The sequence below is a fragment of the Rathayibacter sp. VKM Ac-2927 genome (assembly GCF_022815525.1).
Taxonomy (GTDB): domain Bacteria; phylum Actinomycetota; class Actinomycetes; order Actinomycetales; family Microbacteriaceae; genus Rathayibacter; species Rathayibacter festucae.
The window spans coordinates 395,393-451,612 of the sequence record NZ_JALGRT010000004.1; the positions used below are offsets into that span (position 1 = coordinate 395,393).

A 56,220-nucleotide genomic window follows, 5' to 3' on the forward strand; every position below is an offset into this window, starting at 1 on the left:
GATCGTCGGCTTCGACGGCATCCGCGAGGCACTGCTCGGCGGCGTCCGCGTCACCACCGTCGCCGTCCCCGTCCGCGAGATGGCCCGCATCGCCTTCGAGCTCCTCGACGAGACCCTGGCCGACGCCCCCGTGCGCCACGTCCTCCTGCCGACCACCCTCGTCCTCGGCGAGACCTGCGGCTGCACCCCCGCCCCCTGACGCCGGATCCACTGGGAAGAGTCGCCCGCAGACCTGCTGGTCGGGCAGCCGCACAGCGGTCCCCTCATGCTGGTCGAGCAGCCGCGCAGCGGCGTATCGAGACCCACCGTCCGATGAAGGCCAGGTCTGCAGACTCGTCCTTCCGGCGCTGCCGGCTCTCGATACGCCCGCTCCACGGGCTACTCGATCAGCATGGGGCGCGCCCGACAGTTCGGATCTGCAGACCACGGCACCCGCTCCAGACGCAGAACATCAGCCGGGAGTCACTCTCAGCGCCCCTCGGCGACGACGCACGTCCTCGGCTGACGTTCTGCCGCCGCCGACGCGCAGAACATCAGCTGAGACAGGGGTCCCTCCGCTGACAGCGGAGGCCGGGTGCTCTCAGCTGATGTTGTGCGCGCAGCTCCCCTCCCTGCCGGTCGACCGACCGCGCAGCGCCCCTTTCATGCCGGTCGACCAGCCGCGCGGCGCCCTTTCATGCTGGTCGAGCAGCCGCGCAGCGGCGTATCGAGACCCCGCCCTCAGCCGATCGCCGCCAGCCGCCCCACGACGCCCTCGCCCAACTGCGCCACGTACCCCTCCGGGTCCGGCCCCTGCGGCGCGAGCTCGACCAGCGAGATCCCGAGCGCCGCGTACTCCTCCATCGCCCGCACGAACCCGTCAGGGTCGCCGACCGGGTCGCCGCCGCCGATGATCGTCTTCGTGATCGCGTCGTAGTCGCGCCCGAGGTCGTCGCAGTGCCGGCGCAGCACGTCGAGCTTGTGCGCGATCCCCTCCGCCCCGATCGCGAACAGGTTGCAGGCGTCGCCGTACTCCGCGACCAGACGCAGCGTCTTCTTCTCGCCGCTGCCCCCGATCAGGATCGGCGGACCCGGCCGCTGGATCGGCTCCGGGTGGTTCAGCGTCTCGGCCAGCTGGAAGTGCTTCCCCGAGTACGGCCCGTCGTTCTCGCTCCACATCTGCTTGCAGATCTGCAGCGTCTCCTCGAGCCGCTCGAACCGCTCCTTCAGCGCCGGATACGGCACGCCCAGCCCGAGGTGCTCCCGCTCGTACCAGGCCGCACCGATGCCGAGCATCGCCCGCCCGCCCGACAGCACGTCGAGCGTCGTCACGATCTTCGCCAGCAGCCCCGGGTGCCGGTAGGTCACCCCGGTCACCAGCAGCCCCAGCCGCAGCCGCTCCGTCCGCCCCGCGACGAACCCGAGCGAGGTGTACCCCTCGAGCATCGGATCCTCGCTCGTCGCGAACTGCTCCATCTGGAAGTAGTGGTCCATCAGCGTGAACCACTCGCAGCCGACGTCCTCCGCCGTCCGCGCCGTGGCCCCCAGGATCGGCGCGATCCCGGCACTGCCCCCCGGCAGCGTGAAGTTCATGAAATGAATGCCGACCTGCATGCGCGCGCTCCTGACGTCAGTGTCCTCCGAGCCTGTCACGCAGCGCGGACCCGGTCACGCGCCCTGAGCGCTTTCGCTGCTCACTGCGCTGCGTGCCTCAGGATGAGGCGCGGAAGCTCATGAGCTGAGGGCCTGGTGATGACGGAGGTCTGCGGTTCGCGCAGTCCTTTCCGGAAGGGCCGGTGCGCCACGTCGAAGCAGTGGCGTCAGCCACAGCAATGGACCCGTCAGCGCGGCGCGTACCGCGTCAGCACCGCGCCCTCCGGCAGCGGCTCGCTGCCGACGAAGCGCAGCTCCGGTCGGAACCCGGCGGCGAAGTACGGCGTCCCTCCGCCGAGGACGAACGGCTGCGTGTGGAGCCGGTACTCGTCGATCAGCCCGGCCGCGCCGAGCGAGGCGGCCAGCGTCGGCCCGCTCACCTCGATCGCACCGTCGGTCTCGGACTTGATCCGCCGGAACGCGTCGACCGCGTCGGAGGCGATCAGCGTCACACCCTCGGGCACCTCCGTCACCGTCGACGAGAAGACGACCTTCGGAGTCTCGACCCACGCCTGCGCGAAGTCCTCGGCGACCTCGTCCCACTCCGGATCGGGCCGGCCCCAGTACGCCATCATCCGCCACATCCGGCTGCCGTAGACCGACAGGGCGGCGGCCCGCTGCCCCTCGTTGAAGACCCGGTGCAGCGCGGGCCCGGGCGCGGGGAAGCCGGAGATGTCGCCGTCCGCCGCCGCGACGAAGCCGTCGATCGACACGAGCATCCCGTAGCTGACGAACCCCATCGGAGCCTCCTGACCGGTGCGACCCCGGCGTCGCACGCCCCGATGCTAGCCACGCACCCGCGGCGCCCGGAAGAGGAGACGTCCGGACGAGTCCTACGCCCCGACGCGGAACCGGCGCCCGCCGAACTCGACGACGTCGCCGACCGCCAGCTGCCGCCCGCGCCGCCGGTCCACCTCGCCGTTCACGCTGACGAAGCCGTCCGCGACGGCCTCCTTCACCTCGCCCCCGGAGTCGAGGATCCCCGCGAACTTCAGGAACTGCCCGAGCCGGATGCTCTCCCCGTCGAGCGCGACCTCCTCGACCGGTTCCTGTGCAGCCACGAGCGTCAGACCGCCGGGATGTCCGCGAAGCGGGAGAAGTGGCCGTGGAAGCCCACGGTCACCGTCCGGGTCGGACCGTTGCGGTGCTTGGCGACGATGAGATCGGCCTCGCCGGCGCGCGGGTTGTCCTTCTCGTAGGCGCTCTCGCGGTGCAGCAGGATCACCATGTCGGCGTCCTGCTCGATCGAGCCGGACTCGCGGAGGTCGGAGATGGCGGGCAGCTTGTCGGCGCGCTGCTCCGGTCCACGGTTCAGCTGCGACAGCGCGATGACCGGCACCTGCAGCTCCTTCGCGAGCAGCTTCAGCGCACGGGAGAACTCGGAGACCTCCTGCTGGCGGCTCTCGACCTTCTTGCCCGAGGTCATCAGCTGGAGGTAGTCGATGACGACCATCTTCAGGCCGATGCGCTGCTTGAGCCGGCGGCACTTCGCGCGGATCTCGACGAGCGTGAGGTTCGGCGAGTCGTCGATGTAGAGCGGGGCGTCGTTGATGCGGCCGCGGGTGGAGGCGATGGTCGTCCAGTCGCGCTGGTCGACCGTGCCCTTGCGCATGTGCTGCAGCGGAACGGACGCCTCGGCCGAGAGCAGGCGCATCGCGATCTCGCTGCGCCCCATCTCGAGCGAGAAGAAGATCGTCGCCATGTTGTGCTTGATCGCGGCGGCGCGGGCGAAGTCGAGCGCGAGCGTCGACTTTCCGAGTGCCGGTCGCGCCGCGACGATGATCATCTGGCCGGGGTGGAAGCCGTTGGTGAGGTCGTCCAGGTCGGCGAAGCCGGTCGGCACGCCGGTGAAGGCCCCGTCCTTGTGCGCCGCGGCCTCGATCTCGTCGATGGCGACGGTCACCGCGTCGGTCAACGGGACGTAGTCCTCCGCCGTCTCCGACCCGGTGACGTTGTAGATCTCGGCCTGCGCCGTGTTGACGAGGTCGAGGACCTCGCCCTCGCCCTGGTAGCCCATCTGCGCGATGCGGGTGCCCGCCTCGACCAGGCGGCGCAGCAGCGCGCGCTCGGCCACGATCGACGCGTAGTAGCCCGCGTTCGCCGCGGTCGGCACCATCGCGGTGAGCGAGTGCAGGTAGTCGGCGCCGCCGGCGCGCTGCAGCTCGCCCTGCTTGGTCAGCTCGTCGGTGACGGCGATGACGTCGGTCGGCTCGCCGTGCGAGTAGAGCGCCAGGATCGCCTCGAAGACGATCTCGTGCTTGGGGATGTAGAAGTCGGTCGCCTTGACGCTCTCCACGACGTCGGCGACGGCGTCCTTCGAGAGCAGCATGCCGCCGAGCGCCGACTGCTCCGCGAGCAGGTCGTGCGGGGGCGTGCGCTCGTTGCTGCGCGGGGAGTCCCCTCGGGAGTCCCGCCCGTCTCGTCCGTCCGAGCCGGGAACCGCCAGGTGCGCGATCGTCATGCCTTCGCCTCCTCCTGTCGGGTGCCTCGCGGAACGGGTGGCGACACGGTCGAGCCGTCTGTCGCGAGTGCCGGGAACAGGTCTACGCCCGACCTCCGACAGCGGACGCTCGGCGCCCGCCCCGCTCCCCTCGCGGGGCGCTGCGCCACACTACGGACCGCCCGCCGCCGGGGTCAAACCACCCTGTGGAGAGAACTGTGGAGAACGAGCGGGAAACGCCGCGCCCGCTGTGGGCAACATGTGGAGAACCCTGTGGGAACTCGACTGTCGGACAAGTTTTTTCAGCGGCCTGACCAGGCCTTTCCCGCTTTCCACAGGTGTGTGGGAAAAAGAGTCTCCAGACCACATTGAAGGTTGCCCTCCCGCGAGGGTGTATGTGGATGGAGCTGTGGAGAACCGCAACGACGAAGGGCGGTGCGAGGGGACCGTGAAGTCCCGTCGCACCGCCCTCCGCGGCGTTCTCGCGGCCTTACTTGGCCGCGACCACCTGCAGCTTCACGGTGGCCTGGATGTCGTCGCGCAGACGCACCACGGCCTCGTGCTCGCCGACGTTCTTGATCGCGTTCGAGATCACGATCTTGCGCTTGTCGAGCTCGCCGTAGCCGGCCGCCGCCACCGCAGTCGCGATGTCGGAGGTCTTGACGGAGCCGAAGAGGCGCCCGTCCTTTCCGGCCTTGACGGTCAGCTTCACGCGGTTGGCCTCGAGGACCTGCTTCGTGTGCTGAGCCTCCTCGATGGTCTTGTGCTCACGAGCGGCTCGCGCCGACTTGATCTGCTCGACCTGCTTCTCGCCACCGCGGGTCCACGCGACGCCGAAGCCCTGCGGGATGAGGTAGTTGCGGGCGAACCCGTTCTTCACGTCGACGACGTCGCCGGCGGAGCCGAGCCCGTCGACCTCGTGGGTCAGGATGACCTTGGACATCTTCTACCTACCTTCCGCTGCCGGCGTAGGGCAGGAGCGCCATCTCGCGGGCGTTCTTGACGGCGCGGGCGATGAGGCGCTGCTCCTGGACGGAGACGCCGGTGATGCGACGGGCGCGGATCTTGCCGCGCTCGGAGATGAACTTGCGAAGGGTCGGGACGTCCTTGTAGTCGATGACGCCCACGCGGACCGACTTCGCGGGGGCCGCGTTCTTCGCGCCCTTGCCGCGGATCGGCTTGCGGCGGTCGCCGCTGCTCTTTCCAGCCATAGTGGTTTCCTTAGATTCTGGTACGCGTCCGTCCGCACCCCTCTCGGGGCGGGGACGCGTGATTCAGGTGAGGGCGCGCTCGAGCCGGAGGCTCAGAACGGCGTCTCGTCGTTGTAGCTGCCCGGCGTGCTCCACACGTCGCCACCGGCCGGAGCGCTGGGCGCCCACGGCTCCTCGGCCTGGCCGCCACCGCGGTTGCCGCCGCCGTTTCCGCCGGAGCCCCCCTGGTTGCCGCCGTTGCCGCCGCCGAAGCCGCCCTGGCTCGCGCCCTGGTTGCCACCGCCGCCGCCGACCTGACCGCGTCCACCGCCGCCACCGGCCGCGCGCGTGACCTGAGCGGTCGCGTAGCGCAGCGAGGGGCCGATCTCGTCGATCTCGAGCTCGATGCTGGTGCGCTTCTCGCCTTCCTTCGTCTCGTAGGAGCGCTGCTTCAGGCGGCCGGTCGCGACGACACGGCTTCCCTTGGTCAGCGTCCCCGCGACGTTCTCGGCGAACTCGCGCCAGACGGAGGCCCGGAGGAACAGCGCTTCGCCGTCCTTCCAGTCGTTCGCCTGACGGTCGAAGGTGCGCGGCGTGGAGGCGATGGTGAAGTTCGCGACCGCGAGCCCGCCCTGCGTGTAGCGCAGCTCGGGGTCGGCGGTAAGGTTCCCCACCACGGTGATGATCGTCTCGCCGGCCATCAGCGTTACGCCTTGGGAGCGGCCGGAGCCTTGGCAGCCTTGCGGGCGGCCTTCTCGTCGGCGAGCTTCTTGGCGGCGGCGACCTGGGCGATGCCCTCTTCGGCGCGGAGCACCTTGGTGCGCATGACGGCCTCCGACAGCTTCAGCTGACGGTCGAGCTCGTTCGCGGCGGCCGAGGTCGACGTGAAGTCGACGATGGCGTAGATGCCCTCGGACTTCTTGTTGATCTCGTACGCCAGACGACGGCGGCCCCAGACGTCGACCTTGTCGATGGATCCACCATCGGTGCGGATGACGTTGAGGAACTTGTCGAGACTCGGAGCGACGGTGCGCTCATCGATCTCGGGATCCAGGATGACCATGAGTTCGTACTGATGCGTCACTAACCCACCTCCTTCGGACTGAACGGCCACGGTATTTCCGTGACAGGAGGGTATGTAGCATCTGCCCACTCCCGCGGACGCGAGTGCGTCTGGTCATGGACAACCTGACGACCCTACCACTCGCGGGACTCCGAGCCCAGGGCCGATCCGGCGGGATCCGCGGTCGCCTGCCGGATCCCGCCGTCACCGGGACGCGCTACCGCTGGATGAACGCCAGCAGGTCCGGGTTGAGCACGTCGGCGTGGGTGGTCAGCATGCCGTGCGGGTAGCTCTCGTAGATCTTCAGCGTCGAGTCCTGCAGCAGCTCGTGCTGCTTCAGCGCCGCGTCCTGGTACGGCACGACCTGGTCGTCGTCGCCCTGCAGCACGAGGACCGGGACGGTGATCGCCTTCAGGTCCTCCGTCTGGTCCGTCTCCGAGAACGCCGTGATGCCCTCGTAGTGCGCGAGCGCACTTCCCGTCATCCCCTGGCGCCACCAGTTGTCGATCACCGGCTGCGAGACCTCCGCGCCGTCGCGGTTGAAGCCGTAGAACGGACCCGACGCGACGGCCTGGAAGAACTCGGCGCGGTTCGCGGCGAGCGCCTCGCGGAACCCGTCGAAGACGCTCATCGGCGTGCCCTCGGGGTTCGCCTCCGTCTGCACCATCAGCGGCGGCACGGAGGAGACGAGGACCGCCTTCGCCACGCGGCCCTGCGGCTGGCCGTACTGCGCGACGTAGCGCGCGACCTGGCCGCCGCCGGTGGAGTGTCCGATGTGGACCGCGTCGTGCAGGTCGAGATGCCGCACCACGGCGTCGACGTCGCTGGCGTAGTGGTCCATGTCGTGCCCGGTGCCGACCTGCTCCGACCGTCCGTGACCGCGGCGGTCGGTCGCGATCACGCGGTAGCCGTGCGCGTGGAAGAAGAGGAGCTGCGCGTCCCAGTCGTCCGAGGACAGCGGCCAGCCGTGGTGGAACACGATCGGCTGCGCGTCCGCGGATCCCCAGTCCTTGTAGTAGATCTCGACGTCGTCGTCCGTGGTCACATACGGCATGGTCGTACCTCCGTGCTCGGGTCGGCCCGGGGCACGCCCGAGTCGACGTCAGCGTGCGCTCCTCCCCGAAGCAGGGGAGAAGTGGCTCCACGATAGGCCTGCCGCGTCGCGACACGGAGGGATCGCTCCGAAGTTCGAGAACCGTTCAGACGGTCTTCCGGAGGACGGGACGGATCTGGTGCCGGACGGCGCGGAGGGACAAGCTGAGCGCATGACGACGCAGCAGACGATCGACCCCTCCGTCCCGCCGAGCGGCCCCGGCTGCGTCGAGTGCGAGCAGTCCGGCTCGTGGTGGCTGCACCTGCGCCGCTGCGCGCTCTGCGGGCACATCGGCTGCTGCGACGACTCGCTGAACCGGCACGCGACCGCGCACTTCCACGAGACCGGCCACTCGGTCATCCGGAGCTTCGAGCCCGGCGAGGAGTGGTTCTGGGACTACCGGACGGACGACTACGCCGACGGTCCGCGTCTCGCCGACCCGCAGAGCCACCCCGCCGACCAGTCGACGCCCGGACCGGCGGACCGGGTGCCGCGCGACTGGCAGTCCGTTCTCACGGACCGGGACTGATCGGCTCCCGATCCCGCGCGACGACGCTCAGCGCGCCGCCCACCACTCCTTCAGCCGCCGGGCGGCCTCCTCCTCGCCGAGCGGTCCCTCCTCGAGTCGCAGCTCGAGCAGGAACTTGTACGCGAGCCCCACTTCGCGCCCCGGCGGGAGATCCAGGATCGCCATGATCTGGGTGCCGTCGAGGTCGGGCCGCTTCGAGGCGAGCTCCTCCTTCTCGGCGAGCTCCGCGATCCGCTGCTCCAGGTCGTCGTAGGCGTGCGCGAGCCGGTCGGCCTTGCGGGTGTTGCGGGTCGTCACGTCGGCCCGGGTCAGGATGTGCAGCCGCTCGAGCAGCGGGCCGGCGTCGGTGACGTAGCGGCGGACGGCCGAGTCGGTCCAGGCGCCCTCGGTGTAGCCGAAGAAGCGCAGGTGCAGCTCGATCAGCCGGGCGACGTCCGCGATGGTCTGCTTGTCGAACTTCAGCGAGCGCAGCCGCTTGATCGCCAGCTTCGAGCCGACGAGGTCGTGGTGGTAGAAGCTGACCGCTCCGCCCGGCTCCAGCCGCCGCGTCGCCGGCTTGCCGATGTCGTGCAGCAGCGCCGCGATGCGGAGGGTGACGTCCGGCGCCGCGCCGGGGTTCCGCTGTCCTTCCAGCGCGATCGCCTGCTCCAGCACCGTGAGGCTGTGCACGTAGACGTCCTTGTGGTGGTGGTGCTCGTCCTGCTCCAGCCGCAGGGCCGGCAGCTCGGGGAGGAAGTAACCGGCCAGACCGGTGTCGACGAGCAGCTCGAGTCCGGCCCGCGGCGAGGCGGTCGCGAGCAGCTTCCGCAGCTCCTCCTGCACCCGCTCCGCGGAGACGTCGTCGATGCGCGGGGCCAGCTCGGCCATCGCCCACTCGACCTCGTCGGTGGTCCGGAAGCCGAGCTGTGAGGTGAACCGCGCGCCGCGCAGCATCCGCAGCGGGTCGTCGCCGAAGGAGAGGTCGGCCGCGGCGGGCGTGCGCAGCCGGCCCGAGAGCAGGTCCTCCACTCCCCCGGCCGGGTCGACGAGCACGATCTCGGGCAGCCGCAGCGCCATCGCGTTGACGGTGAAGTCGCGGCGCACGAGGTCGCCCTCGAGGCTGTCGCCGAACTCGACCTCGGGCTTGCGGCTGACCCCGTCGTAGCTGTCGCTGCGGTAGGTGGTGATCTCCACCGTCTCGCCGGCGATCCGCGCGCCGATCGTGCCGAACGCCCGGCCGATGTCCCAGTGCGCCTCGGCGATCGGAGCGACGATCCGCACGATGTCGTCGGGCCGCGCCGAGGTCGTGAAGTCGAGGTCGTGCACGCCGTGGCCCAGGAAGGCGTCGCGGACGGGGCCGCCGACCATCGCGAGCTCGTGGCCCTGCGCGGCGAACGCCTCCGCGAGCCGGGCCACCGTCGGTGTCGCCGCGAGAGCTCGGAGGGTCTCGAGGGCGGTCTGGACGCTGTGCATCCGGCAGATCCTACCGGGGAGCCGTGACCGGGCCGCGGTGCGCGCCGGAGTGCAACCGCCTCGACCGGTTACGGCTCCTGAGCGACTCCGCAGCGCATCCCGCGGCCCGGCAGACGGCTGCCCGGAGGCCTGCCCGTAGAATCACCCGCATGGAGGCCGAGTGAGTTCGATGCGTCGGCACGACCTCACCCCCTCCAATCGTCCCCGCCCCCGGCGAGCGGTCCCGCAGCTGCTCCGCTCCGCCGGTGCCGCTGCGCTGTCGATCGCGCTCCTCGGCGGCGCCCTCCCCGCGGCGGCGGACGCCGCTGAGCGCACGGCCCTCGAGTCCGGGCAGGCCACCGTCACGGCGACGGTCGGCGCGGCGAACGACGGCGTCCTCCTCCCCGGCGACGACCTCCAGCTCGCGATCTCCGTTCGCAACGGCACCACCGAGTCGATCGACGGCGCGCGCGTCGAGGTCGCGATCGACGAGGACACCCTCGACTCCCGGGCCGAGCTCGCCGAGTGGCTCGACGGCGAGTCCGAGGACGAGGGCACGAGCACCGGCGACGGCGCCGACGTGCGACTGCTCCCCTCCAGCTCCGCCCAGGTCGGCGTCACCGTCCCCGCGGCCTCGCTCCCCTTCTCCACCGACTCGATCCGCGACCCGGAGGCGTTCGGCACCCACGCGATCTCGGTGACCGTCAGCAGCCCCGGTGGCACCGTCGCGACCGCCCGAGGCGTCGTCGAGCTCTCGACCGGCTTCCCCAGCGAGCAGGAGACCGGCGTCAGCGTCCTCGTGCCGCTCACGGTCCCCGACACCGCTGACGGCCTGCTCTCCGCCGAGACGCTGCAGGACTACACCCAGACCACCGGCACGCTCTCGCGCCAGCTCGACACCGTCGACGGCCGCGCCGTGACCATCGGAGTGGATCCGCGCATCCTCGCGTCGATCCGGGTCCTCGGCGACACGGCACCGGAATCGGCGACCGCCTGGCTGGACCGGCTCGAGTCGGTGCCGAACGAGGTCTTCGCCCTGCCCTACGCGGATGCGGACGTCGCCGCCCAGGCGCAGTCCGGCCTGTCCACGCTCCTGGCGCCGACCTCGTTCGAGTACGCGCTCGATCCCACCCTGTTCGCGCCGACGAGCTCGGGGACGCCGACCCCGACGGCGGTTCCCGGCGATTCGACCGCCCAGGACCTCCCCGAGCGCCCGACGACCGAGTCGCTCCTCGCGTTCGACTGGTCGCCGACGGTCGGCCGCATCGCCTGGCCGGACGACGGCACCGTCCGCGCGGCGGATCTCGGCGTGTATGCCACCGGCGGCATGAGCCGCACGGTCGTCTCCTCCGACAATCTCGAGCTGCCGGACGGCGTCACCACGACGACCCGAGCCGCCATCGACGACCACGACGTCATCGTCGCCGACAGCGCCCTCTCCACCGCCTTCGACGCCGCCGTCAGCGCGAGCACCGACTCGGAGTGGCGCGCGAGCACCGCCGACCTCACCGCCGACCTCGCGCAGGTGCAGCGGGAGGGCGAGTCCCCCGACGTGGTCCTCGCGCTCGACCGCGGTGCGGCGATCGACGGCGTCCGCCTCGCGCAGACCCTCGACGCCGTCGACGCCCTGCCCTGGGCCGAGGGCTCGTCCCTCGCCGCCGCCCTCACCTCGCCGGCGACCGAGGACGCGACGATCATCGACAGCCCGGAGTCGGAGCAGCGCCTCGAGGGCGTGTCCGACCTGCTGACCGCGGCCGCCCGCGTCGAGTCGTTCTCGGCCGTCCTCACCGAGCCGCAGCTGCTGAGCGGCAAGCGCCGCAACGACCTCCTGGCCCTGCTCGCCGTGACCTGGCGCGAGGACACGACCGGCTGGCAGGAGGCGGTCACCGCCAGCCGCGAGCAGGCCGACACCACGCTCTCCTCCGTCGCCATCGAGAGCTCCGACAGCGTCACCCAGCTCTCCCGCGACTCCAGCATCCCGGTCTACGTCCGCAACGACCTGCCGTGGCCCGTGACGGTCCGGATCCAGGCCTCGACCTCGAACGCCGTCCTCGACATCGACGAGTCCTCGGTCGAGCCGACGGCGATCGACGCCCGCTCGCAGGGCCGCGTCCTCATTCCCGTGAAGGCACGCGTCGGCAACGGCGAGACCGAGCTCCGGATGCAGCTGACGTCGCAGGACGGCACGCCCATCGGCGCTCCCACCGGCATCGTCACCAACGTCCGCGCCGACTGGGAGACCGTCGGCACCCTGGGCGTCGGCATCCTCCTCGTCCTCGTCTTCGGCGCGGGCATCCTCCGCAACATCCGCCGGCGCCGCCGCGGCGACACCCCCGAGGAGGACGAGGAGGACCCCAACGCCCCGCTCGCCGTCCAGCCGGGCCTCGACGACGACCGAACGGATTCCCGTGGCTAGCTTCTCCCTCGGTCGCGCGAGCGCCGTCCTCGCCTCCGGCACGATGGTCTCGCGGGTCCTCGGCTTCGTGATGTCGCTGGTCTTCACCCAGACCATCGGCCTCGTCGGCCAGGGCCCCGACGCCTTCACCGTCGCCAACGGCCTTCCGAACACGATCTACGCGATCATCGCAGGCGGTGCGCTCAACGCGGTCCTCGTGCCGCAGATCGTGCGCGCCGGTCTCCAGGCCGACGGCGGTCAGCGCTACATCAACAAGCTGCTGACCCTCGCGCTCCTCGTCCTCCTCGGCGCCGCCGTGATCGCGACGCTCGCCGCACCCCTGCTGATCCAGCTGAACGCCTCGCAGTACGGGCCGGAGCAGACCCGCCTCGCCGTCACCTTCGCCTACTGGTGCCTGCCGCAGGTCTTCTTCTACGGGCTGTACACGATCCTCGGCGAGGTGCTCAACGCCCGCGGCTCCTTCGGTCCGTTCACCTGGACCCCGGTCGTGAACAACGTCGTCGCCATCGGCGGGCTCCTCGCCTTCCAGCAGCTCTTCGGCTCCGACGGCAAGGGCCTCCGCGCGGCGACGGAGTGGTCGCCCGAGATGATCGCTGTGCTGGCGGGCTCGGCGACCCTCGGAGTGGCACTGCAGGCGATGCTGCTCGTCTTCTTCTGGAAGCGGGTCGGTCTGCGCTACCGACCCGATTTCAGCGTCCGCGGGGTCGGCCTCGGCCGCGCCGGGAGGATCGCCGTCTGGACCTTCGCGACCCTGCTCCTGACGGTCGCTGCAGGCTTCATCGAGAACAACACCGTGAGCGCCTCCTCGGGCGAGGACGCCTCCGCCACGGCGCTGCAGAAGGCCTGGCTCGTCTTCATGCTCCCGCACTCGGTGATCGCCGTCTCGATCGCCACCGCGTACTACACCAAGATGAGCGGCCACGCCTCGCGCAACGAGATGAAGGACTTCCGGAGCGACATCTCCACCTCGATCCGGGTGGTCGGGCTCTTCCTGTTCTTCGCCACGGCGGCCCTCGTGGTCTGCGCCCGCTCCTTCGCGACGATCTTCGCGCCGACCGATCCCGTCGCCGCCGGGCAGATGGCCATGATCATCACCGCCTACGTCATCGTGCTGCCGCTGTTCTCGACGCTCGCGATCGTGCAGCGCGGGTTCTACGCCCTCAACGACGGCCGCTCGCCGTTCCTCTACACGCTGGTGCAGACCGCGATCATCGTCGTCGGCTGCGGGATCGCCTTCCTCCTCCCCGACGACTCGACCGCGTTCTTCGTCGCGCTCTCGATCTCGGCGGGTGTCGCCGTCCAGGCGCTGATGGCGTGCCTGATGCTCAGGAAGAAGCTCGGCGGCTGGGGAGGGACGCGCATCGTGCTCCGCTTCGCCACCTACGCCGCCGCGACCCTCCCCTCGATCGGCGCCGGCGTCCTGGTGATGTTCGTCCTCGCCCAGGCCGACGACTACCCGGCCGCGGGCTGGCCGCAGGCCCTCATCTCGATGGTGCTCACCGGCGTCGTCATGGCCCTCGTCTACTTCGGCGTGCTCTGGGTCCTCCGCGTCCCGGAGCTGCGCGCGATGGCCGCTCCGCTCCTCCGCCGCCTCGGGCGCTGACGCGGCACGGGACGCCCGAGCGTTCCTGAGAGCCCCCGTCGCGACACTGGGACGTCACCGGACCGGTGGTGCGCCCCCGGGCGCGACGTGGAAAGGTGGGGGCGTCCTCCGGCAGAGCCGCCTCCCCCCTCCTCCCTCCCGCCGATCCGGAAGGCGCGATGCGCTCCACCTTCGTCCTCCTCCGCGTGCTCCTCGCGGCCGCCGTCCTCACCGCGACCACGGTGAGCTTCCTCGACTCCCACGCCTTCTGGGTCGAGGCCCGGTTCCGCGACCGCGCGACGCTCGCCGCCAACTTCTTCAGCTACATCACCGTCGAGGTCTGCCTGCTCGCAGTCGTCGTCCTGCTGATCGGCGCCGTCGTCCTCGCCCGCGGCGCCCTGCCGGAACCGCGCTGGTTCGCCTGGCTGCGGGCCGGCGTCGTCACCTACATGGTCGTGATCGGAGTGGTCTACAACCTGCTCCTGCGCGGCACGGTGGTCACCGGCGCCGGTGCCGGTCAGGACTGGACCAACGAGGTCATGCACGTCATGGCGCCGCTCGCGCTGATCCTCGACTGGCTCTTCGCGCCCGGCCGGCGCCGCCTCTCCTGGGCGGTCGTCCCGGCGCTGCTCGCGTTCCCGGTCGCCTGGTTCGTCTACACGATCATCCGGGCGCCCCTCGTCTACGACCAGATGAAGCACGAGCAGGTCTGGTACCCGTACCCCTTCCTCGATCCGCGCCTGGCGGACCCGCCGATCGTCCCCGGTGGGATGATCGCGGTGGTGTTCTACGTCGTCGCGATGACGGCGGTCTTCGCCTCGGCCGGCTGGCTGACGGTCCTGATCTCGCGCCGGTCGATCGGGCAGCGCGGCACTCCCGCGGGCTCGGCGGAGAAAGAGCCGGTCAACGCGGCTTTCTGAGCCGTCTCGCGGAGAGCCGTTCGGCGACCCTGACCGCGGGCCGAGTGCCCCGGACGCCGCGGAATAGGCCCCGCCTAGGATGTGTTGTAGCCCCTGGAGCCCGGGAACGACAGAGCGAGCGGGACCGGCTCCGCGGATCCGCTCCCAGCACCGGATCCGGGCAGACCACCCCCTCCGGCGGACCGCCGGATCAGCCCCGCTCAGCACAGACCTCGAGGAGTTGCCGTGCGCGACATCGTCATCATCGGATCCGGCCCCGCAGGCTGGACGGCCGCCATCTACGCGGCGCGCGCCGATCTGCACCCGGTGGTCGTCGCCTCGTCCGTCGAGATCGGCGGCGACCTGATGAACACCACCGACGTCGAGAACTTCCCCGGCTTCCCGGACGGCGTCCTCGGCCCGGAGCTGATGACGGCCATGCAGAAGCAGGCCGAGAAGTTCGGCGCGGACACCTTCTACGACGACGTCGTCTCCCTCGACCTCGAGGGAGAGACCAAGACGATCCACCTCGGCTCCGGCGAGAGCATCGAGGCGAAGACCGTCGTCGTCGCGACCGGCTCCGCGTACCGCAAGCTCGGCCTGCACGACGAGGACCGCCTCTCGGGACACGGTGTCTCATGGTGCGCCACCTGCGACGGCTTCTTCTTCAAGGGCAAGACCATCGCTGTCGTCGGCGGCGGCGACTCCGCGATGGAGGAGGCGACCTTCCTCACCAAGTTCGCCGAGAAGGTCTACGTCATCCACCGCAAGGACTCGCTCCGCGCCTCCAAGGTCATGCAGAAGCGCGCCCGCGACAACGAGAAGATCGAGTTCGTCTGGAACACCGAGGTCACCGGAATCACCGGTGAGAACCACGTCAACGGCGTCAAGCTGCGCAACACGGTCGACGGCACCGAGTCGAAGCTCGAGCTCGACGGCCTCTTCATCGCGATCGGCAACGACCCGCGCACCCACATCGTCCACGGCAAGCTCGACCTGACGACCGACGGCACCATCGCCGTCACCGGCCGCTCGTCGCAGACCTCCGTGGCGGGCGTCTTCGCCGCCGGCGACGTGATCGACCCGACCTACCGTCAGGCCGTCACCGCCGCCGCCTCGGGCACCGTCGCCGCCCTCGACGCCGAGCACTACCTCGCCGCCCTCACCGATGGCATCGCCAGCACCGAGGGCACTCCGGCCGCCGAGCTCCTCACCCTCTAGCCCTCCCACCACCCGCACTCGAGTCGGCGCCGCCGGCTCACGAAGGAGAAAATCGTCATGTCCACCGCGAAGAGCGTCACCGACGCATCGTTCCAGGCCGATGTCCTCGACTCCGAGAAGACCGTCCTGGTCGACTTCTGGGCCGAGTGGTGCGGCCCCTGCCGCATGGTCGCCCCGATCCTCGATCAGATCTCGGCCGAGCACGGCGACAAGATCGAGATCGTCAAGCTGAACGTCGACGAGAACCCGCAGATCGCCGCGAAGTACCAGATCACCTCGATCCCGGCGATGAAGGTCTACCAGAAGGGCGAGGTCGTCAAGACCGTCATCGGCGCCAAGCCGAAGCCCGCCCTCGAGGCCGACCTGGCCGCGTTCCTCTGAGTTCGACTCCCGACGGTTCGACCGTCTGACGAAGCCCCTGCGCCCCTGTGGCGCGGGGGCTTCGTCGTTACTGGCCGCTCCTCATGTTTCACGTGAAACGGCCGCAGAAGGCAGGCCACGGGCCGCGCAGTGGCGTCCCGCTCCCCCGGTCCTCCCGGACCCCGCCGAGTAGTCTGGGTCGATCCGGCTGACGGTCGGAGACCCTGTCCATCGAGCGGAGCGACATCACCGTGATCAACGCCGGCACCAACCTCGACCCCTGGTACGACTCCTACGCGGAGCGCACGGCCGGCCTCGCGGCCAGCGAGGTCCGAGCACTGTTCGCCGTCGCCTCCCGCCCCGAGGTGGTCTCGCTCGCCGGCGGCATGCCGTTCGTCTCCGCCCTCCCTCAGGACCTCGTCACCGACGCGATGGCGACCGTGATGCGCGAGCAGGGACCCGTCGCGCTGCAGTACGGCTCCGGTCAGGGCGTCCCGGTGCTGCGCGAGCAGATCCTCGAGGTGATGGCGCTCGAGGGCATCTCGGCCAGCGCGGACGACGTCGTGGTGACCACCGGCTCGCAGCACGCCCTCGAGCTCGTCTCGAAGCTGTTCCTCGACCCGGGCGACGTCGTCCTCTCCGAGGGCCCGAGCTACGTCACCGCCATGGTGATCTTCCGCTCGTACCAGGCCGAGATCGAGCACGTGGCGATGGACGAGCACGGACTGATCCCCGAGGCGCTGCGCGAGCACATCGCCCACGTGCGCGCCGCCGGCAAGCGGATCAAGTTCCTCTACACGATCCCCACCTTCCATAACCCGGCGGGAGTCACGCTGAGCTGGGACCGGCGGGTCGAGATCCTCGAGATCTGCAAGAGCGAGGGCATCCTCGTGCTCGAGGACAACCCCTACGGTCTGCTCTACTTCGAGGACGTGCCGCCGAAGGCGATGCGCTCCCTCGAGGAGGACGGCGTGATCTACCTCGGCACCTTCTCGAAGACTCTGGCGCCCGGCTTCCGCATCGGCTGGGCGCTGGCGCCGCACGCCATCCGCGAGCGGCTGATCCTCGCGAACGAGGCGGCGGTGCTCAGCCCGTCGTCCTTCAGTCAGCTCGTGATCTCGCAGTATCTGGCGACGGCGGACTGGCGCGCGCAGATCGACACCTTCCGCGGTGTCTACCGCGAGCGCAAGGAGGCGATGATCCGCGGGCTCGAGACGCACCTCCCCGGTCTCACCTGGACGAATCCGAACGGCGGCTTCTACGTCTGGGTCACCCTCCCCGAGGAGCTCGACTCGAAGGCGATGCTGCCGCGCGCGGTGAAGGAGCTGGTCGCCTACACGCCCGGCACGGCCTTCTTCGGCAACGGCGACGGGCGGCAGAACATTAGGCTGTCCTTCTGCTACCCGACTCCCGAGCGCATCGGCGACGGCATCCGCCGCCTCGCGACGGTCATCAACGGCGAACTCGACCTGCTCTCCACCTTCGCCGACGCCCGAGTGCGGAGAAGCTCCGGCGTCGATCAGTGCGACGCCGTCCTCCCGCCCCAGATCTCCTGACTCCGCGATCCACGAACAACAGAAGGCCCGGTCATGACCGATTTCTCCACCCTCGACCGCACCCTCGACATCGTCGTGATCAGCGGCGGCATCAGCCACGAGCGCGACGTCTCACTGCGCTCCGGCCGTCGCGTCGCCGACCGCCTCTCGGCCATGGGGCACCGCGTCACCCACCGCGAACCGGATGCCGGTCTCCTGGCCGCGCTGCTCGACCAGCGTCCCGACGTGATCTGGCCCGCCGTCCACGGCGCGAGCGGCGAGGACGGTGCTCTGCTCGGCCTGCTCGAGGCGGCCGGCTTCCCCTACGTGGGCTCGCGCACGGACGCCGCCCGCCTCGCGTGGTTCAAGCCGACCGCGAAGACGCTCGTCGCGCGGGCCGGCATCGCCACTCCTCGCTCGCTCACCCTCCCCCGCGAGACGTTCCGCGAGCTCGGCGCCGCAGGCATCCTCGATCAGGTCCGCGCGCACCTGCCCGGCCCGCTCGTCGTCAAGCCGGCGCAGGGCGGCTCCGCCCAGGGCGTGAGCATCGTGACGGAGACCGACGAGCTTCCGCGTGCGATGGTCGACGCCTACACCTACGGCGAGGTCCTGCTCATCGAGCAGCAGATCATCGGCACCGAGGTCTCCGTCGGTGTCCTCGACCTCGGTGACGGCCCCTTCGCCCTCCCCCCGGTCGAGATCGCCCCGGTCGCGGGCCGCTACACCTTCGAGGCCCGCTACAACGCGGGCGAGACCCGCTTCTACACCCCGGCCCGCCTCTCGGACGAGGCCCTCGCCGAGGTCTCCCGCGTCGCGGTCGCCGTCCACGAGCTGCTCGGCCTCCGCCACCTCTCCCGCATCGACTTCATCGTCGACCCCGACGGCCTCCCCTGGTTCTTCGACGCCAACGTCCTCCCCGGCATGACCGAGACCTCCCTCGTCCCCCAAGCCATCGAGGCCTCCGGCCGCTACCTCGGCGACGTCTACTCCACCCTCGCCCGCCTGGCTCTCACCCATTAGCCCCCCGTTTCACGTGAAACATCCGGGCCCACCGCTCCGGTCGTGCGGAGCGTCAGCCCCACCTCCGTTTCACGTGAAACGCTCCATGCTGGTCGAGTAGCCGCCTCCGGCGGCGTATCGAGACCCACCCGCCTCCCCCCAGCTACCGCCAGGAGCAGGGGGCCCGGTCTCGATACGGCGCTGCGCGCCTACTCGACCAACATGCTGCCGCCTGCGAAGTACCGCACGGGGCCAGGCTCTTCCACAGGCCTCGTCCCGGCAGAACATGCTGGTCGAGTAGCCGCCCACGGCGGCGTATCGAGACCCCGTTCATGAGTACAACGATCGCCAGCATCGGCGGGCTCGGTCTCGATACGGCGCTGCGCGCCTACTCGACCAACATGGTCCCGAATGCGGAGGACAAAGGGAAGCCAGGCACCCCTCATGCCTTGCTGCCGCCAAGCATACTGGTCGAGTAGCCGCCACCGGCGGCGTATCGAGACCTACCCGCCAACAGCCCGGTTCGCTCCAGAACTGCACGCGCCGGTCTCGATATGGCGCTCTGCACCCACTCCACCCGCAAGAGGCGAAGGCAGCTCAAGAGCTGGCCACTTCACCATGCTGGACGAGTAGCCGCGTCAACGGCGTCTCAAGACCCGGCCCCGTACGCACACCGTTTCACGTGAAACGGCCGCGCACCTCACGGCGCCAACGACACCTCGGTCGGCTCACCGATCTCGGCCAGGATGCGGTTCAGATCATGGATGGTCGCGAAGTCGATGACCACCTGCCCCTTGCGGGCTCCCAGTGTCACCTTCACCCGCGTGTTCAACCGGTCACCGAGGTGATCCGCCACCGTGCTGAGATGCCCGGCATGACCGCCCTGCTCCTCCTCCGACTCGCGCGAGGTGGTCTTCGGAGCCTTCATCTGCGCAGCAGCAGCCTCAGCGGCCCGCACCGACAGGTCCTCGTTGACGATCTTGTCCGCGAGCCGGCGCATGAGCTCCGGCGTCTCCACGGACAGCACCGCACGCGCGTGCCCCGCGCTGAGCACGCCGGCCGCCACCCGAGCCTGCACATCGGCGGGAAGCCGCAGCAGCCGCAGTGTGTTCGAGATCTGCGGACGTGATCGCCCGAGGCGCGTCGCCAGTGCCTCCTGGGTGATGCCGAAGTCGCTCAGCAGCTGCTGGTACGCCGACGCCTCCTCGAGCGGGTTCAGCTCGGCCCGGTGCAGGTTCTCCAGGAGCGCGTCCCGGAGCATGTTCTCGTCCGCCGTGTCCTTGACCACCGCGGGGATGGTCTTCAGCCCGGCGGCCTTGGAGGCTCGGAAGCGCCGTTCCCCCATCACCAGCTCGTACTTCGCGCCCTTGCGCCCGGTGACAGGCCGCACCACGATCGGCTGGAGCACCCCGAACTCGCGGATGCTGTGCACCAGCTCGGCCAGCTCGTCCTGGTCGAAGACCGACCGGGGCTGCGCCGCGTTCGGGACGATCTCCGACAGCGACAGCTGCGCGAGCCGTGCGCCGGGTACCTGCAGCAGCTCGTCCTCGGCGTTCGCCGCACCGACCTGATCCGGGAAGAAGACGTCGACGGGCCGCGAGCGGGTGTCGTCGCTGACCGGGATCAGGGCGCCGATGCCCCGGCCGAGTCCTGTGCGCTTGGTCGCCATCAGCGGTCCTCTCCATCGGGCGTCGCCGCCGGGGTCTTGGGTACGCCTCGGCGCGCGATCTCCGCCGCCGCCTCGAGATACGCGAGGGAGCCGGACGACTGCGGGTCGTAGCTGATCACGCTCTGCCCGTAGGACGGCGCCTCCGAGATCCGCACGTTGCGCGGGATCACGGCGCGCAGCACCTCCTTCGGGAAGTGCTCGCGCACGTCCGCCGCGACCTGGTTGGACAGGTTCGTCCGCCCGTCGAACATCGTCAGCAGGATCGTCGAGACCGCCAGGTTCGGGTTGAGGTGCCGCTCGATCAGGTCGATGTTCTTCAGCAGCTGGCTGAGACCCTCGAGCGCGTAGTACTCGCACTGGATCGGGATCAGCACCTCGCGCGCCGCGACGAACGCGTTGATCGTCAGCAGCCCGAGGGACGGCGGGCAGTCGATGAAGACGTAGTCGAACGGCTCGTCCATCCCCTTGAGCATCCGGTCCAGCGCCCGGCGGAGCCGCTGCTCGCGCGCGACGAGAGAGACCAGCTCGATCTCGGCGCCGGCCAGGTGGATCGTCGCCGGAACCCCGTAGAGCGAGGCGAACTCCGGGCTCTTCTGCACGACGTCCGCGAGGGGCGTGTCGTTGACGATCACGTCGTAGACGCTCGCCGTCTCGGCCCGGTGCTCGATCCCGAGCGCCGTCGAGGCATTGCCCTGCGGGTCCAGGTCGATGACCAGGACCTTCGCGTCGCCCCGAGCGAGCCCAGCGGCCAGATTGACGGTGGTCGTGGTCTTGCCGACGCCGCCCTTCTGGTTGGAGATCGTGATGACGCGGGTCGTCTCCGGCTTCGGCAGCGGCTGCGCGTTGAGAAGCGCGCGCCGGCGTGTCATGTCCGCGATCTCGCGGGCGAGCGGCGTCGAGGCGTCGAAACCTCCGGTCAGTCCGGCGGGGTCGGATCGTTTCACGTGAAACCTTCGCTCAGCGGGTGGAAGTGGGGCAGCACCGAGGAACCGACAGTCGAGGATTCAGGGGATCGCGTGCGACGTCGTGGCGATCATCCCACTGTAGCTCGGACGACCCTCGTCACCTCGGAGAGCACGCCGTCGCCGAGCACGACGACCTCGGGCGGGGAGAGCTTGAAGCGACGGATCTGCTTGGCCGCGGCCTCGATCTCCTTCTCGGCGTTGATGCCCTTCAGCAGGACGAGCTCGCCGCCCGGTCGCAGCAGCGGTGCCGTCAACGGAATCAGCTTCGAGAGAGCACTGACCGCGCGCGCCGTGACCTGATCCAGCGGCTCCGCCAGCCGGACCTCCTCGGCGCGGGCCCGCAGAACCGAGACATTCTCGAGTTCGAGCGCGTCGACCTGCTCCTGCAGCCACAGCACCCGGCGCTCCATCGGCTCGATCAGCACGAAGCGGACGTCCGGCCGTACGATGCCCAGCACGACGCCGGGGAGGCCGGCACCACTGCCGACATCACCCACGAGCCCCGGACGCAGGAGAGGGGCCACCAGGGCGCTGTTGAGCACGTGCCGCGTCCACAGGCGCGGGAGCTCCAGCGGACCGATGAGGCCCCGCTCCTCCCCCTCGCGGGCGAGCGCCTCCGTGAAGCGCCGCAGGACGGGCAGTCGCTCACCGGCGATCGCGGCGGCGGCAGCGGGCTCCGGCTCGAGGGTCGGCTCCACGGCGCTCAGCCGCGGGTGATGACGGTGTGGCGCTCGCGGGCCTCGCCGCGCGACTCCGACACGAAACCGCGCTCGCCGACCATGTCGTGGACGAGCTTGCGCTCGTAGGACGACATCGGGGGCAGCGACGCCGACGTCGCGCCCTCCTCGATGCGCTCGATCGCCCGGTCGACCAGCTGGGCCAGCTCGGCCTCGCGGGCGTCCCGGGAACCGCCGATGTCGAGGATGAGCCGCGAGAAGCCGCCCGTCCTCGTCTGCACCGCGAGGCGCGTGAGCTCCTGCAGCGCCTGGACCGCGTCCGGGCGGGAGAGCACACGCAGGTTGGTGTCGCCGGAGGCCGTGACCGACAGGTAGGCGCGGCCGTTGCGGACCTCGATGTCGATGTCGCCGTCGAGGTCGCAGATGTCGAGGAACTCCTCGATGTAGTCCGCGGCGACGTCGCCCTCCTCCTCGAGCTGCGACAGCGTCGGCACGGCACCGCCGTCGGCGGAGGACGCCCGCGGAGCGAGCTCCTCGTCGGCCGGAGCCTGCGCGTCCGGGGCCGCCGGAGCACCGGTGAACATCTGCGTCGAATCGGTCATTCTGGGGGCCTACTTCTTTCCGGCTTGCTTCTTTGAGCGGTTCTTGCTGACGGGCTGCGCGCGCTGCACGACCTTCTTCTCGACGAGCGTGACGGTGCCGGCGTCGGTCGTCTCCTCGACGAGCTTGCCCTTGCGGCGCAGGCGCTCCTCGCGGGCCTTCGCGGCCTCGCTGCCGGGGGTCGGCATGTTCCGGATGACGATGAACTGCTGGACCATCGTCCAGATGTTCGAGGTCAGCCAGTAGAACATGACGCCGAGGGGGAAGGCGAAGCCCGAGAAGGCGAAGACGAGCGGGAGGATGTAGAGCAGGATCCGCTGCTGCTTGAACGTCGGCGAGGCCTTGGCCTCGGGCGACATGTTCTTCGAGACGATCTGCAGCTGGGTGATGAACTGCGAGGCGGTCATCAGGACCACCATGACGACGGCGATGACGACGACGAGCTCCTGGCCGCCCTCCGCGAGCGCACCCTGGATCGACTGGTGCAGCGGGGCGATGCCGAAGAGGTTGGCCTCACCGAACTGGCGGGCGAGGACGTCGTCCAGCGGACCGACGCCGCGCTGGCTGTGCTGCGCCGAGTTCAGCACCGAGAACAGGCTGAAGAAGATCGGCATCTGGATCAGCAGCGGGAGGCACGAGGCGAGCGGGTTGGTGCCCGTCTTCTTGTAGAGCTCCATCGTCTCGCGGGACATCGCCTCGCGGGACAGCTGGTCGCGCTTGCCCTTGTACTTGTCCTGGATCTTCTTGAGCTGCGGCGCCACCTCCATCATGCGGCGCTGGCTCTTGATCTGCTTGACGAAGATCGGGATCAGCGCGGCGCGGATGACGAGGACCAGCCCCACGATCGACAGCACCCAGGTGATGCCGGCCGCCGCATCGAGGCCGGTGAAGGTCAGCAGCTGGTGGAAGGCGACGAGGAGCAGCTCGACCACCCACTTGAGGGGCCAGAGAATCGTGCCGAGGAGGTCCATGGGAGGGGGTCAGTCCTTTCGAGGGCCCGCGACGAACCCGAGACGCGTCACGGCGAAGCGGGTCCGGCCGGGAGCCGGTCGGTGCAGGGGGATCGAGGTCGGCACGTCGTCGACCCCGCCGGCCGCCCACGGGTGGCAGCGGAGGAGTCGGCGGGCACCGAGGACGGACCCGAGGACGAGCCCGTGGAGCTGGACCGCCTGGAGTGCGTAGGAGGAGCACGACGGGTAGTAGCGGCAGACATCGCCGTACAGCGGCGAGACCACCGCCCGGTACACGACGAGCAGCAGGATGCCGATGTTGCGCGGCAGCAGGAGGAGGAACCAGCCCAGACGGACGGTCCAGGAGGCCGCGCGCGGCGATCCGGGAGCATCGACGACCGGCGCGGTCGCCGACGGGGCGGCCGTCACCGGAGCGCCTCGCCCGCGCGGACGGCGCGCGCACGGGTGACGGCGGCGACCACGTCCTGCCGCAGCGCGGACCACGGAGCGTCGGCGCTGCCGGGCAGTGCCCGGACGACCACGTCGGTCCCGGACTCCAGCATCGGCACGAGCTCGAAGGCGACGGCCTTGAGCCGGCGCCGCACGGTGTTCCGCTTCACGGCCGTCCCGACCGTCTTGGCCACGATGAAGCCGAACCGCACCGGTGCGTCGCCGGAGGACCTCCGGACATACGTGACGGTGTGCGGTCCCGTGGACCGCACACCGCGACGGACGACTGCCCGGTACTCGCCACCGAGGACGATGCGATGGGCTCTGGCCAGCACCGCTGGACGGAATCGCTAGGCGCTACGCCGAGAGCTCGGTGCGGCCCTTGGCGCGGCGAGCGCTCAGGATGCCGCGACCGGCACGCGTGCGCATGCGCAGACGGAAGCCGTGCACCTTGGCGCGACGACGGTTGTTCGGCTGGAAGGTTCGCTTGCTCATAGTCAGATCTCCACGTACGGGTTCCGCGGTGCGAGCGGGGCTCCACGCCGGTGGCGGGGGCTCCGGTTCGTCCGGGAAGAGGGGGTGCCCGGGTGCCGATCGGCTCGATCCGCGAGGACCGTGCTCCCGACGCCGGGCAGGCGTCAACTGACTTAAACTACGTCCTCCGCCGCCACCGGTCAAATGTGCGCCGGGCGAAACCTCGATTCTGCACACGGGACGCGGTGTTCCGCGCATTGACACGCGGGAGTCGCTGTGGTGGATTTGTCTCCCGTCGGCTCCGTTGGCTACGGTGTTGAGCCGCAGTTATCCACAGGCGCGAACCGCCCCCTCCCGCGTGATCGCGGGGATCCGGCGAGGCCTGTGGAAGCGCCTGTGCAGGGATCGGGCCCCGGATCTCCGCTGGAACCGAGGGCCCGCCGTGACGGACGACAGCCCGAGGCGGCGGCCAGGATTTCGAGAGCGACCGAGGACCGGAGACAGATGCCTGACGACACGTCGATGATCGACGCGTGGAACGTGATCCGCGGCGAGCTGTCGCGGGACGAGCGCATCACCGCGCCGATGTACGGCTTCGTCTCGCTGGTGGAGCCCAAGGGCATCATGGCGGGCACCTTCTACCTCGAGGTCCCGAACGAGTTCACCCGCGGGATGCTCGAGCACCGGGTCCGCGTGCCGCTGCTCAGCGCGATCGGCGCCCTCGACGACTCCTTCGGCGTCTCGACCTTCGCCTTCGTGGTGAACCCCGACATCGAGCACGAGCCGATGAGCTCCCCGTCGTCCGACTCGCTGAACCCCTTCGAGCCGGTGACCGGCTCCTCCGCCACGGTCGCTCCGCCGGTGCGCGTCGTCGAGGAGCTGCGCACCGTGCCGGCCACCGACACCCGGCTGAACCCGAAGTACAGCTTCGACAACTTCGTCATCGGCGGCTCCAACCGCTTCGCGCACGCCGCCGCGGTCGCCGTGGCCGAGGCGCCGGCGAAGGCGTACAACCCGCTCTTCGTCTACGGCGACTCGGGCCTCGGCAAGACCCACCTCCTGCACGCCATCGGCCACTACGCGATGAGCCTCTACCCGGGCATCCGCGTGCGGTACGTGTCGAGCGAGGAGTTCACCAACGACTTCATCAACTCGATCGCGAACAACCGCGGCAACGCGTTCCACGGCCGGTACCGCAACGTCGACATCCTCCTGATCGACGACATCCAGTTCCTGCAGGGGAAGGCGGAGACGCAGGAGGCGTTCTTCCACACCTTCAACCAGCTGCACGACCACAACAAGCAGGTCGTGATCACCTCCGACCTGCCGCCGAAGGCGCTGACCGGCTTCGAGGACCGCATGCGCTCGCGGTTCGAGTGGGGCCTGATCACCGACGTGCAGGCGCCCGACCTCGAGACCCGCATCGCGATCCTCCGCAAGAAGGCCGTCAGCGAGAAGCTGCTCGTCCCGGACGACATCCTCGAGTTCATGGCGTCGAAGGTGTCCAGCAACATCCGCGAGCTGGAGGGGACGCTGATCCGCGTCACCGCGTTCGCGAGCCTCAACCGCACCCCGGTGGACATGGCGCTGGTGCAGACGGTGCTGAAGGACCTGATCACGCTCGACGAGGACAACGTCATCTCGCCGGTCGACATCATCAATCACACCGCGGACTACTTCAAGCTCACGGTCGACGACCTCTACGGCTCGTCGCGCTCGCAGGCCGTGGCCACCGCCCGTCAGATCGCGATGTACCTCTGCCGCGAGCTGACCAATCTCTCGCTGCCCAAGATCGGCCAGCTGTTCGGCAACCGCGACCACACCACGGTCATGTACGCCAACAAGAAGATCTCGGAGCTCATGAAGGAGCGCCGCAGCATCTACAACCAGGTCACCGAGCTGACCACCCGCATCAAGACCAACCGCTGACCCCCGGGCCGCCGGCTGCTCCCTCTCTCTCTGGTCGAGCAGCCGCGGCCGCATGCCGGCCGAGCAGCCGCACAGCGGCCCTTCCACGCCGGCCGAGCAGCCGCGCAGCGGCCCTTCCATGCCGGCCGAGCAGCCGAGCAGCGGCGCTTCCATGCTGGTCGAGTAGCCGCGCAGCGGCGTATCGAGACCCACCCCTCCCGGTGACGCCGTCTCCCGCTCGCTACGCCACACTCGCCACCCCGCCACGCCCGCCGTCGTTCGCCACATCGAACGATTCCGGTCGATTTCCACACGTGTGAGCAACCTGTGGATAACTGTGGACAACCGCCCTCGATCTGTGCGCTCCGAGGACCCGCCTGTGCACTCCGGACGACCCGGTCGAATCCCTCCACAGCCCGTCCACGACGGCGCTCACACTCCGTCCACAGCTCGACCCCCTCCGCATCGCAGTCGTGAGTAGGGGTCCCGGACGTTTTCCACAGTTTCCACACGTGTTAACACTGTTAACGCAGTTCTCTCTTTAATCAGGGGCGGACCGGCAACCTCTCCACAGGGCTCGGCTGCGCCGGGAGGGGGTCGTGCTTCCGGGCACGTCGAAGCTGACGAGTACGATGGGCGTCGGTCTTCGTCCACGACTCGTCAGGGGTGTTCTCGTGAGGTTCCAAGCCAACCGCGATGTCTTCAGCGAGGCGGTGTCGTTCGCGGTCAAGCTGCTGCCGCAGCGCACGACCCTGCCGATCCTCTCGGGCATCCTCATCGAGGCGACCGCCGAGGGCCTCACGCTCTCCTCGTTCGACTACGAGGTCTCCGCGCAGACGCAGATCGCGGCCGACGTCGAGGAGACCGGCACGGTCCTCGTCTCCGGCCGGCTGCTCGCCGACATCGCCAACCGCCTCCCGAACGCCCCGGTGCGCGTCGCGACGGAGGAGTCGCGCGTCTCGGTCTCGGCCGGCTCCGCGCACTTCACGCTCCTGCAGATGCCCGTGGAGGAGTACCCGAGCATCCCCGAGATCGACGCCTCCACCGGCCTCGTCCCCGCGGACGCGTTCTCCGCCGCGATCTCGCAGGTCGCCGTCGCCGCCTCCCGCGACGACGTCACCCCCGTGATCACAGGCGTGCAGCTCGAGATCACTGAGAACACCATCGGCCTCGTCGCCACCGACCGCTACCGCGTCGCCGTCCGCGAGATCGACTGGGACAACGGCGACAACGCCGCCCCCAGCCAGCCGCTGACCGCGCTGGTCCCCGCGCGGACCCTCCAGGAGGTCGGCAAGACCTTCAGCCACTCCGGCACGGTCTCCGTCGCGATCACCCAGCGCGACGAGCGCGAGCTGATCGCCTTCACCGCCGATCGCAAGACCGTCACGTCGCTGCTGATCAAGGGCAACTTCCCGCCCGTGAAGCGCCTCTTCCCCGCCTCCGTCGAGAACTACGCGGTGATGGCGACGAGCGACCTCATCGAGGCCACCCGCCGCGTCTCGCTCGTCCTCGAGCGCGAGGCCGCCCTGCGCTTCAGCTTCAGCAGCGACGGACTCACCCTCGAGGCCATCGGCTCCGAGCAGGCTCAGGCGTCCGAGAGCATCGACGCCATCGTCACCGGCGTCGACGTCGTCGTGTCGCTGAAGCCGCAGTTCCTGCTCGACGGCCTCGCCGCCGTGCACTCGGAGTTCGTGCGCATCGCGTTCACGAAGACCGAGAACCCCAACAAGCCCGGACCGGTCCTGATCACGGCGCAGACCTCGCGCGAGCAGCCCGGGAGCGACAGCTACCGCTACCTGCTCCAGCCGAACCTGCTCCTGCGCTGACCGCTCCTCCCCGATCGCAGCGCCGCGACCGCCCTGCTCCCGACGAGCACCCGCCCGCCGGACATCGAATCCCAGGAAGGTTCACCATGCACATCGGACTCGTCGGACTCGGCAAGATGGGCGACAACATGCGCTCCCGCCTGCGGGAGAAGGGCGTCGAGGTCACCGGCTACGACCGCAACCCGGACGTCTCGGACGCCGCCTCGCTCGACGAGATGATCGCCGCCCTCCCCGCGCCGCGCATCGTCTGGGTCATGGTCCCGGCCGGCGCCATCACGGACGCCGTCGTCACCGACCTGTCCGAGAAGCTCAGCGAGGGCGACCTGGTCATCGACGGCGGCAACTCCCGCTTCACCGAGGACTTCAAGCACGACGCGCTGCTCAAGCCCAAGGGCGTCCACTACATCGACGCCGGCGTCTCCGGCGGCGTCTGGGGCCTCGAGAACGGCTACGGCCTGATGGTCGGCGGCCCCAAGGAGCTCGTCGAGTACGCGATGCCCGTCTTCGACGCGCTGCGCCCCGAGGGCCCCCGCGAGGAGGGCTTCGTCCACGTCGGCGAGGTCGGCGCGGGCCACTACGCGAAGATGGTGCACAACGGCATCGAGTACGCGCTGATGCAGGCGTTCGCCGAGGGCTACGAGCTCCTCGACACCCGCAAGGACATCATCAAGGACGTCACCGGCACCTTCAAGGCGTGGCAGCGCGGCACGGTCGTCCGCTCCTGGCTCCTCGAGCTGCTCGTCCGCGCACTCGAGCAGGACCCGGAGTTCGAGCACATCGAGGGCTACGTCCAGGACTCCGGCGAGGGCCGCTGGACGATCGAGGAGGCCATCAACAACGCCGTCCCCGTCCCCACGATCAGCGCCTCGATCTTCGCGCGGTTCGTCTCCCGCCAGGAGGACTCCCCCGCCATGAAGGCGGTCGCGGCGCTCCGCAACCAGTTCGGCGGGCACAGTGTCAAGGCGGTCGACTGAGCGCAGCTCAGTCGACCGGTGAGGCCGGTCCCTGCCCGGCCTCACGGCGGTCGGCTTCTCGAAGCTGTGGCGTCATGCAGAGCCGGTCGCGGACGGCGACCTGCGGCCCGCCGCCACCGTGAGGCAGGGATGCTCTCACGGCGGCGGCGGGCCTTCGGCCGCCTGCACCTTGCGCTGGGAGCGCGGCCGCTTCTGCTGTGCTCGGGGGAGAGGCGCGTCCTTCGGACGACGCGGTGGCTTGCTGGGTCGCGTCCTGCGGACGGCGGAGTTCCATGCTGGTCGAGTAGCCGCGGAGCGGCGTATCGAGACCCCGCGTCGTCGAGACGGAGGTCGTCGGGCCGCCGTCAGCCGGTGCTGCGGCCATCGTCGCCCCGCATGCTGGTCGAGTAGCCGCGCGGCGGCGTATCGAGACCCCGCGCCCGGCGCAGGAGCATCGGGCAGAGTGGACACGGAGGAGGTGAGCGCGTGCAGGTGACGCAGCTGGCGTTGAGCGACTTCCGCAACTACGCCTCCGTGGACGTCGCGCTCGCGCCGGGCCCGAACCTCTTCGTCGGGCGCAACGGCCAGGGCAAAACGAACCTGGTCGAGTCGCTCGGCTACCTCTCCACCCTCGGCTCGCACCGGGTGTCCACCGATCAGGCGCTGATCCGCGCGGGTCGGGACAGTGCGGTGATCCGCGCACGGCTGCGCAACGGCGACCGCGACCTGCTCGCCGAGGTGCAGATCAACCGCTCCTCCGCCAACCGCGCGCAGATCAACCGCGGCGGCATCAAGCCGCGCGAGCTGCCCCGCTTCTTCTCGAGCGTCCTCTTCGCGCCGGAGGACCTCCTCCTCATCCGCGGCGACCCGTCCGCGCGCCGGCGCTTCCTCGATCAGCTGGTCGTCCTCCGCTCCCCGCGGATGAGCGCGGTGCAGGCGGACTACGAGCGGGTGCTCCGCCAGCGCAACTCGCTCCTCAAGTCCGCGCGGGCGAGCGGCGTCCGCGATCCTGCGAAGCTCGGGACGCTCGACATCTGGGACGAGCGCCTCGTCGCCCTCGGCACCGAGATCATCCAGTCGCGGCTGACCCTGGTCGACGAGCTGAGCGGCCCGGTCCGCGCCGCGTACGAGGCGGTCGCCGGAGCGGACCAGCGCCCGGTGCTGCGCTCGCGCCTGAGCATCGAGGGAGCGGTCGACGACGACGACGAGCCCGTCGCGACGGCCGAGGCCTCCCTGGCGCCGGCGGAGCTGGCCGCGACCTTCTCCTCGGCCCTGCTCTCCGTGCGCCGACGCGAGCTCGACCGCGGGATCTCGCTGGTCGGGCCGCACCGCGACGACGTCCAGTTCGAGCTCAACGACCTCCCGGCGAAGGGCTACGCCAGCCACGGCGAGAGCTGGTCGTTCGCTCTGGCGCTCAAGCTCGGCGCGGCCGAGCTGCTCCGGCGCGACTCCCCCATGGGCGACCCCGTGCTGATGCTCGACGACGTCTTCGCCGAGCTCGACGCCCGCCGACGCGAGCGGCTCGCGGCCGTGGTCGCCGACTACGAGCAGGTGCTGATCACGGCCGCCGTCTTCGACGACGTGCCCGCGGCGCTGGCGGCGCACACGGTCCGGATCGAGGCGGGCCGCATCGTCGAGTCCGACGCGGTCGTGGTCCCGGAGACGCCCCTGACCGCACCCGAGACGGCCGCACCCGAGACGGCCGCCGCCGAGTCCGCGGCCGAGCCGGACCCCGAGCCCACGCCGACGCAGGAGCAGGATTCGGAGCCCGAGCCCGAGCCCGAGCCCGATTCGGAGCCCGCGCCCGAGCCGGCGCCCGTCTCCGAGCCCGCCCCGGAGCCCGACCGTGGCTGACTCCCCCCGTCGCGGCGCGCCCTCCCCCGCGCCCGACTCCGAGGCCGCCCGCGTCTACCAGCACCTCAAGGAGGTCTTCGGCGGCGACGCCCCCCGCCGGGTGCGCAAGACCGTGGACCGCGCCGAGCCCAAGGGCGACGCGGCCCCGTTCGGCGGTGGCCGCGATCCGCACGACCTCGGCGACGTGCTCTCCTCTCTCACGGTGAAGCTCGGCTGGACCGCTCCCCTCGCCCAGGGCGATCTGATGTCGTCCTGGACCGCGATCGCCGGCGAGGAGACGGCGAAGCACTCCACTCCGGTCGGCGTGGTGGACGGCGTGCTCACGGTGGCATGCGAGTCGACGGCCTGGTCGACCCAGCTGCGTCTGATGCGGATCGAGATCATGAACCACATCGCCGTGCACCACCCGGACGCGGGGATCACCGCGATCCGTTTCCAGGGCCCCGACGTCCCGAACTGGAAAAAGGGCCCCAGGTCGATTCCAGGGCGTGGTCCGCGCGATACCTACGGCTGAGGACGCATTTTCGGTCGACCCCGCAGAAATCGTTCGTCAGATCGCCACTGAGCGCCGCGCGACCGGCCGCCGCGCGATAGAATGGAGGGCCGCCGAACCGCAGCGTCGACCCCGTGCGCGAGATCTCCAGATCCGCCTGCGCGCCGCGACGGACCGTCAGAGGAGAACTCCACAGCTATGACACCCGAGCCGACCGACTCCACGTCAGCCCCCGCAGCGAACGACCTGGACGCGAACGGCTCCACCGGCCCCTCCGCTGCCTCCGCTCCGGCCGAGGCCGCCCCGTCGGAGGCCGCGCACTCCGCCGGCATGTCGACGAAGTCCTCCGGCGACTACGGCGCGAACCAGATCCAGGTCCTCGAGGGCCTCGAGGCGGTCCGCAAGCGCCCCGGCATGTACATCGGCTCGACGGGCCCGCGCGGTCTGCACCACCTGGTCTACGAGATCGTCGACAACGCCGTCGACGAGGCGCTCGCGGGCTACTGCGACAACATCGAGGTCGTCATGCGCGCCGACGGCGGCCTGACCGTCGTCGACAACGGCCGCGGCATCCCGGTCGACGTGCACCCCACCGAGGGCATCTCCACCGTCGAGCTCGTCCTGACCGTGCTGCACGCCGGCGGCAAGTTCGGCGGCGGCGGCTACGCGGTCTCCGGCGGACTGCACGGCGTCGGCTCGTCCGTCGTCAACGCGCTGTCGACCCGGCTCGAGGTCGAGGTGAAGCGCCAGGGCGCCTCCTACAGCATGACCTTCGCCGACGGCGTCCCGGAGGCGCCGCTCGCCAAGGGCGGCCCGAGCGACGAGACCGGCACCACCATCACCTTCTGGCCGAACGCCGAGATCTTCGAGACCGTCGAGTTCGACTACGAGACCCTCCGCGCCCGGTTCCAGCAGATGGCGTTCCTCAACAAGGGCCTCCGCATCGCGCTGACCGACGAGAAGGAGATCGAGTTCGACGGCGAGGGGGAGAACGAGACCTCCGGCCCGCGCAGCGACGTCTTCCTCTACGAGAAGGGGCTCGTCGACTACGTCGAGTACATCAACTCGCTGAAGAAGTCCGATCTCGTGCACTCCGAGATCATCGACTTCGAGTCCGAGGACACCGAGCGCCGCATCTCGCTCGAGGTCGCGATGCAGTGGACGACGGCGTACACCGAGAGCGTGCACACCTACGCGAACACGATCAACACGCACGAGGGCGGCACGCACGAGGAGGGGTTCCGGGCGGCGCTGACGACGCTCGTCAACAAGTACGCGCGCGCGAACAACCTGCTCAAGGACAAGGACGAGAACCTCTCGGGCGACGACATCCGCGAGGGCCTCACCGCCGTCGTGTCGATCAAGCTCGGCGAGCCGCAGTTCGAGGGCCAGACCAAGACCAAGCTCGGCAACACCGAGGCCAAGGCGTTCGTGCAGCGGGTCGCCGGCGAGCAGCTCGCCGACTGGTTCGACCGCAACCCCAACCAGGCCAAGGACATCATCCGGAAGGCGATCCAGGCCGCCTCCGCGCGGATGGCCGCCCGCAAGGCGCGGGAGACCGCGCGTCGCAAGGGCCTGCTCGAGGGCGGCGGCATGCCGGGCAAGCTCAAGGACTGCCAGTCGAAGGACCCGTCGATCTCCGAGATCTTCATCGTCGAGGGCGACTCGGCCGGCGGCTCCGCCGTCCAGGGACGCAACCCCGAGACCCAGGCGATCCTCCCCCTCCGCGGCAAGATCCTCAACGTCGAGAAGGCCCGCCTCGACCGCGCCCTCGGCAACAACGAGGTCCAGGCGATGATCACGGCCTTCGGAGCCGGCATCGGCGAGGACTTCAACCCCGACAAGGCGCGGTACCACAAGATCATCCTGATGGCCGACGCCGACGTCGACGGCCAGCACATCACGACGCTGCTGCTGACCCTGCTGTTCCGCTACATGCGCCCGCTGATCGACCTCGGCTACGTCTACCTCGCGCAGCCGCCGCTCTACCGCCTCAAGTGGTCGAACTCGCCGCACGAGTACGTCTACAGCGACCGTGAGCGCGACGCGCTGATCGCGCACGGCGCAGCGTCGAACAAGCGCATGCCCAAGGAGAACGGGATCCAGCGCTACAAGGGCCTCGGCGAGATGGACTACAAGGAGCTGTGGGAGACCACGATGGACCCCGCCACGCGGACCCTCCTCCAGGTCACCCTCGACGACGCGGCCGCCGCCGACGAGATCTTCTCGACCCTGATGGGCGAGGACGTCGAGTCCCGCCGCTCCTTTATTCAAAAAAACGCCAAGGACGTGCGTTTTCTCGACATTTGATCGGTTATCGCGCTGCGATAACCGACAAATGTCGAGGTCGAGTAGGCCGAAGGCCGTATCGAGACCCGCGCCACAAAGCGCCACCCCGCAGCACTTCGAACTCACAACAACTGAACTGACACCCAGCGCGACCCGCCCCCGTCACGACCCGGGGCCCGGACCCACCTGAGAAGACAGAGATCATGGCAGACGAATCAGACACCCCCACCGGACCGGACGACGGCGAGGACATCGTCACCGAGACCGGTGTCGTGATCCACGGGCACGACAAGATCGAGCCGGTCGACCTCCAGCTCGAGATGCAGCGCTCCTACCTCGACTACGCGATGAGCGTCATCGTCGGCCGCGCGCTGCCCGAGGTGCGCGACGGCCTGAAGCCCGTGCACCGCCGCGTGATCTACGCGATGTACGACGGCGGCTACCGCCCCGACAAGGCGTTCTCCAAGTGCTCCCGCGTCGTCGGCGACGTGATGGGCCAGTTCCACCCGCACGGCGACTCGGCGATCTACGACGCCCTCGTCCGCCTCGTCCAGCCGTGGAGCCTCCGCTACCCGCTGGCGCTCGGCCAGGGCAACTTCGGCTCCCCCGGCAACGACGGCGCCGCGGCCCCCCGCTACACCGAGACCAAGATGGCCCCGCTGGCCCTCGAGATGGTCCGCGACATCGACAAGAACACCGTCGACTTCCAGGACAACTACGACGGCCGCACCCGCGAGCCGGCGATCCTGCCCGCGCGCTTCCCCAACCTGCTGGTCAACGGCTCGGTCGGCATCGCGGTGGGCATGGCCACCAACATCCCGCCGCACAACCTCCGCGAGGTCGCCGCCGGCGCGAAGTGGGCGCTGGAGAACCCGGAGGCGTCGCGCGAGGAGCTGCTCGAGGCGCTGCTGCAGCGCATCAAGGGCCCCGACTTCCCCACCGGGGCGCAGATCCTCGGCGTCCGCGGCATCCAGGACGCGTACCGCACGGGCCGCGGCTCGATCACGATGCGCGCCGTCGTCTCGATCGAGGAGATCCAGGGCCGCACCTGCCTCGTGGTCACCGAGCTGCCGTACCAGGTGAACCCGGACAACCTCGCGATCAAGATCGCCGAGCTGGTCAAGGACGGCCGCGTCTCCGGCATCGCCGACATCCGCGACGAGACCTCGGGCCGCACCGGCCAGCGCCTCGTCGTCGTGCTCAAGCGCGACGCGGTCGCGAAGGTCGTGCTGAACAACCTCTACAAGCACACCCCGCTGCAGGAGAACTTCGGCGCGAACATGCTCGCGATCGTCGACGGCATCCCGCGCACGCTCTCGCTCGACGGCTTCATCCGCGCGTGGGTCGACCACCAGGTCGAGGTCGTCGTCCGCCGCACCCAGTACCTGCTCGACGAGGCCGAGGCGCGGATCCACATCCTGCGCGGCTACCTCAAGGCGCTCGACGCGCTCGACGAGGTCATCGCCCTCATCCGCCGCTCCCCCACAGTGGAGGAGGCCCGCGACGGCCTGATGGAGCTCCTCGACATCGACGAGGTGCAGTCGCGCGCCATCCTCGACATGCAGCTGCGCCGGCTCGCCGCCCTCGAGCGCCAGAAGATCATCGACGAGCACGACCGGATCCAGGCCGAGATCGAGGACTACAAGTCGATCCTCGCGAGCCCGGAGCGCCAGCGGACGATCATCTCCGACGAGCTCGACGAGATCGTCGACCGCTTCGGCGACGACCGCCGCACCGAGATCCTCTTCGGCTTCGACGGCGACATGAGCGTCGAGGACCTGATTCCCGAGGAGGAGATGGTCGTCACCGTCACCCGCGGCGGCTACCTCAAGCGCACCCGGAGCGACTCGTACCGCGCCCAGCACCGCGGCGGCCGCGGCGTGCGCGGCGCCCAGCTCAAGGCCGACGACATCGTCGAGCACTTCTTCGTCACGACGACGCACCACTGGCTGCTGTTCTTCACGAACACCGGCCGCGTGTACCGCGCCAAGACGTACGAGCTGCAGGAGGTGAGCCGCGACGCGAAGGGCCAGCACATCGCGAACCTCCTCGCGCTGGAGCCCGGCGAGCAGATCGCGCAGATCCTCGACATCCGCGACTACGAGGCGGCCCGCTACCTCGTCCTCGCCACCCGCGACGGCCTCGTCAAGAAGACGGCGCTGATGGAGTACGACACCAACCGCTCCGGCGGCATCATCGCGATCAAGCTCCGCGAGGGCGACGAGCTCGTCTCCGCGCTCCTGGTCGACGAGGACAGCGACGTGCTGCTCGTCTCCCGCAAGGGCATGTCGATCCGCTTCACCGCCTCGGACCAGGCGCTGCGCCCGATGGGCCGTTCCACGTCCGGAGTGATGGGCATGTCGTTCCGCGGCGACGACCGACTGCTGGACGCCAACGTCGTCAGCGACGAGGGCTACGTCTTCGTCGTGACCGAGGGCGGCTACGCGAAGCGCACCGCAGTCGACCAGTACCGGCTCCAGGGCCGCGGCGGTCTGGGCATCAAGGTGGCCAAGCTCGAGGAGAAGCGCGGCGACCTGGTGGGCGCCATCATCACGGGGGAGGACGACGAGGTGCTCGTCGTCCTCGCCAGTGGCAAGGTGGTACGCTCTGCCGTGGCCGAGGTACCGGCCAAGGGTCGCGACACCATGGGAGTCGTCTTCGCACGATTCGCAGACGACGACCGCATCATCGCACTCGCCAAGAACACCGAACGCAATCTCGACGCCCAGGACGAGGATCCCGACGCCGCGGCGTCGGCCGAGTCCGACGCGGTGTCGGAGGAGGATGAGTCCGTCGATGAGTAGCACGGTCGCCGAGAAGCTCGCCAAGAAGTCCGCGAAGAGCCCGGCGGCGAAGCAGGTCAGACTCAAGCTGGTGTACGTCGACTTCTGGTCGGCCGTCAAGCTGTCGTTCCTGCTCGGTCTGACGCTGGCGATCATCACGATCGTCGTCGTCTACCTCGTCTACACGGTGCTCGCGCAGACCGGCGTCTTCGACGAGGTCAACGGCCTCGTCCAGGACATCGCCGGCGCGGAGGCGTTCGACCTCAACACGATCATCTCGCTGCCCCAGATCATGGGCTTCGCGGTCGTCGTCGCAGTGCTGAACACCATCGTCACCACCGCACTCGGGGCGATCGTGGCGCTGCTGTACAACCTCAGCGTCAAGATCACCGGCGGCCTGCTGGTCGGCTTCACCAACCAGTAGAGTCCGCGGGCGGAGCGGCCGATTGGGATTCTGACCCGGCGTCGGGTAGAGTCTCATCTGGCCAATTCGGGGGTATAGCTCAGGCGGTTAGAGCGCTTCACTGATAATGAAGAGGTCCCAGGTTCAAGTCCTGGTACCCCCACGTGCCGAACGGCCCGACATCGCGAGGTGTCGGGCCGTTCCACTCTCGCCGGCTTTCCGCCGCCGGTCCGGGGCCTTAGCTCAGTTGGTAGAGCGCCTGCTTTGCAAGCAGGATGTCAGGAGTTCGAATCTCCTAGGCTCCACACTCGAACCCCTCCGCCGGTCCTCCTCACCCGCTGTGCGTGCCGTACCGCGGTCGGCGTGCTCTGGCGGCGAACTCGTCGAGGGCCGCCAGGACCTCCACGGCCTCGAACGATCGGTTCCTGCGTCCCGCTCGCGACTGGGTGAGGACTCCGGCGTCGACGAGCTTCTGCACGGCAGCCTCCGCTGTCGGGAAGCTCACCCCGAGCTCGGCGGTGACGAGCGCGATCGTGACCACGGGCTGACGGAGCAGCAGCTGCCGCAGTGCATGCACCGAGGAGTCGCTCCGCGCGCGGATGCCGGCGTCCCACCGCGCTCCTATCTCCGCGATGTCCGCGGCGAGTCGCCGTCCGTTCTGCACGGCGGCGAAGGCGGCGTCGGCGAGTGTCTCGATGATCGGGCGGACATCCCCGGAGCGGTACGCGGTCAGCGCGTCGAAGTAGCGCTTCGTGTCGCCGAGCAGCCCGGCGGAGACGGGGACGGTGACGTTCTCCGTGACGCCGGCAGCGCGGAGCATGCCCTGGACGAGCGCGCGACCTGTCCTGCCGTTGCCGTCCGGGAAGGGATGGACGGTCTCGAACTGCGCATGCGCGATCGCCACCTGCGCGAGGACGGGGACGTCGACCCGGCGCGCGAACTCCATGACATCGAGCATCAGCGCCGGGACGCGCTCGTGATGCGGAGGAACGAAGAGCGCTCCGTGCGGGGACACCCCGCCTCCGCCGATCCACACCTGCTGGTCGCGCCAGTGCCCGACGATGTCGGGGGCCGTGCTCTCCAGCAGGACGCGATGCGTGGTGAGCACGGCATCGGTGTCCAGCTCGTCGGACAGCGCGATCGCCGCTTCCATCGCGGCGACGTTGCGAACGACCAGCTGAGCGTTCGTCGACGTGGAATCGCCGAGCTCGGCGAGCGCGACCTGCTTGGCACTCGCGGTGAGCTGCTCGACCTCGGAGCTCGATGCGCTCTCGGTCCGCAGCAGGATGGAGGCGAAGGGCGCGGTGAGGGTGCCGACCTGAGCATCGGGCTACGAGCACCTGTCCTCTGGCGGGCGGCGGCGGGGTCAGCGGGGCTGGCAGGCCAGGCCGAGGAAGTTCTCGACGGAGAGGGTCTCGGAGGTGCCGTCGCGGATGTCGCCGACGATGATCTCGCCGACGGACAGGGTGTCGAACTGCTCGGCGGTGAAGACCACGGGGCGCCCGATGACCGAGCCGCCGACCGAGTAGGCGCCGAGGGTGAGGTCGACGCCGAGGGGGAACCTCTCGATCTCCCGGTCGGCGGGCCAGACGGTGCGGCCGGCGAGGTCGGTCGCGCCGATGTCGTCGACGGGCTCCGGGGCGACCCAGCGGGTGATCCTCCGCGCGCGATCGCCGATCAGCAGCGGAGCGGTGTCCTCGACGGCGAGGTCGAGGCCGTCGACGGCTCCGGAGCAGACGACGACGACGCCGAGCACCTCGGCGCGCTGCCCGCCGCGGCCGATGCCGACGGTCGCCTCTGAGACGGGCTCCGTGGCGCAGCCGGACAGCGTCAGCGAGGCCGTGGCCGCCAGCACGACCGCGACGCTGGCGACTCGACGACGATGCGGCACGAGGTCACCCTACGGCGAGGGCGAGCGCGGAGAGCGCCTGGGGGAGCGAGGGCGCTCCCTCCGCACGGAACACCGCGCGGCCGTCGGCGTCGCGGACCACGACCGTCGGGGTGGAGCGGATGTCCGCGGCTTCCGCTGCCTCGGGCGCGAAGGCGACGTCGAACTCGCGGATCTCCGCAGCGGGGACCAGCTCCGCCGCGCGCTCGAGCACGCTGCGGGCCGCGTTGCAGGCGCCGCAGAACGCGGACGTGTAGAGCTCGACGATCACAGGGGAGACAACGCCGGCGGGCATCAGACGATTCCTCGGGAGGCGGATCTCGATACGCCCGCTGCGCGGGCTACTCGATCAGCATGGAGCGGCCGGACCGCGGCGGACCGAGGCTGACGCGGAGGAGGATCGCAGTCCGTCGGCGATGCAGCACGGCCGGCCGGCGCTGCATGCTGGTCGAGTAGCCCCGCAGGGGCGTATCGAGACCCGTCGTCAGCGCAGCGACCAGGCCTCGTTCATCGTCAGGGCGACGTCGATCAGCTCGACGCGCTCGAGGCCCTCGACCTCGGCCAGGGGGAACCACGCGGCGGCGTCGGTCGAGCCGTCGACCTCGTGGGTCAGCTCACCGCCGGTCACGCGGGCGCGGTAGACGACGCGGATGGCGTGCAGGGGTCCGGCCTGGGGGTCGCTGCGGCGATGCGCGGGGATCACGTGCGAGTCGACGCCGATCAGCCCCTCGAGCTCGGCGTGGTAGCCGGTCTCCTCGAAGATCTCCCTGACGGCAGCGTCCGCGGGCGACTCGCCCTCGTCGATCCCGCCGCCGGGAAGCGTCCACGCCTCCCAGGGCCCCTGGCTCCAGTGCGCGAGGAGCATGCGCTCGCCGTCGATGATCACGCCGTACGCGGCGACCCGGATGTCCACCTCAGCAGCCTAACCGCGGACCGCGCACCACCGGACACGCGTGAGGCCCGGACCCGCAGTGCGGTGTCCGGGCCTCACGCGGCGACTCAGGAAGCGGTCGACGCCGGCGACTGCGCGGCGCTGGCCGGCTCGTCCTCGGCGACCCACAGCTCGTCGTCGGCGCGGAACGTCTGCCAGACGGCGTAGCCGATGCCTCCGACGGCGACGAGAGCGGCGCCGATCGCGAAGACCGTGCCGACCTTGTTCTTCTTCTTCGGGGGAGTGGTGAGCTCCTCCCAGCGCGCCTTCGAGATCTCGGCGAGCTTCGCGCGGTTCTTCGAGTCCTTGGCGGCCTCGAACGCGGCCGCGGCGGTGCCGCCGACAGCGGCGAAGGTCGGGAGCACCTTGTGCTTGTAGGCGTCGCGTGCGGAGGAGTACGTGCCCTCGACGGCGGAGACCCCGTTGTCGTAGACGGGCTTCACCCGGCTCGAGTAGGCGTCCTTGACGGCCGGCACGACCTCCTTCTTCGCGTACTTGGTCGCGTGGCGGCGGCTCTTCTCGAGAACGGAGGCGGCGTGCGCCAGCACCTCCTGCTGCTCACTCCAGACCGCCTCGGCGTTCTTGCGGAGGCGCTTGAGATCCTTCTTGTGCTTACGTGACAGACCCACTTGGTCCTCCATCGGCTACGAGCGGCGAACAACGGCTCAATACTGCCACTCATCCCGCGGCCCGCGCATCGCGCACCCAGCGCATTGACACCCGGCGTTGCGGAGCCCTACAGAGCCGCTGTGCGAGAATCCACCCATGCCTTTGCACACCGCAGTCGCGACGTTCCACACGACCAAGGGCGACATCGTCGTCAACCTCTACGGCAACCACGCGCCGAAGACGGTCCGCAACTTCGTCGGTCTCGCGACCGGCGACATCGAATGGACCCACCCGGCGACCGGTGCGAAGACGAAGGAGCCGCTCTACAACGGCACCGTCTTCCACCGCATCATCCCCGACTTCATGCTCCAGGGCGGTGACCCGCTCGGCCAGGGCATCGGCGGCCCGGGCTACCAGTTCGACGACGAGATCAACTCGGAGCTCGACTTCACCCAGCCCTACATCCTCGCGATGGCGAACGCCGGCAAGCAGGCGGGGCGCGGCACCAACGGCTCGCAGTTCTTCATCACCGTTGCGCCGACTACCTGGCTCCAGGGCAAGCACACCATCTTCGGCGCCGTCGCCGACGACGAGTCCAAGAAGGTCGTCGACGCGCTGTCGGCCGTGGCGACCGACGGTCGCGACAAGCCCCTCGAGGACGTCGTCATCGAGAGCGTCGAGATCACCGAGGTCTGAGCGCCTCTCCACCACTCATCGAGGGTCGGGTCCGTCTGGGCCCGGCCCTCGTTCTCTCTCTCCCGGAGGAACGTCCGTGACCCAGGTCCCGCCGAGCAGCAGCACCTACACCTGCTATCGCCACCCCGATCGCCAGAGCTTCGTGCGCTGCCAGCGGTGCGGTCGCACGATCTGCGGCGAGTGCCAGACCCCGGCTCCGGTCGGCGTCATCTGCCCGGACGACATGGCGCAGCAGCGCAGCGAGGCCCCGCGCGTCCGCGGACCGCTCGTGTCGCGGGTCCGGGCGATGACACGGGCCGACCAGCCGACCGTCACCTACGCGATCATCGCGCTCTGCGTCCTGGTCTGGATCCTCGAGGTGCTCCCCTTCATCGGGAACACCGTGCTCAACGCGATCGCCTACTTCCCCGCGTACACGCTGCCCGGCTTCGGCGCGGGCTTCGAGCCGTGGCGGATGATCACGTCGATCTTCGCGCACAGCACGTCCCTCTTCTTCGTGGTGCCGTTCCACCTCCTGCTGAACATGTACACGCTGTGGGTCTTCGGCATGGCGCTCGAGCGGATGCTCGGCCGCGGGCGCTACCTGACTCTGTTCCTCCTCAGCGGCTTCGCCGGCTCGGTCGGCGTCCTGCTCCTCTCCAGCCCGCTGACGCCGGTGATCGGCGCCTCGGGCGCCATCTTCGGGCTGATGGGCGCGTACCTCGTGATCCTCCGCCACCTCGGCGGGCAGGCCTCGCAGCTGCTGGTGCTGGTCGGGCTCAACCTCGTGATCGGCTTCCTGCCCGGGATGAACGTCGCCTGGCAGGCGCACGTCGGCGGCCTGGTGGCCGGTGCTCTCATCGGGCTGGTCTTCACGCGGACGCGGCAGCGCTCGCAGCGACGGACCCAGAACCTTCTCGTCGGGCTGATCGGCGTCGGCCTCGTGGCGGTCACCGTCGGGGCGTACGTCCTGGCCTGAGCCGCCTCGGCACCGCCCCACGAGCTCGTCCACAGGGCGTCCAAGACTGTCCACAGCATCCGTCCACAGCTGGGGACGAAGTTATCCACAGAGTTGTTAACACTGGGGAGAACTACGCCGTTGTCATTCAGGGCAGCCGGTGGGACGGCCTCCTGATCGGCGATCCTGCCCTGTCACGCCGCCGATGCGTGCCCGATGAAGCTCCGCATCCGCGGACTGGCGCGAGGTCCGGAGTTGTCCACAGGAGTTTCAACACCTGGGGATAATTACACGCGTGTAGTTCGCCGTCGCGGGCCGGAGACGACCGTGGCGTCGAGGTCCTCGTCGAAGAGGATCGACGGGTCGAATCCCACGTCCGCGAAGAGTGCCGCCGTCCGCTCCGCCTGCTCTCTGCTCGTCTCGATGACGACCGCGCCGTCGTCGCTCAACCAGGGCAGGACCTCCGCCGCGATCCGGCGGTGCAGCGCCAGGCCGTCGCCCCCGCCGTCGAGGGTCGACGCCGGCTCGTGCAGGCGGGCCTCCGGCGGCATCAGAGCGATCGCGGCGGTCGGCACGTAGGGCGCATTGACCACGACGAGGTCGATCCGGCCCCGGAGATCCTCGGGAAGGGCGGCGAACAGGTCGCCTCGGTGGACCGTCGCGAGTCCCGCCAGGGTCCGCCGGGCGCAGGCGACCGCGGCGGGGGAGAGGTCGGCCGCGTGGACGGTGAGGCCGTTGCGCTCCTCGAGAAGGGCCCGCCCGATCGCTCCGACACCGCAGCAGAGGTCGAGGACGGTCGCGGGCCCTCTCCCGTCCAGCAGTTCGAGCGCCGCGTCGACGACGGCCTCGGTCCGCCGTCGGGGCACGAAGACGCCGGGGGAGACCGGAACGCGCAGCCCGCGGAAGGCGACCCAGCCGAGGATCTGCTCGAGCGGCTCCCCGGCCTCACGGCGCCGCAGGAGCGCGTCGAGGCGGTCGGAGCCGGCCGCCGCCTCGTGCAGGAGCTCCGCCTCCTCCTCCGCGAAGACGCAGCCCGCCGCACGCAGGCGCGCGACGGACGATGCGAGGGCCGGCGGGAGACCCGACCCCGGGAACGACGAACGCCCCGTCGGCGGACCGGACGGGGCGTCGTTCATGCTGGTGTGATCAGCGCCAGCGGGTCGTCATGAGGAAGCCGATGAAGGCGATCCCGAAGCCGATGAGGATGTTCGCGTTGCCGAGATCCGGCACGGGGAGCGTGCCCTGGCTCACGTAGAAGACGATGATCCACGCGAGGCCCAGCAGCATGAACCCGAACATGACGGGCTTGAACCACACCGGATTGGGTGCGTCCTCACCGGTCCGGGCCTCGTCGCGCTCGGGCTTCGGGCTCTTCGTCGCTCGTGCCATGCCTTCCACTGTACCGGGAGACGGCCGCCGACCGGGAGCGCGAGGCCGCGGGGATGCCGTGCAGGCGCGCAGGAGCGGCTGTGCGGAACGCGCCAGGGGCCGCGGAGCCCGTCGAACGGGCGCGCCCCGCGCCTAGACTCGTCGCATGAGTGCCCCGTCGCCCGCCGCCGCCCCGCTGCGACCGCGCGACCGACGAGAGCGCACACGGCGACCGCGCCGCCGCCTGACGTTCTTCGGCGTCCTCGGCGAGTTGCTCATGACGGCCGGAGCGCTCGTCCTGCTCTACCTGGGCTGGCAGCTCTGGTGGAACGACGCGGTGATCGCCGGCCAGCAGACCTCCGAGGCCGCGGAGCTCCGGCAGAGCTGGGGTGATGCCGCCCCCGCACCGGAGCCCTCGACGGCGCCGAGCGAGACCCCCGCCGGCTTCGGCGATCCGGTGATCGCTCCGGTGGCGGCACTCGACACCTCCTTCGGCAACCTCTACATCCCGCGCTACGGCGAGGGCTGGGTCCGCACCATCGCGGAGGGCGTGGACGCCGAGAACGTCCTCGACGAGGGCAGCATCGGCCACTACCCGGGCACGCAGATGCCGGGCGAGGCGGGGAACTTCGCTCTCGCGGCGCACCGCAGCGCTTACGGCGGCGGCATGCACCTGATCGACGAGCTCCAGCTCGGCGACGCGATCTACATCGAGACGGCGGACGGCTGGTACACCTACCGATTCCGGAACCTCGAGTACGTGCAGCCCTCGGAGATCCAGGTCATCGACCCCGTCCCGTGGACGACGGGAGTGACGCCGACCGACCGGCTGATCACCCTCACGAGTTGCAATCCGCTCTACTCCACCGCCGAGCGGATCATCGCCTACGGCGTCTTCGAGTCCTGGCAGCCGCGCTCCGCGGGTGCGCCGGCCGAGATCGCCGCGTCTCTCGCGCAGGAGGGCTGACCGTGTACGCGGCACTCTGGCGGGTCCTGCCCGGACCCTGGTGGCTCCGGCTGCTCCTCGTGATCGTCCTGGTGGTGGCGGTGCTCGCCGCACTCGCCGAGTGGGTCTTCCCCTGGGTGCAGTCGCTCGTGCTCGATCAGAACGTCACCGTCGGGACGTGAGCCGGCCCCCGAGGCGGTCGCCGCGATGACGCGGATCCTGGTCGTCGACAACTACGACAGCTTCGTCTTCACGCTCGTCGCCTACCTGCGCGAGGCGGGGGCGGAGGTCGACGTCGTCGAGGGAGCGGAGCTGGCTCCCCGCGACGCGATCGAGCGCGCGGCGGGGAGCGACGGGATCGTGCTGTCGCCCGGGCCGGGCCGACCGGAGGACGTCCCCACGTCGGTGGCGCTCGCCCGGCACGCCCTGGCCGAGGCGCAGCCGCTCCTCGGGGTCTGCCTCGGGCACCAGGTTCTCGCTCACGCCCTCGGTGCCCGCGTCCGCGAGGCTCCGGAGTTGATGCACGGCCGGACCTCGGCGGTCGTGCACGACGGCGATCCGCTGTTCTCCGGGATCCCGTCGGGGTTCACGGCGATGCGCTACCACTCGCTGGCCGTCCAGCGCTCGACACTGCCTGCGGAGCTCGCCGTCATCGCGGGGACCGCCGAGGGGGTCGTGATGGCGCTGCGCCATCGGTCCGCGCCCGCGGTCGGCGTCCAGTTCCACCCCGAATCCGTTCTCACCGAGGGCGGTCGTCGGCTGATCTCGAACTGGCTCGTCGAGACGGAGCTGCCCCGTCCGACCCGATAGGCGCGGAGCGGAATGCGGAGCCCAGTCGTTGCGAACGCTCGGGCACCGCTTATCGAACCGGCCGAGCAGGCCCATTCACCGCTTATCGACGCACCATTCGCAGCGTGCTGTCCGAGAAATCACCCGTACTTGTGTCCCCCTGATGGGGGTCCCATATGAGCGTCAGAAGGGGTGCGATCCGCGCCATCGACGCGCTATGAGAGCGCGCACTCGTTCCGGGATCCGCGCCACGACAGGGAAGTCCCACTCGCGTGCTTCCGCGATCCCCCCGAGCGGGTGGCGTGATTTGACGGAGCCCTGGCGGATGATGCGGGGGGCTCGACGGGCATAATCGGAGGGCGCCGGTTAGGGGACCGGTGCCGTCGAGAAGAGAATTCCGAGGCATCACATGGTGGAATCGATTTCTTGGGCTTATTCCGGAATTCGCGAGCTCGAGACACTGGGCCCGCGCATCGTCGTCAAGCCGGGCACTGTTCCGCGCATGGCGGGCTCCGGTTTCACCGCGGCCGGCATCAGCGTCGTCCTCCTGACGACCTCGCCGCTGCGGGTCCTCCGGGGGACCTGGGGCGCCGACGACACGTCGATGCTGAGCTTCAGCTTCCTGATCGAGGGCGCAGTCCGGCTCGTCGGCCCGGATCGGACGGTGCTCCTGCGGCCGGGCTCGATCGCCTACCAGCCGGGGACCACCACCTTCACCACAGAGTCGACGATGCCCGTCACCTCCCTCCAGATCACGATCCGCGCGGACGAGATGCGCCGCTACGGCTTCGATCTCGGCTCGAACGTGTACGCGCTCGATCCGGACGCCCGGTCCACCCGTGCAGCTTTCGCCTTCACGACGGCGTTCGCGCTCGCGGCGGAGTCGGGCACGGGACTCCCGTCCGACCACGAGGTCGACGGCTTCGGGCACGTGGTCAAGCAGCTGCTCGTGAGCGCCTTCCTCGCCTCGGCCGGCTCTCAGCCCGGGACGACGAGCGTGCGCGCGGCGACCCTCGGCCGAGCGCGGACCGTGATCGACCGGACTCACCGGACCCCGCGGTGCACCCCGGAGGCGGTCGCGGACGCGGTCAACGTGTCCACGCGGTCGCTGCAGCGGCTCTTCGAGGACGCGGGGACGACGGTGGCGAGCGAGATCGAGCGCGCGCGGGTCGCCAGCGCCGTCGAGCTGCTCCGGCGCCGACCGCGCGAGGTGCCGCTCGAGGCCATCGCTGCGGCGTCGGGCTTCTCGTCCGCCGATCACCTCCGCCGGGCGCTGAAGCGCCGCGAGGGTCTCACTCCGAGCGACATCCGCGGAAGGGTGGGGACGTCGATGGAGGCCGGCTCGCCGGACGACGGGGTGCTGCGGCTCGCGCCGCCGCTGGCGGACGCTGCCCGGCGCGCGTAGAGCAGCGGGTGTCGTCCATGCTGATCGAGTAGCCCGCGCCGCGGGCGTATCGAGATCCACCAGCGCCGGGAGGACGAGTCAGAAGACCTTCCCTGCTGGCGACGCAGCGTCTCGATGCGCCCCTCAGGGGGCGAGGGTCAGCCGGCGCAGAAGCCGAGCTCGACGGTCGAGCCCTGGGGGACGTCGCCCGGGGCGATCGACTGGGTGGTGATCGGGGGGTTGGCCCGGACGGAGTCGCAGGTCTCGTCGGGAGCCTCCTCGCCGATCAGCTGGAGCTGCTCGGACGCCAGGGTGGCGAGGGCGGTGCTCAGCGTCTGGCCGACGAGGTCGGGCAGGGTCACCTGGCCCGAGGAGACGACGAGGTCGATCGGCGTTCCCGGGGCGAGCTGCTGGCCGCCGGCAGGAGTGCTGGAGAGCACCACGTCGCCCGGCACAGTGGGTGAGTTCTGACGCGTCTGCGATCCCTCCGAGAAGCCGGCCCCGGTGAGGGCGGCGATCGCCTCCTCGAGGGTCGACCCCGCCGTCTCGGGAACGGCCACCGGCTGGGCGCCCTGAGAGACGTAGACCCGGATGACCGTCTCGGGCGCGACGATGGTGCCGGAGCCGGGATCGGTGCGGATCACCTCGCCGGCCGGGACCGTGTCGCTGAACTCGGCGAGCTGACTCGCCACCAGGTCGAGCTCGGTGAGCGTCGACTGCGCGCTGTCGTAGCTGGTGCCCGTCAGCACGGGGACCTCGCGCGATTGCGAGGGCAGGGTGGTCGTCGGCTGGAGCGTGAGCACCCAGATCACCAGCGCCGCCACGATGACGGCGAGCACGACGATCGACGACCAGATCCAGAGCACCGGCGGGCGGCGCTGGGTGCGGACGATCGAGTTGTCCTCGGCGAGCTGGCGCAGGGCGAGCTCGGAGTCGTTCATGCCGCCGCCGCTGCGCGCGGCGAAGAGAGACGTGGTCAGCTCGTCGATCGGGCGGTGGTCGGGGAGGCGGCCGGCTGCGGCGTCGCGCAGGTCGTCGCGGAACTCGGCGGCTCCCTGGAAGCGCTCGTAGCGGTCCTTCGACAGCGCTCGGGCGACGACGCCGTCGAGGGCGGGCGAGACGGCGGGGTTGATCGAGCTGGGCGCCGGGGGCGTCTCGCTGACGTGCTGGTAGGCGACGGCCACCGGGGTGTCCCCGCGGAAGGGAGCGCGGCCGGTGAGCAGCTCGAAGAGGACGATGCCGGCGGAGTAGAGGTCGCTGCGGGCGTCGACCTGCTCGCCCTTCGCCTGCTCCGGCGAGAAGTAGGCGGCGGTGCCGAGGATGGCGGTGGTCTGCGCCACGGTCGCGGCGGAGTCGGAGACGGCGCGGGCGATCCCGAAGTCCATCACCTTCACCTGGCCCGAGGGGGTCAGCATGATGTTGCCGGGCTTGATGTCGCGGTGGACGACCCCCGCGCGGTGGGAGTACTCGAGCGCGGTGAGGATGCCCTCGGTGATGCGGACGGCCTCGTCGACCTCGACCGGTCCCTCCGCGATGACGTCCTTCAGCAGGCGCCCCTCGATGTGCTCCATCACGATGAACGGACGGCGCGACTCCGCACCGGTGTCGTCGAGCGAGACCTCCTCGCCGGCGTCGAACACGCGGACGATGGTCGGGTGCGACATGCGGGACGCGGACTGCGCCTCCTGCCGGAAGCGCAGGCGGAAGGCGGAGTCGGAGGACAGCGAGAGCTTGAGCTCCTTGATCGCGACCGTGCGCCCCAGGCGGGTGTCGGTGCCGAGGTAGACCTCGGACATCCCACCGCGACCGAGCCGGGGCCCGACCTGGTACCGTCCTGCGATCAGGCGTCCCTCATCCGTCACGCGCACGCTCCCGCCCTGTACTTCCGTGTGGCACGGCCCCCGGGGAGCCACGGCAAGTGTACCCGGGCGCCTCCTGGCAGCCCGGCGCGCGACGCCGGGTCCTCGATGCGCAGACCGGAAGGCCGCTGAAAGCGAGGAGCCCGCCCTCCGGTGCCGCGGTCGCGGTCGGAGGGCGGGCTCGTTCGAGCGGGGAGGGTCAGCGCTCGTCGGGGGCGTTCGAGGCCGGCGCCGACGAGGTCGGGGTGGCCGTCGACGTCGGGGTCTGCGTCGGGGTCGGGGCCACGACGGGGACCGACAGGGTCGGCGAGGCGGGGGATTCGGGTTCGCCGCAGAGGACCGTGTAGGTGATGTCGATCGTGCCCGCGGACTCGCCGGCCTGGATCGTCGCGGTGGTCGACGTCGACGGGTTGGTGCTCGTCACGGTCGCGCCCTCGCCGGCGACGGTCACCCGGTAACCGGTCACGGAGGTTCCGCTCGGGCACTGGTTGTAGTTGCTCCAGGTGACGTTGAACGTGTCGCCGGGCTCGACGCTCGACGCGGCGGGAGTGACCGTCGGGACGGCGGTCGGGGCACCGGGGACGGCGACCTCGGTGTAGGTCGTGACGACGATCGTGGTGCCCTTGATCACGTTGGCGGTCGGATTGACCTCCTCGACCGCGCCGACCTGGTCCGAGCTGGGGGCGCTGGAGCCCTCCTCGCGCTGGACGCCCATCCCGAGCTCGGTGAGCTCGGCCTCGACCTCGTCGAAGGGGCGGCCGACGTAGTCGGAGGAGTTGATGACGACGATGTTCGAGCTCGGCGTCGCCGACGGCGTCTGCGAGGGGGACGGCGCCTGCGACGGGGTCTGGCTGACCGTCTGGCTCGGCGTCGGCTCGGCCTCGGTGCCGCCGTTGCTGGTCAGCGCGAAGATCGTGCCGCCGATCACCACGGCGAGGATCACGATCAGGGCCACGAGCGGCCAGGTCCAGGGGCTGCGCTTGCGCGGCTCCTCGGCCTCGATCGTCTCGTCCAGGGCGCCCGTCGGCGGGTTCGCCGCGAAGGCGGTCGTCGCTCCGGCGCCGAGAATCGTCGTCGCCTGGGTCGCGTTTCCCGCGGCGGAGGGCAGGACGGTCGTGGCCTGGGTGTTGGGCAGGTCGGCGGCGACGGCCGGCACTGCGAGGGCGGCACCGCGGACGTCGCCCGAGCGCAGGGCCTGCGCGGCGCGGGCGAGGTGCGCGGCGGTCGCCGGCCGGTCGACCGGCTTCTTCGCGATGCAGGAGTAGACCAGGTTGCGCACGGGCTCGGCGACCGTGACCGGGAGCTCCGGCGGGGTGTCGTTGATCTGGGCCATCGCGATGGCGACCTGCGACTCGCCGGTGAACGGCCGGCGGCCCGCCAGGCACTCGTACGCGACGATGCCCAGCGAGTAGATGTCCGTCGCGGGGGAGGCGGGCTGGCCGCTCGCCTGCTCCGGGGAGAGGTACTGAACGGTGCCCATGACCTGGCCGGTCGCGGTGAGCGGGACCTGGTCGGCGATGCGGGCGATGCCGAAGTCGGTGATCTTCACGCGGCCGTCGGGCGTGATCAGGAGATTGCCGGGCTTCACGTCGCGGTGCACCAGGCCCGCGGCGTGTGCTGCGTGCAGGGCCAGCGCGGTCTGCGCGACGATGTCGAGGACCTTGTCGGTCGACAGCACGCGCTCGCGCTCGAGGACCGTGGAGAGAGCCTCGCCGGGCACCAGCTCCATCACGAGGTAGGCCGAGCCGTCCTCCTCGCCGTAGTCGTAGACGTTGGCGATGCCCTCGTGGTTGACGAGCGCGGCGTGCCGGGCCTCGGCGCGGAAGCGCTCGAGGAACCCGGGGTCGCCGAGGTACTCGTCCTTGAGGATCTTGATCGCGATCGTGCGGCCGATGACGAGATCCGTCGCCTGCCACACCTCTCCCATGCCGCCGATGGCGATCCGGGACTGCAGTTCGTAGCGTCCCCCGAAGGTGAGGCCTGATGTGGGTCTCATTTGTTCAGCACCGCCTCTAGTACCTGTTGTGCGATGGGTGCGGCGATCAGGTTGCCGTACCCGGTCTGGCCGAGCCCCCCGCCGTCCTCCACGAGGACGGTGATGGCGTACTGCGGATCGTCCGCAGGAGCGAATCCGGTGAACCAGAGGGTGTACGGGTCGTCCCCGCCGTTCTCAGCGGTGCCGGTCTTACCGGCCACCGTGACGCCACCTATTGTTGCATTCGTCGCCGCGCCGCCCTGGACGCTGGCGACCATCATGGCCTTCACGGCGTCCGCCGTCTCGGTGCTCACGGCCCGCCCGAGCGACTTCTCCTCGAAGCGCTGCAGCACGCTCAGGTCCTGCGAGCGGATGACGTCCACCAGGTTCGGCTGCATCACCTCGCCGCCGTTCGCGATCGCCGCGGAGACCATCGCGATCTGCAGCGGGGTCGCGCGCACCTCGTACTGGCCGAAGGCGGTCAGCGCCGTCTGCGCGTCGTCGGTGGTCTGCGGGTAGGTGCTCGCCTCGACCGACATCGGGATCTCGAGCTCGGTGTCGAAGCCGAACTTCTCCGCCTGGGCGCGGATCGCGGCGGCGCCCAGCTGCACGCCCATCTCGGCCATCGGAACGTTGCAGGAGAGCGAGACCGCCGTGGCGAGGGTCACCGTGTCTCCGGAGCCGCAGAGGCCGCCGCCGGAGTTGGTCACCTGCGAGCTCGAGCCCGGCAGTGTGTACGCCTGGACGTTCGGGAAGCTGGAGTCCGGCGTGAAGCGGCCGGACTCGAGGGCGGCCGAGGCGACGACGAGCTTGAAGACCGAGCCGGGCGGGTTGAGCGAGCCGCCGATGGCGCGGTTGATGAGCGGATCCGTCGGGTCGTCGTTCAGTGCGCGGTACGCCGCGAGGACGTCGTCGGTGTCGTGCGACGCCAGGGCGGTCGGATCGAAGGTCGGCTTGGAGACCATCGCGAGGATGCGGCCGGTGGCCGGCTCGGTGACGACGACCGCTCCGGTGTAGTCGCCGAGGGCGTCGAACGCCGCCTGCTGCGCGACCGGGTCGATCGAGAGCTCGACCGAGGCGCCCTTCGGGTCCTGGCCGGTGACGAGGTTGTTGATCTCGTCGAAGAACTGCGAGTTCGAGGTGCCGGAGAGGTAGTCGTTCAGCGAGCGCTCGATGCCGGTGGTGCCCTGGTTCAGGGTGAAGTAGCCGGTCACCGCCGAGTAGAGCGGGCCGTTCGCGTACTGGCGCTGGAACTTGTAGATGTCGTCCGACGGCGTCGAGGAGGCGATGGGCTCCCCGCCGGCGAGGATGACGCCGCGCTCCGTCGAGAAGCTCTCGTACAGCGTCCGGGTGTTCCGGGAGTCCTCGGACAGGGTGTCGGCCTGGAGGACCTGGATGGTGGAGGTGGACACGAAGAGGGCCACGAACATCGCCAGGACGACGAAGCTCACACGTTTGAGTTCTCGGTTCATCGGGGAGTCACACCACCAGACGCGGCTGATTGCGCACTGTGTCGGACAGGCGGAGCAGGACGGCGACGATCATCCAGTTCGCGACGAGCGACGAGCCGCCGGCCGCGAGGAACGGCGTCGTGAGGCCGGTGAGCGGGATGACGCGGGTGACGCCGCCGATGACGATGAAGCACTGCAGGGCGATCACGAACGAGAGGCCGACGCCGAGGAGCCTGCCGAAGTCGTCCTGGCCGGCGAAGCCGATCCGGAAGCCGCGCGAGACCAGCAGGAGGTAGAGGCCGAAGATCGCGAAGAGGCCGGCGAGGCCGAGCTCCTCGCCCAGGCTCGCGATGATGTAGTCCGACTGCGGGACGGGGGTGATGTCGGGCATGCCCTGGCCGAGGCCGGTGCCGAGCAGGCCGCCGTGCGCGAGGCCGAACAGTCCCTGCACGAGCTGGTAGCTGCCGCCGGGGTCGGCGCCGTAGCGGTCGGAGCTGAAGGCGTCGAGCCAGTTCGCGAAGCGGTTGCCGACGTAGCCGAGGGTCTGGCTGGCGAGGATCGCGCCGCCGAGGAAGAGGCCGACGCCGATGAGCACCCAGCTGGTGCGGCCGGTCGCCACGTAGAGCATCACGAGGAAGAGGCCGAAGTAGAGCAGCGCGGTGCCGAGGTCGCGCTGGAAGACGATGACGCCCATCGTCACGGCCCAGACCACGAGGATCGGACCGAGGTCGCGCAGCCGCGGGAAGCGCATCTTCAGGAAGGTCTTGCCGACCATCGAGAGCGAGTCGCGGTTGCGGACCAGGTAGCCGGCGAAGAAGACCGCGAGCGCGATCTTGGCGATCTCGCCGGGCTGGAAGCTGAAGAAGTCGCCGATCCCGATCCAGACGCGCGCGCCGCTGACCTCCTTGCCGATGAACGGCAGCAGGGGGAGCAGGAGCAGCACGATCGCCGCGAATCCGGCGACGTAGGTGTAGCGGAAGAGGACGCGGTGGTTGCGGATCACCAGCAGGACGACGATCGCGGCGACGATCGCCAGGCCGCTCCAGATGATCTGCCGGACGGCGACCGACTCCCAGCCGGTCGCGCCGTCGGCGATGTCGATCCGGTAGATCTCGGCGACGCCGAGCCCGTTGAGGACGGTGGCGATCGGGAGGAGGAAGGGGTCGGCCTCGGGCGCCGCGAAGCGCAGCACGACGTGGACGACCAGCACGAGCCCGGAGAGGCCGGCGCCGAGCGAGACGAGGGTGGTGTCGACCGCGCCGAGGGCGCCGAGCTGGACCAGGACGATCGCCGACGCGTCGATCAGGCACGCGCCGATCAGCAGCAGCAGCTCGAGGTTGCGCAGGCGCTGGCGGAGGAAGCGCGGGCGCTCCCGGGTGGCGGGGGCAGTGGCGGTGGCGGTCACGGTGCTCCGTTCGCGTCCGTCAGGCGCTCGACGATGTCGACGGCGCCGGCGTAGGAGTCGGCGCTGATCGTCTGCTCGAGCTGCTCGACGTCGTAGTCGCGGAGGGAGTCGAGGGGGATCCCCGTGTCCTCCTTCACTCCGGAGAGCGAGAGCGGGCCGACCGACTGCTGGATGCCCTGGTAGATGATCACGTTCTGGCCGTCGGTGCCGACGTAGAAGCGCGACTGCGTCCAGTCGTAGGCGAGCAGGACGCCGAGGAAGCCGGCGATCAGCACCAGCGAGAGGCCGACCAGCCAGGTGATCCGGCGGCGCAGGTGCCGGCGGCGGTCCTCCTCGATCAGCTCGTCGAGGTAGTCCTCGGACGCGGGCTCGAAGTGGGTCGGGCCCTGGGCGGCCGGGGCGCGGGTGTGCAGGCGGAGGCCGGGGATGCGGATCCGGTTCTGCGAGTCGTCGGTGCTGAGCGGCGTGGGCGCTGCGGCGGAGCCGACGATCACGGGCTCGGCCGTCGGCGCGAGGATCTGCGCGGTGTCGCCGGCGCCCGGGACGTCGAGGATGACGACGGTCACGTTGTCCGGTGCGCCGTGCGAGAGGCTGTCGCGGATCAGGCGGTCGGCGACCTGCTGCGCCGTCTCGTCCCGGGAGAGCTCCTTCTGGATCTCGTCGTGCGGCACGACGCCGGAGAGGCCGTCGGAGCAGATCAGCCAGCGGTCGTTCGGCTCGGTCTCGAGGGTGAGGGTGTCGATCTCGGGGTTCGTGTGCACGTCGCCGAGGACCCGCATGAGGACGGAGCGGCGCGGGTGCGTCATCGCCTCCTCCTCGGTGATGCGGCCGGAGTCGACGAGTCGCTGGACGAAGGTGTGGTCGGTGGTGACCTGCTCGAGCTTGCCGTCGCGCAGCACGTAGATCCGGGAGTCGCCGATGTGCGCGATGGCGACCGACTCGCCGACGCGGACGATGGCGCTGACGGTGGTGCCCATGCCGGTGAGCTCGGGGTGGTCGACGACGGCGTCGGCCAGCATCGTGTTCGCGGCGAGGAGGGTGCGCTTGAGCTCGTCCTCGGCCTCGTAGGTGGAGGCGTAGGTGCGGTCGGCCTGCGCGATGCGCTTGATCGCGATGGAGGAGGCGACGTCGCCGCCCGCGTGCCCGCCCATCCCGTCGGCGACGACGAAGAGCTGCCGGCCCGCGTAGCCGGAGTCCTGGTTGTTGGAGCGGATGCGGCCGACGTGCGAGACGGCGGCGCTCTCGCGCGTGACGCCCGTCTCCGCGGCGCTGTCGGGTGTGGCTGCCACGCGCTACGACCGCCGCAGCTCGAAGGTCGTCGTGCCGACCTTGACCGGGGTGTTCAGCGGCACCTTGGTGGGAGCGCCGACGCGACGGCCGTCGAGGAACGTTCCGTTGGTGGAGTCGAGGTCCTGGATCATCCACTCGTCGTTCCAGATCAGCAGGCGCGCGTGGTGCGTCGAGGTGTAGTCGTCGCGGATCACCAGCGCCGACTCCGAGGAGCGGCCGATCGTGAGCGGCTCGCCGTTGAGCTCGAGCTCGGTGCCGCGCTTGGGGCCCGAGGTGATGACGAGGCGCTGCGCGGTGTGCACGGTGGCGACGCCGCCGGAGTCGGTGCGCTCCTCGCGGGGGCGCCGAGCGGAGGGGGCCGACGGCTGGGGTGCGGGGGCGGCGGCCGCGGCGGCCACGACGGGCTGCGCGGCGGTGACGAACGGAGCGGCGTCCTGCGCGGCCGCGGGCTGCTGGCCGGCGGGCAGCTTGCGCACCCGCTGGCCGAACAGGTCGGAGCGCAGCGCGTAGACGATGCCGAACACGAAGAACCACAGCAGCGCGAGGAACGCGATGCGCAGGAGGAAGAGAGTGAGCTCGCTCATAGCCGGTCGTCCCAGAATCCCTCGGAGGAGCGCCCGGACGGACCGGACGGCGAGCGGTCGGCGCGCGCGGGTGCGGCGCCCTGGACGACGCGGAAGACGATCCGCGTGCGTCCGATCGAGATGGTCTGCCCGGGCGAGAGCGGCGCCTGGGTGACGGGCTTGCCGTCGAGCTTGGATCCGTTGGTGGAGCCGAGGTCGTGGACCTGGGCACGGACGCCGTCCCAGAGGATCTCGACGTGCTTGCGGGAGGTGCCGGAGTCGTCGACCGTGATGTCGGCGTCGCTGCCGCGCCCGATGACCGTCCTGGACTTCGTGATCGGGTAGCGCTTGCCGTCGATCTCGAGCGCGGGCGTGGAGGCGACGACGCCCTTGACGCTGCGGGAGTCGACCTCGACCATCCCGGCGCTGAGCGACTCGTCGGCGGCGAGGGAGATGTCGATCGGGCCGGAGAAGCGGAAGCCCTGCTTCTTGGCGTGCTCGGTGGCGACCGCGATGAGCTCGTCGATCAGCGTCGGGCCCATCCGCTCCATCCGGTCGAGGTCGGCGGCGGACATGCGCAGGGTCAGCTGATTGGGCACGAGGATGCGGTCGCGGGTGACCACGGCCGCCGTGGTGTCGAGCTCGCGGCGGAGAGCGGAGGCGAGCTCGACCGGCTGCAGACCCGACTTGAAGGTCCGAGCGAAAGCGCCGTTGACGACGCGCTCGAGTCCCTTCTCGAAGTTGTCCAGAATGCCCACAGTCTTCCGATCTTCCGTTTCTTCGCCTCTCGGCGGTCGCGTTGGGATCGAGGTGTCTGCGCGCCCGGTCCGCTTCCGATCTCGTGTCTGCGCCGCGCACGGCTACGGGCATGTTACTGGGATGCTCTGGATACGGCCTCCCCGAGCGGGATTCGGAGTGCGGACCGCACCCGTCCGGACGCGGGGCTCCGGCTCGCGGAACGTCGTCCGGCACGCTCGAATGCGCCGATCTCGCGAGCCGAGGACCGTTCTGCGAGCCCGAGGTGGCACGCGACTCCCGTGGTCGCGGGGCCCGGTTTCCGGTGTCGGCCGTGGGGGTGCTAGTCTTTCTCGTCGGTGCTTCGGTGCCGTTGGTGAGCGCGAGTGGCGGAATAGGCAGACGCGCACGGTTCAGGTCCGTGTGCCCGAAAGGGCGTGGGGGTTCAACTCCCCCCTCGCGCACCAGAGACACAGCCCCCGATCGGAATCCGGTCGGGGGCTGTGCTGTTAAGGGCTGTGCTGTTCCCGGCTGTGCTGTTCCCGGCCGTGCTGTTCCCGGCCGTGCTGTTCCCGGCCGTGCTGTTCCCGGCCGTGTCGTTCCCGAGCCGTTCGCCGACGCCGGGACACCGGGGGAGGGGCGCGTGTTCACCGGGCGGACGCCGCGGGCGGGCACTGTCGGCGCATGATCGCTCTCCGCGCCGACGTCGG

The 56,220-nt window shown here is 70.2% G+C and carries 57 protein-coding genes and 3 tRNA genes (2 of these 60 only partly in view); 28 read left to right on the plus strand and 32 right to left on the minus strand.

Translation table 11 applies throughout. The annotated features are described in order from the left end of the window. Window positions 1–199, plus strand: the 3' portion of a protein-coding gene (locus tag MT353_RS14510; protein WP_243624961.1) for a LacI family DNA-binding transcriptional regulator. It extends 788 nt beyond the left edge of the window; only the last 199 of its 987 coding nucleotides appear in the window; its start codon lies off the left edge, out of view; the stop codon is at window positions 197–199. A 521-nt stretch (window positions 200–720) separates the two neighbouring features. Here MT353_RS14510 and MT353_RS14515 read toward each other — a convergent pair. The 9 genes from MT353_RS14515 to MT353_RS14555 form a co-directional block, all read right to left on the minus strand. Next, a complete protein-coding gene (locus MT353_RS14515) occupies window positions 721–1,593 on the minus strand; it encodes an LLM class F420-dependent oxidoreductase (protein WP_243624963.1) in 873 nt (290 codons plus the stop codon). A 227-nt stretch (window positions 1,594–1,820) separates the two neighbouring features. Continuing rightward, window positions 1,821–2,372: a dihydrofolate reductase family protein gene (locus MT353_RS14520; RefSeq protein ID WP_243624964.1), complete on the minus strand. Its 552-nt coding sequence runs from the start codon at window positions 2,370–2,372 to the stop codon at window positions 1,821–1,823. A 93-nt stretch (window positions 2,373–2,465) separates the two neighbouring features. Then, a complete protein-coding gene (locus tag MT353_RS14525) occupies window positions 2,466–2,693 on the minus strand; it encodes an RNA-binding S4 domain-containing protein (protein WP_243624966.1) in 228 nt (75 codons plus the stop codon). Window positions 2,694–2,698: 5 nt separating this feature from the next. After that, entirely contained in the window at window positions 2,699–4,093 is a 1,395-nt protein-coding gene (gene dnaB / locus MT353_RS14530) for a replicative DNA helicase (RefSeq protein WP_123447283.1), read from the minus strand. Between the two features lie 469 nt (window positions 4,094–4,562). After that, on the minus strand, window positions 4,563–5,015 hold the full coding sequence (rplI, locus tag MT353_RS14535) for a 50S ribosomal protein L9 (protein WP_123447282.1): 453 nt from the start codon (window positions 5,013–5,015) through the stop codon (window positions 4,563–4,565). Window positions 5,016–5,022: 7 nt separating this feature from the next. Continuing rightward, window positions 5,023–5,283 (minus strand): 30S ribosomal protein S18, encoded by a 261-nt coding sequence (gene rpsR / locus MT353_RS14540; RefSeq protein WP_056039813.1) that lies wholly within the window; start codon window positions 5,281–5,283, stop codon window positions 5,023–5,025. A gap of 92 nt (window positions 5,284–5,375) precedes the next feature. Continuing rightward, the gene (locus MT353_RS14545; RefSeq protein WP_123706126.1) at window positions 5,376–5,963 is read right to left on the minus strand and encodes a single-stranded DNA-binding protein; all 588 of its coding nucleotides are present in this window, start codon (window positions 5,961–5,963) and stop codon (window positions 5,376–5,378) included. 5 nt (window positions 5,964–5,968) lie between these two features. Beyond that, window positions 5,969–6,346 carry a 30S ribosomal protein S6 gene (rpsF, locus tag MT353_RS14550; protein WP_123447279.1) on the minus strand — a complete coding sequence of 126 codons (378 nt, stop codon included), beginning with the start codon at window positions 6,344–6,346 and terminating at the stop codon, window positions 5,969–5,971. 196 nt (window positions 6,347–6,542) lie between these two features. Next, window positions 6,543–7,379, minus strand: coding sequence for an alpha/beta fold hydrolase (locus MT353_RS14555; RefSeq protein WP_243624967.1), 837 nt, complete (start codon window positions 7,377–7,379; stop codon window positions 6,543–6,545). Between the two features lie 211 nt (window positions 7,380–7,590). On the opposite strand from MT353_RS14555, the gene MT353_RS14560 reads away from it, so the two are divergent. After that, window positions 7,591–7,947: a UBP-type zinc finger domain-containing protein gene (locus MT353_RS14560; RefSeq protein WP_123706124.1), complete on the plus strand. Its 357-nt coding sequence runs from the start codon at window positions 7,591–7,593 to the stop codon at window positions 7,945–7,947. Window positions 7,948–7,974: 27 nt separating this feature from the next. On the opposite strand, the gene MT353_RS14565 is transcribed toward MT353_RS14560, so the two are convergent. Beyond that, complete coding sequence (locus tag MT353_RS14565) at window positions 7,975–9,399, minus strand: CCA tRNA nucleotidyltransferase (protein WP_243624968.1); 1,425 nt, start codon at window positions 9,397–9,399, stop codon at window positions 7,975–7,977. A gap of 169 nt (window positions 9,400–9,568) precedes the next feature. On the opposite strand from MT353_RS14565, the gene MT353_RS14570 reads away from it, so the two are divergent. The 8 genes from MT353_RS14570 (at window position 9,569) to MT353_RS14605 (ending at window position 18,869) form a co-directional block, all read left to right on the plus strand. Beyond that, entirely contained in the window at window positions 9,569–11,794 is a 2,226-nt protein-coding gene (locus MT353_RS14570) for a DUF6049 family protein (RefSeq protein WP_243625001.1), read from the plus strand. After that, window positions 11,787–13,397: a murein biosynthesis integral membrane protein MurJ gene (gene murJ, locus MT353_RS14575; RefSeq protein WP_243624969.1), complete on the plus strand. Its 1,611-nt coding sequence runs from the start codon at window positions 11,787–11,789 to the stop codon at window positions 13,395–13,397. The genes MT353_RS14570 and murJ overlap by 8 nt, the downstream gene beginning before the upstream one ends. A 158-nt stretch (window positions 13,398–13,555) precedes the next feature. Beyond that, on the plus strand, window positions 13,556–14,296 hold the full coding sequence (locus MT353_RS14580) for a Pr6Pr family membrane protein (RefSeq protein ID WP_243624970.1): 741 nt from the start codon (window positions 13,556–13,558) through the stop codon (window positions 14,294–14,296). Between the two features lie 225 nt (window positions 14,297–14,521). Further along, window positions 14,522–15,496 carry a thioredoxin-disulfide reductase gene (gene trxB, locus MT353_RS14585; RefSeq protein ID WP_123736143.1) on the plus strand — a complete coding sequence of 325 codons (975 nt, stop codon included), beginning with the start codon at window positions 14,522–14,524 and terminating at the stop codon, window positions 15,494–15,496. Between the two features lie 57 nt (window positions 15,497–15,553). Beyond that, window positions 15,554–15,877: a thioredoxin gene (gene trxA, locus MT353_RS14590; RefSeq protein WP_123447267.1), complete on the plus strand. Its 324-nt coding sequence runs from the start codon at window positions 15,554–15,556 to the stop codon at window positions 15,875–15,877. Window positions 15,878–16,107: 230 nt separating this feature from the next. Further along, on the plus strand, window positions 16,108–17,412 hold the full coding sequence (locus MT353_RS14595; RefSeq protein WP_374204711.1) for a PLP-dependent aminotransferase family protein: 1,305 nt from the start codon (window positions 16,108–16,110) through the stop codon (window positions 17,410–17,412). 33 nt (window positions 17,413–17,445) lie between these two features. Continuing rightward, window positions 17,446–18,411: a D-alanine--D-alanine ligase gene (locus MT353_RS14600; RefSeq protein WP_243624971.1), complete on the plus strand. Its 966-nt coding sequence runs from the start codon at window positions 17,446–17,448 to the stop codon at window positions 18,409–18,411. A gap of 311 nt (window positions 18,412–18,722) precedes the next feature. Then, the gene (locus tag MT353_RS14605) at window positions 18,723–18,869 is read left to right on the plus strand and encodes a hypothetical protein (RefSeq protein WP_243624972.1); all 147 of its coding nucleotides are present in this window, start codon (window positions 18,723–18,725) and stop codon (window positions 18,867–18,869) included. A 221-nt stretch (window positions 18,870–19,090) separates the two neighbouring features. Here the strand turns inward: MT353_RS14605 and MT353_RS14610 are convergent, their stop codons facing one another. From MT353_RS14610 to rpmH, 8 genes are all read right to left on the minus strand, one after another. Beyond that, window positions 19,091–20,059 carry a ParB/RepB/Spo0J family partition protein gene (locus MT353_RS14610; RefSeq protein WP_243624973.1) on the minus strand — a complete coding sequence of 323 codons (969 nt, stop codon included), beginning with the start codon at window positions 20,057–20,059 and terminating at the stop codon, window positions 19,091–19,093. Beyond that, window positions 20,059–20,928 (minus strand): ParA family protein, encoded by an 870-nt coding sequence (locus MT353_RS14615; protein ID WP_123706250.1) that lies wholly within the window; start codon window positions 20,926–20,928, stop codon window positions 20,059–20,061. The genes MT353_RS14610 and MT353_RS14615 overlap by 1 nt, the downstream gene beginning before the upstream one ends. 164 nt (window positions 20,929–21,092) lie before the next feature. Then, window positions 21,093–21,722, minus strand: coding sequence for a 16S rRNA (guanine(527)-N(7))-methyltransferase RsmG (gene rsmG / locus MT353_RS14620; protein WP_243624975.1), 630 nt, complete (start codon window positions 21,720–21,722; stop codon window positions 21,093–21,095). Window positions 21,723–21,727: 5 nt separating this feature from the next. Beyond that, window positions 21,728–22,303: a R3H domain-containing nucleic acid-binding protein gene (locus MT353_RS14625; RefSeq protein ID WP_243599416.1), complete on the minus strand. Its 576-nt coding sequence runs from the start codon at window positions 22,301–22,303 to the stop codon at window positions 21,728–21,730. A 9-nt stretch (window positions 22,304–22,312) separates the two neighbouring features. Further along, on the minus strand, window positions 22,313–23,272 hold the full coding sequence (gene yidC / locus MT353_RS14630; protein ID WP_123447263.1) for a membrane protein insertase YidC: 960 nt from the start codon (window positions 23,270–23,272) through the stop codon (window positions 22,313–22,315). Between the two features lie 9 nt (window positions 23,273–23,281). After that, complete coding sequence (gene yidD, locus MT353_RS14635; protein ID WP_243625006.1) at window positions 23,282–23,602, minus strand: membrane protein insertion efficiency factor YidD; 321 nt, start codon at window positions 23,600–23,602, stop codon at window positions 23,282–23,284. Window positions 23,603–23,676: 74 nt separating this feature from the next. After that, on the minus strand, window positions 23,677–24,036 hold the full coding sequence (gene rnpA, locus MT353_RS14640; RefSeq protein WP_308197529.1) for a ribonuclease P protein component: 360 nt from the start codon (window positions 24,034–24,036) through the stop codon (window positions 23,677–23,679). A 22-nt stretch (window positions 24,037–24,058) separates the two neighbouring features. Further along, window positions 24,059–24,196: a 50S ribosomal protein L34 gene (rpmH, locus tag MT353_RS14645; RefSeq protein WP_055784512.1), complete on the minus strand. Its 138-nt coding sequence runs from the start codon at window positions 24,194–24,196 to the stop codon at window positions 24,059–24,061. Window positions 24,197–24,799: 603 nt separating this feature from the next. Here rpmH and dnaA point away from each other — a divergent pair. From dnaA to MT353_RS14695, 10 genes are all read left to right on the plus strand, one after another. Further along, a complete protein-coding gene (dnaA, locus tag MT353_RS14650; RefSeq protein WP_374204714.1) occupies window positions 24,800–26,104 on the plus strand; it encodes a chromosomal replication initiator protein DnaA in 1,305 nt (434 codons plus the stop codon). A 653-nt stretch (window positions 26,105–26,757) separates the two neighbouring features. Next, entirely contained in the window at window positions 26,758–27,909 is a 1,152-nt protein-coding gene (gene dnaN, locus MT353_RS14655; protein ID WP_123447260.1) for a DNA polymerase III subunit beta, read from the plus strand. Between the two features lie 86 nt (window positions 27,910–27,995). Next, entirely contained in the window at window positions 27,996–28,883 is an 888-nt protein-coding gene (gene gnd, locus MT353_RS14660) for a phosphogluconate dehydrogenase (NAD(+)-dependent, decarboxylating) (protein WP_123736150.1), read from the plus strand. Between the two features lie 465 nt (window positions 28,884–29,348). Further along, a complete protein-coding gene (recF, locus tag MT353_RS14665) occupies window positions 29,349–30,716 on the plus strand; it encodes a DNA replication/repair protein RecF (RefSeq protein WP_243624979.1) in 1,368 nt (455 codons plus the stop codon). Next, entirely contained in the window at window positions 30,709–31,230 is a 522-nt protein-coding gene (locus MT353_RS22005; RefSeq protein WP_243624981.1) for a DUF721 domain-containing protein, read from the plus strand. Before recF ends, MT353_RS22005 begins: the two co-directional genes overlap by 8 nt. A gap of 309 nt (window positions 31,231–31,539) precedes the next feature. After that, on the plus strand, window positions 31,540–33,519 hold the full coding sequence (gene gyrB, locus MT353_RS14675; protein ID WP_243625009.1) for a DNA topoisomerase (ATP-hydrolyzing) subunit B: 1,980 nt from the start codon (window positions 31,540–31,542) through the stop codon (window positions 33,517–33,519). A gap of 182 nt (window positions 33,520–33,701) precedes the next feature. Further along, window positions 33,702–36,302 (plus strand): DNA gyrase subunit A, encoded by a 2,601-nt coding sequence (gene gyrA / locus MT353_RS14680; RefSeq protein WP_243624982.1) that lies wholly within the window; start codon window positions 33,702–33,704, stop codon window positions 36,300–36,302. After that, a complete protein-coding gene (locus MT353_RS14685; protein ID WP_123447255.1) occupies window positions 36,295–36,705 on the plus strand; it encodes a DUF3566 domain-containing protein in 411 nt (136 codons plus the stop codon). Before gyrA ends, MT353_RS14685 begins: the two co-directional genes overlap by 8 nt. Window positions 36,706–36,773: 68 nt before the next feature. Next, a tRNA-Ile gene (locus tag MT353_RS14690) sits at window positions 36,774–36,847 on the plus strand. A 69-nt stretch (window positions 36,848–36,916) separates the two neighbouring features. Next, window positions 36,917–36,989, plus strand: a tRNA-Ala gene (locus tag MT353_RS14695). Between the two features lie 26 nt (window positions 36,990–37,015). Here the strand turns inward: MT353_RS14695 and MT353_RS14700 are convergent. The 5 genes from MT353_RS14700 to MT353_RS14720 form a co-directional block, all read right to left on the minus strand. Beyond that, the gene (locus MT353_RS14700) at window positions 37,016–37,837 is read right to left on the minus strand and encodes a Fic family protein (protein WP_243624983.1); all 822 of its coding nucleotides are present in this window, start codon (window positions 37,835–37,837) and stop codon (window positions 37,016–37,018) included. A gap of 213 nt (window positions 37,838–38,050) precedes the next feature. Then, window positions 38,051–38,575, minus strand: coding sequence for a hypothetical protein (locus MT353_RS14705; RefSeq protein WP_243615819.1), 525 nt, complete (start codon window positions 38,573–38,575; stop codon window positions 38,051–38,053). Between the two features lie 4 nt (window positions 38,576–38,579). Beyond that, window positions 38,580–38,867 carry a thioredoxin family protein gene (locus MT353_RS14710; RefSeq protein ID WP_132437319.1) on the minus strand — a complete coding sequence of 96 codons (288 nt, stop codon included), beginning with the start codon at window positions 38,865–38,867 and terminating at the stop codon, window positions 38,580–38,582. Window positions 38,868–39,056: 189 nt separating this feature from the next. Continuing rightward, a complete protein-coding gene (locus MT353_RS14715; protein WP_308197469.1) occupies window positions 39,057–39,485 on the minus strand; it encodes an NUDIX hydrolase in 429 nt (142 codons plus the stop codon). Between the two features lie 86 nt (window positions 39,486–39,571). Then, window positions 39,572–40,132, minus strand: coding sequence for a hypothetical protein (locus tag MT353_RS14720; protein ID WP_123706109.1), 561 nt, complete (start codon window positions 40,130–40,132; stop codon window positions 39,572–39,574). Between the two features lie 136 nt (window positions 40,133–40,268). Here MT353_RS14720 and MT353_RS14725 point away from each other — a divergent pair, with 136 nt between their 5' ends. Beyond that, window positions 40,269–40,808 (plus strand): peptidylprolyl isomerase, encoded by a 540-nt coding sequence (locus MT353_RS14725; protein WP_123447250.1) that lies wholly within the window; start codon window positions 40,269–40,271, stop codon window positions 40,806–40,808. Window positions 40,809–40,884: 76 nt separating this feature from the next. Continuing rightward, entirely contained in the window at window positions 40,885–41,766 is an 882-nt protein-coding gene (locus MT353_RS14730) for a rhomboid family intramembrane serine protease (RefSeq protein WP_243599407.1), read from the plus strand. Window positions 41,767–42,032: 266 nt separating this feature from the next. On the opposite strand, the gene MT353_RS14735 is transcribed toward MT353_RS14730, so the two are convergent. Together MT353_RS14735 and MT353_RS14740 are read right to left on the minus strand one after the other, a co-directional pair. Next, window positions 42,033–42,881, minus strand: coding sequence for a putative protein N(5)-glutamine methyltransferase (locus tag MT353_RS14735; protein WP_243624984.1), 849 nt, complete (start codon window positions 42,879–42,881; stop codon window positions 42,033–42,035). A gap of 10 nt (window positions 42,882–42,891) precedes the next feature. Continuing rightward, window positions 42,892–43,134: a cell division protein CrgA gene (locus MT353_RS14740; protein ID WP_123447247.1), complete on the minus strand. Its 243-nt coding sequence runs from the start codon at window positions 43,132–43,134 to the stop codon at window positions 42,892–42,894. Between the two features lie 145 nt (window positions 43,135–43,279). Between MT353_RS14740 and MT353_RS14745 the strand changes: the two genes are divergently transcribed. The 4 genes from MT353_RS14745 to MT353_RS14760 all read left to right on the plus strand — a co-directional run bounded on the left by MT353_RS14745 (window position 43,280) and on the right by MT353_RS14760 (window position 46,253). Beyond that, window positions 43,280–44,080 carry a class E sortase gene (locus MT353_RS14745; RefSeq protein WP_243624985.1) on the plus strand — a complete coding sequence of 267 codons (801 nt, stop codon included), beginning with the start codon at window positions 43,280–43,282 and terminating at the stop codon, window positions 44,078–44,080. A 2-nt stretch (window positions 44,081–44,082) separates the two neighbouring features. Beyond that, a complete protein-coding gene (locus MT353_RS14750; protein ID WP_164874570.1) occupies window positions 44,083–44,241 on the plus strand; it encodes a hypothetical protein in 159 nt (52 codons plus the stop codon). Between the two features lie 25 nt (window positions 44,242–44,266). After that, on the plus strand, window positions 44,267–44,869 hold the full coding sequence (locus MT353_RS14755; RefSeq protein ID WP_243624986.1) for an aminodeoxychorismate/anthranilate synthase component II: 603 nt from the start codon (window positions 44,267–44,269) through the stop codon (window positions 44,867–44,869). 388 nt (window positions 44,870–45,257) lie between these two features. Continuing rightward, on the plus strand, window positions 45,258–46,253 hold the full coding sequence (locus MT353_RS14760; protein WP_123736160.1) for a helix-turn-helix domain-containing protein: 996 nt from the start codon (window positions 45,258–45,260) through the stop codon (window positions 46,251–46,253). A 137-nt stretch (window positions 46,254–46,390) separates the two neighbouring features. Here the strand turns inward: MT353_RS14760 and pknB are convergent, their stop codons facing one another. The 7 genes from pknB to MT353_RS14795 all read right to left on the minus strand — a co-directional run bounded on the left by pknB (window position 46,391) and on the right by MT353_RS14795 (window position 55,533). Continuing rightward, window positions 46,391–48,145, minus strand: a complete 1,755-nt coding sequence (gene pknB, locus MT353_RS14765) for a Stk1 family PASTA domain-containing Ser/Thr kinase (RefSeq protein ID WP_308197530.1) — start codon at window positions 48,143–48,145, stop codon at window positions 46,391–46,393. 145 nt (window positions 48,146–48,290) lie between these two features. Next, window positions 48,291–50,087: a protein kinase gene (locus tag MT353_RS14770; RefSeq protein WP_132437323.1), complete on the minus strand. Its 1,797-nt coding sequence runs from the start codon at window positions 50,085–50,087 to the stop codon at window positions 48,291–48,293. After that, the gene (locus MT353_RS14775; RefSeq protein WP_123736163.1) at window positions 50,084–51,538 is read right to left on the minus strand and encodes a penicillin-binding protein 2; all 1,455 of its coding nucleotides are present in this window, start codon (window positions 51,536–51,538) and stop codon (window positions 50,084–50,086) included. The genes MT353_RS14770 and MT353_RS14775 overlap by 4 nt, the downstream gene beginning before the upstream one ends. 7 nt (window positions 51,539–51,545) lie before the next feature. After that, window positions 51,546–52,922 carry an FtsW/RodA/SpoVE family cell cycle protein gene (locus MT353_RS14780; protein WP_133961351.1) on the minus strand — a complete coding sequence of 459 codons (1,377 nt, stop codon included), beginning with the start codon at window positions 52,920–52,922 and terminating at the stop codon, window positions 51,546–51,548. After that, window positions 52,919–54,211: a Stp1/IreP family PP2C-type Ser/Thr phosphatase gene (locus MT353_RS14785; protein WP_123447238.1), complete on the minus strand. Its 1,293-nt coding sequence runs from the start codon at window positions 54,209–54,211 to the stop codon at window positions 52,919–52,921. Before MT353_RS14785 ends, MT353_RS14780 begins: the two co-directional genes overlap by 4 nt. A 3-nt stretch (window positions 54,212–54,214) precedes the next feature. Then, window positions 54,215–54,796: an FHA domain-containing protein gene (locus MT353_RS14790; protein WP_243599401.1), complete on the minus strand. Its 582-nt coding sequence runs from the start codon at window positions 54,794–54,796 to the stop codon at window positions 54,215–54,217. Next, the gene (locus MT353_RS14795) at window positions 54,793–55,533 is read right to left on the minus strand and encodes a DUF3662 and FHA domain-containing protein (protein ID WP_243599400.1); all 741 of its coding nucleotides are present in this window, start codon (window positions 55,531–55,533) and stop codon (window positions 54,793–54,795) included. Before MT353_RS14795 ends, MT353_RS14790 begins: the two co-directional genes overlap by 4 nt. 357 nt (window positions 55,534–55,890) lie before the next feature. Here MT353_RS14795 and MT353_RS14800 point away from each other — a divergent pair. Further along, window positions 55,891–55,977, plus strand: a tRNA-Leu gene (locus MT353_RS14800). Window positions 55,978–56,194: 217 nt separating this feature from the next. Then, window positions 56,195–56,220, plus strand: the 5' portion of a protein-coding gene (locus tag MT353_RS14805) for a hypothetical protein (RefSeq protein ID WP_243615818.1). Its footprint extends 280 nt past the window's final position; only the first 26 of its 306 coding nucleotides appear in the window; it begins with the start codon at window positions 56,195–56,197; its stop codon lies off the right edge, out of view.

What these genes read in the sequence shown, in the direction of transcription:
- MT353_RS14760 (WP_123736160.1), top strand. Translation starts at nt 45,258, where the DNA reads ATGGTGGAATCGATTTCTTGGGCTTATTCCGGAATTCGCGAGCTCGAG.
- MT353_RS14560 (WP_123706124.1), top strand. Translation starts at nt 7,591, where the DNA reads ATGACGACGCAGCAGACGATCGACCCCTCCGTCCCGCCGAGCGGCCCC.
- MT353_RS14685 (WP_123447255.1), top strand. Translation starts at nt 36,295, where the DNA reads ATGAGTAGCACGGTCGCCGAGAAGCTCGCCAAGAAGTCCGCGAAGAGC.
- MT353_RS14555 (WP_243624967.1), bottom strand. Translation starts at nt 7,379, where the DNA reads ATGCCGTATGTGACCACGGACGACGACGTCGAGATCTACTACAAGGAC.
- MT353_RS14605 (WP_243624972.1), top strand. Translation starts at nt 18,723, where the DNA reads ATGAGTACAACGATCGCCAGCATCGGCGGGCTCGGTCTCGATACGGCG.
- yidC (WP_123447263.1), bottom strand. Translation starts at nt 23,272, where the DNA reads ATGGACCTCCTCGGCACGATTCTCTGGCCCCTCAAGTGGGTGGTCGAG.
- MT353_RS14755 (WP_243624986.1), top strand. Translation starts at nt 44,267, where the DNA reads ATGACGCGGATCCTGGTCGTCGACAACTACGACAGCTTCGTCTTCACG.
- dnaB (WP_123447283.1), bottom strand. Translation starts at nt 4,093, where the DNA reads ATGACGATCGCGCACCTGGCGGTTCCCGGCTCGGACGGACGAGACGGG.
- rpsR (WP_056039813.1), bottom strand. Translation starts at nt 5,283, where the DNA reads ATGGCTGGAAAGAGCAGCGGCGACCGCCGCAAGCCGATCCGCGGCAAG.
- MT353_RS14545 (WP_123706126.1), bottom strand. Translation starts at nt 5,963, where the DNA reads ATGGCCGGCGAGACGATCATCACCGTGGTGGGGAACCTTACCGCCGAC.
- gyrA (WP_243624982.1), top strand. Translation starts at nt 33,702, where the DNA reads ATGGCAGACGAATCAGACACCCCCACCGGACCGGACGACGGCGAGGAC.
- MT353_RS14740 (WP_123447247.1), bottom strand. Translation starts at nt 43,134, where the DNA reads ATGGCACGAGCGACGAAGAGCCCGAAGCCCGAGCGCGACGAGGCCCGG.
- MT353_RS14735 (WP_243624984.1), bottom strand. Translation starts at nt 42,881, where the DNA reads ATGAACGACGCCCCGTCCGGTCCGCCGACGGGGCGTTCGTCGTTCCCG.
- MT353_RS14570 (WP_243625001.1), top strand. Translation starts at nt 9,569, where the DNA reads ATGCGTCGGCACGACCTCACCCCCTCCAATCGTCCCCGCCCCCGGCGA.
- MT353_RS14700 (WP_243624983.1), bottom strand. Translation starts at nt 37,837, where the DNA reads ATGGAAGCGGCGATCGCGCTGTCCGACGAGCTGGACACCGATGCCGTG.
- MT353_RS14600 (WP_243624971.1), top strand. Translation starts at nt 17,446, where the DNA reads ATGACCGATTTCTCCACCCTCGACCGCACCCTCGACATCGTCGTGATC.
- MT353_RS14770 (WP_132437323.1), bottom strand. Translation starts at nt 50,087, where the DNA reads ATGAGACCCACATCAGGCCTCACCTTCGGGGGACGCTACGAACTGCAG.
- gnd (WP_123736150.1), top strand. Translation starts at nt 27,996, where the DNA reads ATGCACATCGGACTCGTCGGACTCGGCAAGATGGGCGACAACATGCGC.
- dnaA (WP_374204714.1), top strand. Translation starts at nt 24,800, where the DNA reads ATGGCGGGCACCTTCTACCTCGAGGTCCCGAACGAGTTCACCCGCGGG.
- MT353_RS14520 (WP_243624964.1), bottom strand. Translation starts at nt 2,372, where the DNA reads ATGGGGTTCGTCAGCTACGGGATGCTCGTGTCGATCGACGGCTTCGTC.
- MT353_RS14565 (WP_243624968.1), bottom strand. Translation starts at nt 9,399, where the DNA reads ATGCACAGCGTCCAGACCGCCCTCGAGACCCTCCGAGCTCTCGCGGCG.
- rplI (WP_123447282.1), bottom strand. Translation starts at nt 5,015, where the DNA reads ATGTCCAAGGTCATCCTGACCCACGAGGTCGACGGGCTCGGCTCCGCC.
- MT353_RS14775 (WP_123736163.1), bottom strand. Translation starts at nt 51,538, where the DNA reads ATGAACCGAGAACTCAAACGTGTGAGCTTCGTCGTCCTGGCGATGTTC.
- MT353_RS14725 (WP_123447250.1), top strand. Translation starts at nt 40,269, where the DNA reads ATGCCTTTGCACACCGCAGTCGCGACGTTCCACACGACCAAGGGCGAC.
- MT353_RS14625 (WP_243599416.1), bottom strand. Translation starts at nt 22,303, where the DNA reads ATGACCGATTCGACGCAGATGTTCACCGGTGCTCCGGCGGCCCCGGAC.
- rpmH (WP_055784512.1), bottom strand. Translation starts at nt 24,196, where the DNA reads ATGAGCAAGCGAACCTTCCAGCCGAACAACCGTCGTCGCGCCAAGGTG.
- MT353_RS14515 (WP_243624963.1), bottom strand. Translation starts at nt 1,593, where the DNA reads ATGCAGGTCGGCATTCATTTCATGAACTTCACGCTGCCGGGGGGCAGT.
- MT353_RS14790 (WP_243599401.1), bottom strand. Translation starts at nt 54,796, where the DNA reads ATGAGCGAGCTCACTCTCTTCCTCCTGCGCATCGCGTTCCTCGCGCTG.
- trxA (WP_123447267.1), top strand. Translation starts at nt 15,554, where the DNA reads ATGTCCACCGCGAAGAGCGTCACCGACGCATCGTTCCAGGCCGATGTC.
- MT353_RS14615 (WP_123706250.1), bottom strand. Translation starts at nt 20,928, where the DNA reads ATGACACGCCGGCGCGCGCTTCTCAACGCGCAGCCGCTGCCGAAGCCG.
- MT353_RS14710 (WP_132437319.1), bottom strand. Translation starts at nt 38,867, where the DNA reads ATGCCCGCCGGCGTTGTCTCCCCTGTGATCGTCGAGCTCTACACGTCC.
- MT353_RS14580 (WP_243624970.1), top strand. Translation starts at nt 13,556, where the DNA reads ATGCGCTCCACCTTCGTCCTCCTCCGCGTGCTCCTCGCGGCCGCCGTC.
- MT353_RS14745 (WP_243624985.1), top strand. Translation starts at nt 43,280, where the DNA reads ATGAGTGCCCCGTCGCCCGCCGCCGCCCCGCTGCGACCGCGCGACCGA.
- gyrB (WP_243625009.1), top strand. Translation starts at nt 31,540, where the DNA reads ATGTCGACGAAGTCCTCCGGCGACTACGGCGCGAACCAGATCCAGGTC.
- MT353_RS14610 (WP_243624973.1), bottom strand. Translation starts at nt 20,059, where the DNA reads ATGGCGACCAAGCGCACAGGACTCGGCCGGGGCATCGGCGCCCTGATC.